Source organism: Pseudocitrobacter vendiensis (assembly GCF_943590815.1).
GTDB classification, from domain to species: domain Bacteria; phylum Pseudomonadota; class Gammaproteobacteria; order Enterobacterales; family Enterobacteriaceae; genus Pseudocitrobacter; species Pseudocitrobacter vendiensis.
Genome location: NZ_CALSBS010000011.1, coordinates 1 through 57,671 on the forward strand (window position 1 = coordinate 1; position 57,671 = coordinate 57,671).

Sequence of the window (57,671 nt, forward strand, 5' to 3'; positions counted from 1 at the left end):
CACTAATTTTACTGACTGATGAAATCCACAGCGAAAGGCACGGTTATACGCACTTATCAACAGAATTATCCACAAAAAGGCATCACCAACGCAATGCAGAGGGGTTTGCAGGCCAGATCAGCGGCCCTTCTACCTTTTATTAGTCAGTGGAAATCAGATGCGAGTACTCTTCTCATATCTCTATCTACTAATGTAGTAGGTCAGCCTTTAGGGTATCTAAACAAGCGGTGCGGCAAATCATCAGGCCATGGCTATACTAAAGCACTTGCTTCTCTACAGTAGGATTGACGTGCCGCTTCTCAACCAACTGACATCGTCTGGTCGCAAAAGCCGCATGCTTTATATACGCTTAGTGAGCTGTGCAGCATTTAAAGTCAATATATGTAAGAAAAATAGCTTTCTCTAATGAACCATGAGAGATTAAAGTCTTCCGGGAAGGAAATAAATGCTGGAATGAGGGAGAATATCATGTTGCCAGGAGGAATATCCGACTTTACTGAAGAAATATTAAAAAGAGAAACCGTTCAGCAACCAGTCATTTCCATTATTATTCCTGTTTACAATCGAGAAAAGGCGATCGCGCGTTGCCTAACAAAACTAAAGCAATCTGACTACGACAAACGTAACATAGAACTCATCCTTATTGATGATTGCTCAACGGACAATAGCGTCAATGTTATTCTGCATTTTGTTTCCGCTTTCCCCAATATTATTATCCTTAAAAGGAAAATAAACTCTGGAGGAGCCTCCACGCCAAGAAACCATGGGCTGGAAGTTGCAACTGGCAGATGGGTATTGTTTATCGACTCTGATGATTATATTACACCTCATGCTCTCTCTGATGCAGTTGGTTTTGCTCAAACTGATACCACCATTGATATGGTATGCATGCCCTGTTTCAAAGCAGAGGGAAGTCAACGAGCTATCAGCAGCTCCGCTTTTAACTATGAACAGAGCGTAAAGGGACTGACCTTCACACAAACGAAGCTTTATCGTTCATTAACCGTTTTTGGAAAGCTTCTAAAAACGGATTTGATAAAGAAAAATCATATTACTTTTCCTGAACATATTCATATCAGAGAAGATAATTGGTTCATGATGAAGATGTATTGCGCAGCCCGAAACATTGCCATTTTGGGAAACCATAAAAAGTATTATTTCATTAATGAAACTGATGATATTTCTTTAGCCGCTAAAGGAACTAGCCCAGCTGTGGCGGTAAAGATATATCTGTCCGCCTATGATTTTGTCATGGCCCAACCGCATCTGGACATAGATGAAAAACATAACATCATTGCCCTTTATTTAAATCGATACACTAATATGATTAAACGAGGTGTATCAGCTCCGCGACTCCTGTTTATCCATTCAAAAGAAACACTTCAGGCGTTGCCTGGCAATTCTTTATTATCAAAGGAAGCCAGAAACTTTATTTATGATCTCTTTTTAAACCGTGGCGAGAATAACCATATGCCTCTCAACCAGTTGATTAGTCAGGCTCGAAACGAACTCGATCGGTTAGATGTGCCGGCTCACCCAGCACCATTCCCGGAGTACGTGCTTTTTCTCAGTGTATGTAACGGTAAAGAACGTGCCCATACAGTATGTGTGCAGGCAGATTCACTGGACAAAGCCTGGCTTAAAGGGATTTTGGCATTGCAGGATTGGCAAGATACCCAGGCAATTGCACCGGTCTGGCTTCGTGTAGACATCGTCGATAAAATCGAAACGTTATCCTGGGAGGCTCTGCAAGCAAAACTGAGCAAAACGAAACGCAATTACTTCCGTTTTGGCTTGAGCTTCGATTATCGCTTTCAGCACGCCATTCTTGAACATGAGATTCTCGCAAACGTTTTGTTGTACCAACAAACGGAGGGGGTTGCGACGCCAAATCCTATCAATCTGGCGAGTTTTTCCCGTCAGAAATTTGGTTGTGAGTTGCAATGGCCTACACGTTCCGAACATCTACTCTGGCGTTTTACTACGCGAAGCTTATTTACAGATGGCCAGCAGACCTACTCCATCGAACATCAGGGTAAACGTTCCGGTTATCGAAAACTGCCGCATTGGCAGGATGAACTCGATCCGATGATTTATTCATCTGCTGATTACCTCAAACGCCAGGCACTTGAGACAGGCCGCTATCAGTATGGATGGTACCCCTGTTTCGATAAGCCCATCAAAGGGTACAACACCGTTCGGCATGCTGGATCAACCTACGCATTGCTGGAAGGTTGGGAAGTGACGCAAGACCCAGAACAATTTCGTACGATAGAGCAGGCATTAGACTATTTATCGACTGAACTGATTCAGACCCGAACCCTGCCCGATGGCAGTGATGCAGATTTTCTGATCGATGAAGGAAATGAAATCAAACTGGGTGGTAACGCCGTCAGCATTCTCGCTTTTGCTAAATACACTGACGTCTCAGGTGATGAACGTTATTTATCACAAATGCAGCGACTGGCAAACGGTATCCGTTACATGCAAATTGCAGAAACGGGGGGGTTTAACCATGTCTATGAAGCGGAAGATCTCTCCCTTAAAGCCGAACACAGAACCATTTACTATGATGGAGAGGCCACTTTTGCATTGATGCGTCTGTATGGGCTAACCCGTGATCCCCGCTGGCTGGCTATTGTTGAACGCGCGATGGACCATTTTATTGCTCAGAAACACTGGCAAGCTCACGATCACTGGATGGGCTACGGCGTTAATGAACTTACCCTTTATCGCCCATTGGCGCGTTACTATAAATTTGGCCTGGATAACGTTCGCGATCACCTTGATTTCGTCATCAACAGAGTGACGACCTATCCCACCCTACTGGAACTGATGATGGCCGCAGAACGGATGATCGACCGACTCGCGAACTCAGAACATAAAAATTTACTTGATGATTTCGACATACAGAAATTTAGGATGGCCCTTGAAGCGCGCGCACGCTACCTGGCAAATGGTTTTTTCTGGCCAGAAATTGCGATGTTCTTCAAAAAACCCGACCGAATAAATGGCAGTTTCTTCATTCGCCATCATCGAATGCATGTCAGAATTGATGACGTCGGACATTATCTTTCAGGTTATGTTGCGTATCGCAAATATTGGCGCAAAAAGCATGGACTCAGAGCATAACCTTTACGGTAAAGCGGAGAAATGAACGGGCCTATCGCGAATGTAGCGCAATATTCTTTCCGGAAACGGTGGTTATGCTGTGTTCTGGTGCTGTTGCTTTTCGTCGCGCCAGGATTGGTAGCCGGATGGGATTTCGACACTATCAATGCCCGAACCCAACGGCTTTATGGACCGACGACACCTGCGACGCAACGTAATATCAATGATTGGGCCTTGCTGGTGAAAAGCCCATCATCGGGCGATGTTAAAGATAAACTGAACCGCGTTAATCTTTTTTTTAACAGTCGAATACGCTTTCGCGATGACATTGCTGTCTGGAAGCAACAGGATTACTGGGCGACACCAATTGAACTCTTGCGCAAGGGAGCGGGAGATTGCGAAGACTACGCGCTGGCAAAATATTTTACTCTACGTGAGATGGGCGTTCCGGCAAGTCAATTACGTATCACGTATGTTAAAGCCTTGCAGTTAAATCAGGCTCATATGGTTCTGGCCTGGTACGCTACGCCCGATGCTATTCCGCTGATTCTCGATAATCTGAAAACGACAATTCTTCCTGCAACTCAGCGTAATGACCTTCTCCCGGTCTATTCCTTTAATGGACAGGGATTATGGGTGCCTCAGGCAGGTGGAAACAAACGCGTTGGCGATAGTAAAAAACTTTCTCGCTGGCAGGATCTTCTCACCAAGATGCGTGCAGAAGGATTTGTAATTAATGAATAGGAAGTAGCCATGTCTCTCTATAAACAGCTACTCATTGGAATTTGTCTGTTCACGCTGGTCATCTTTTGCGGCAGCTTTTATGTCACGCTGGAAAGCTCGCGCGAGCAGTATCATAACCAACTGAGTGCCCACGCCCAGGACAGCGCCACTGCACTGGGGCTTTCGCTGACAGCGAACATCGACGATCCGGTAATGACGGAGTTGATGGTGAACTCAATCTTCGATAGCGGGTACTTCTATCGTATACGGGTTGTGGATATCAAGAGCGGAAAACCGCTTATCGAAAGAGAAAACATGCCGCAAAGTGCCAGTGTCCCTGATTGGTTTGTGCATCTGGTCAGGCTAAATCCTGGGCAAGGAGAGGCTACGGTGATGCGTGGCTGGTCTCAGGTGGCGCGGGTGGAAGTTATTAGCCATCCGATGTTTGCCCTGACACGCCTGTGGGATAGTCTCATCGCCAGTTTTATTTTGCTCAGCGTTTGTAGTGTGCTGTGCGTTCTGGGGGCAATGTTTATGTTGCGCCATAGTTTGCGTCCACTTAACTACATCGTTGAACAAGCAATGGCAATCAGTCGTCGGGAATTTCTTAACCTTCCAGCCCGCCCCAAAACGCCAGAATTACGTCGCGTGGTGGAAGCAACGAACATGATGGTGAACCAGCTTAAGACCCTGTTTAGCGAACAGGCGTCACGAACCGAAAAGCTTCGAGAAGAAGCTTATAATGATAGCCTGACCGGGCTAAACAACCGCCGAGCCTTTGACATTCAGTTGCAATCTCGCCTCAGTGACGAAGAGCACGCAGAGGGTCATCTGATTTTATTACGTGTTCAAGATTTGACAGGGCTTAACCATCGTCTGGGTGGCGCTAAAACTGATCAGTTATTGCAAGCTATCGCCGATACCCTTCATCAACTTCAGAAGCGGTTCCTTCACGGGGAAGGATTTCTTGCGCGCGTGCGTGGCGGCGAGTTCGCCATTATCACGCCTGCCATTTTGCCGCAGGAGATGGAAAACCTGATGGCAACCCTCAACACGCAATTAAGATCACTTCACGAAACCGGCATGAGTGATGTAACGCCTGTAGCGCACTTCTCTCAAGTGGCATTCACCGTCGGTGATACCCCGCAGGCGGTGCTCTTACAGGCAGACCAGGCGCTGGCGATGGCAGAAACAGAAATGCGCTTTTTTGCCGATAGTCAGATGGCCGACAGTACAGAAAACGACGATGATCATCATCGCTGGCATAACCGCCTGGAAGAAGTACTGCAGAATGGCGCATTTGAGCTTTTTTCCCAACCTGTTTATCAATGCAACAGGAATAATAGTATTCTGCACCAAAAAATACTTGCCCGAATCAAAACTGAAGATGGCGAGATCATTCCTGCTGGTCGATTTATGCCATGGATCCATCGTCTTGCATTGAGTCGTCGTATGGATATTGTAATGTTAAAACAAACATTAAAAGCAATGGAGATGAGCACGCAGCCCCTGGCACTCAGTATCAGTGGTGAAAGTGTTGCTGATGAAACCAGTATGAATGCCCTGCTACAACCGTTAAAAAATGCGCGACACCTTGCGGGTAAACTGACGCTGGAACTGGATGAAAATGAACTCCCTGATCCTGAGCAGGTTAGCCTTCTGGTACAAAAACTGAACGCATTGGGTTGCCGCCTGGGCATTCAACACTTTGGTGGCCGCTTCCATCTGATTGGCAACTTGCCACAGTGGGGGCTTGCGTGGATCAAAGTCGACGGCGGTTACATCCGTAATATCGATCAGGAAGAAGATAAAAAGCTTTTCATCGAGGCCATCTACTGGGCCACACGCCAGATTAATCTCCCGCTCATTGCGGAACGCGTTGAAACTGAGGGAGAACTCACCGTACTTGAAAACATTGGCCTGTATGGTGCAATGGGTCGTTACTTTAGCGACGCCAGTACCCTTACTAAATAACAATCAGGAGCGTATCCATGCATTTCATCGAACGAGATAGTGACGGAAAAATTTTGCGTGTTGAGTCTTCTCCATTCCACGAATCAACGGAGCAGTATGAGGAAATAACCGCAGAAATTGCTGAATGGCTGAAAGTGAATACGCTACGTGTAGCCACATTGCAACAACTGCAGCAAAGTGATCTCGATATGGTTCGCGTACTTGAAGACCTGATAGAGGTTCTTATGAGCAAAGGAATCATAAGTATTACTGATTTACCTCCAGCAGCACAAAGTAAACTCCTCAATCGTGCGCAGGCTCGCCAAAGGCTAAGTGGGCTGGAAGGTTTAATTCAGGACGATGACGAAGGGTTAATTTGAAAAGGAGTTACGTACTCACTGCTCGTTAAAGTAGGTGCTAATGATTTGATTATATAAGATTTTTTAACGAGCTCATCAGATTAAATTCATACTTAAATCAAAAAATATTTTCCGGCTTACCACCAGATACAACTCTCAATTACGACGGGAAAAACTATCTCGTTAATGATGATGGCGTCATCAAGATTGATGTTGATGGATCCACACTTGATGCCAACATCCTTCATCACGCAGAATCTGCCGATGATGAAGGCGGCTCTGCCTCAAAAGGTGGCATAGAGATATTGAATCAAACAACTGGAAGTAAGACGAACCCGATAAATACTGTCAATCTCAACGACATTGTGCATGACGGTGAACACGACGACCTGAGTTCTTTCATCAAAACCGATAACCTGGCAAATTCCCCCTCCCAGCCTGACGACGTGCAGCATGTTCCGGCGGAGAGTGAAGGACAAAGTGACGTCTGGACGGGCAATGAGGCTGAACAACTCGATCATCTTATTGCTCAACCCGAACAAGATTTATAATCAAAGAGTCGGCATTATTATTTATTTCGATAATGCCGACCATTAGCACTTTCTTAATCGTAAAATATTATCAAGCAAATACTCATTAATTAGTTAAGTTTTAATTAATCTTAATGAATGATAAGACCAGGTAGAATGCATTAGGAATACGAAATATTATTTCTAGCACAGCACTCACGAACATATAAGGTTTACTTATAATTATACACCATCAATAATTCACATCAATAAAACACACCTCACCGGCATCTTTCTCGAAATTAAAAAGCACAGCAATAGAATAAAAGACCATGTTTTTCATAGAGATAATGAAGTATAACCAAAAAATAATTTCTGGTTGAAATTTAATTTCAGATTACTACAATCAAACAACACAAAGCCCCACAAAACAACATTAGCTCAAGAGATTTCTTTACAGAACTATCTTAAGAAAACAACATTAAAATCAAAGAAACGACATATTCAGAGTATTATTTTATTACTACGAAACGAGTTTAATTAATCCGCCGCCCCCATGGCGAACACTAGCGATGTAGCTCATAGAAATCTATATGAGATCATAACCATCGGAAACAGACAAACAGTGAAAAAAATCATGGAGATATATTAAGTTAAAAACACACCGCCATGAACAAATGGAAACGTTCACGTAAGATTAAGAGGAATGTATTATGAGCGATGTAGTTGGAACAATAAAAGCATTAGTAGGACAAGCCTTTGCTATTTCCCCTGATGGGAGCAGGCGTTTATTGGTGGAGGGAGATAAAATCCTGTCCGGAGAGCAAGTTGAAACCAGCGCTACCGGAGCAGTTTCAATAACTCTACCGAATGGAAAAATGCTCGATCTTGGCCGAGATAGTCATTGGAATACTACAAACGCAACCGCTTTCACTCCCACAGAAGATACTGCAAGTGACGTCGCTGCGCTCCAACAGGCGATTGCCGATGGCATGGATCCAACACAAACTCTTGAAGCAACCGCGGCAGGGCCACAGGCTGTTGCAGAGAGCGGCACGCCAGGTGCTGGGGGCGCACATACACATGTCGTTCTTGATCTTACTGGAGAAATGCTCGATCCCACAGCAGGGTATCCTACTGATGGATTGAATTTTCCTGGCACCGAAATTGAAGAAGAGCTGACTATTCTCGATACAGATATGGACACCGACACGGATACGGATACGGATACGGATACGGATACGGATACGGATACGGATACCGATACAGACACGGATACCGATACCGATACCGATACCGATACCGATACCGATACCGATACTGACACAGACACAGACACTGACACAGACACAGACACAGACACGGATACTGACACAGACACGGATACCGATACGGATACTGACACCGACACCGATACGGATACTGACACCGATACGGACACCGACACCGATACGGATACTGACACCGATACGGATACTGACACCGATACCGACACGGATACCGACACAGATACAGACACGGACCCCGACTATCGCTTAACCGTACACATCACCCCAGGCACGCCACAAGAGAATCCTGGCGAACCTTCGGACGACAAGTTTCTTGAAGTGAATGGCGGCAGCAAAGATCCCAGCGGACTCGGGTTCGATGTAGTCGATGGTAAGATAGTTGCGATTGGCGATAATGTGCGCGTCTGGATCGCACCAGGGGATACACCTCCCGCCTGTAACGATCCGAAAAATCAAGTTATCTATTACGACAAAAGCAATGCCAGTTCAGACAAAGCAGGCGATAATTACAGCGACATCTTTGTCCTGGACGTCAACAACAATGCTAATGTAACGAAGGTTCAGGGTAATAAAATTACCGATGGTGATGGTTACAAGGACTACATCTTCCTGGTAGGAGCAGGAGAAGATTATCGGATAGATGCCAGCGATCCAAATAATGGTCACCTGAACGAACTCACCGCTATTGCCGTTTATGGCAAAGAAAGCGGGAAAATGATCCTGGGCAGTCCTGCGTCTAACCATATTGAAGGCATCATCTATGGCGACGGTCTTTCCGAATATCCAGGCGACACTGAAGCAACCTGGACGCTGAAATTTACGCTGGATATTCAGCTCGATAGCCCTGGGAACGCAGAAACGTTAACGTACGTCACACTTGATGGCCTTCCTGAGGGCGCAACATTTACCAGTGACGACCCTTCAAGTTCGGTAACCGTCACCTATGAAAATGGCGTGTATACCCTCGCCTTCCCTGACGGTACTTCTGGCTACAAAGGCACAATGACCGTAACGGTGCCGGATGGCCAGCAAGAGCTGGGTGAGATCACCATGAATGTGGAAACCACTATTGATGGCGATCATCAAAGCGAATTTATCTTTGATGCTGACGAAGGCATGGCTTACGACAGCGAAGCAGACAGTGCCGACATGCAATCTGCGGATATGTTGGCTTCTTCAGACGACGAAAGCGAAGTATTAATGCAGTCATCCTCCCATGACGAAGGCACCGATAATAACGATACAGGTTCGCAGGCAAATGTTGAGGACGAAACGCAGGAAGTCAGTGAAGAGAACTTACTCGTTGATACATCTCAACTTAGTCTCGACTCAGTCGCGTATGACATCGCGCAGCCCACACCAGACAGTGAAATCGACTCGCTGAAGACGCTGCTGGGAGAAAACAGTGAAACGGGGGTGGAAGAAACATCTACAGATACTGAAACTACTGCGACACACCCGCTGGAAACTGAACAGACAGTGTTGAGCCAGGAAGAGCCATTAAACTTTAACGATCTGCTTCACAATGAGGCAACTCAAAATATTAGCGAGCTTATTCAGACACCAGAAGAACTGGCGATTGCTGATAATCAGCAGGTAAAACATGTGCCGGCAGAAGGTGGTGATGCTGAGAACAGCGATGTCTGGGCCATCTCGGACGAGTCCCAGGTAGATAATTTAATTGCGAAACCAGAAGCGGAGTCCTGACGGGTGACAGAAATGCGCGCCCTTAAAGGGGGCGCATTTCATCTCTTTTAATAATCAGGTCGGTAAATATATAAGACCTGAATATTTTGAACCACACGGCTCTGACGATATTCAATTTTTCACGCGACATTACCCCTGGTGGGCCAGCTCACCAGCAAGGGAACAGAACATAATGAAAGGACATCATCATGCATAAAACGATTCGCGTTTTAACCAGTCTCTCTCTACCATTACTTTTCGCTCAGAACGTTAGCGCAGCGACGCTTGAACAGGCGGTGAAAGACAGTTTACTGTGGCATCCGCAGGTCAGTGCTTCAGTTAACAGTCGTTACTCCGCGGATCAAGACTTACGCGCAGCGAAAGGGGGCTATCTACCCACTCTTGACCTCACTGCAGGAACAGGATGGGAACAAACAGACAATGCCTCTACGCGTGCAGCAAACGATCATCGACGCGATCTGCACCGTAGTGAATCCAGCATAAATCTGAGCCAGAACCTCTTTAATGGTTTTGCCACCACCAGTGAAGTTGCCAGGCAACAGGCAACCGTAAATTCCCGGGCGCACGCGGTGATGAACACCAGCGAAGTCACCGCTCTTACCGCAATCCAGACATATCTGGATGTATTAATGCGTCAAAAAATGGTGCAACTGGCCGAAGAAAACCTTAAAAACCATGAACGTGTTTTCGACCAGATTCGCCTTCGTACTGAACAAGGAGTTGGACGAACGGCGGACTTCGAGCAGGCCCAGGCTCGTCTCGCACAGGCGCAAAACAATTTGCTGACTGAACAAACCAACCTGCAGGATGCGCAAGCCAATTACTATAGCGTCGTGGGTAAAGAAGCAACGGATTTATCACTGCCGGTTATGACCCAGATCCCCGCCTCACAGGTCGAGGCGCGCAAACTTATGCTGGACAATAGCCCACTCCTGAAGCAGGCGGATTCCGATGTTGAAGCCACTCGCCAGCAGTATGAAGCGGCGAAATCCCGTTTCTATCCAAGTGTGGACGTTGATGTTGGTCGTCGTATGGATAATAACGTCGACGGTACGCGCGGGCATGATCAGGAATGGCAGGCGATGGTCAGGATGCGTTATAACTTATTCAATGGCGGCAGCGATAAAGCACAGCTCTCTTCCTATGCTTACAAAATGCAGGAAGCGCAGGATGTAAAACGCAATGCGCTTCGTCAGTTAGATGAGGAGTTACGCCTCTCCTGGAACGCATGGGAAAACGCTAAAAAACAAGTCCCTATCGCAAAAGATTACGCCGAACGCAGTGCCACCGTCCGCACGGCATACCAGGAACAGTTTAGTATTGGCGAACGCAGCCTGCTGGATATGCTGGACAGCGAAAACGAAGTTTTCACGGCTCAGCGCCGCTACGTCGAAATGCAGTTCGTTGAGATGTTCACGACGTACCGTATTAACGCTCGCATTGGCGATCTGTTGAAACAACTTAAGATTCAGGCGCCTTCTGCGGCTCAGCCAGGAGAAGAGCAGCAAACTGCTCATGTCAATCTGCCTGAACTGAAGTAATTGATATTAGGCTCACGGGCTAATTCATCAGTTCCTGATGGACTAGCCCCTATTTTCTTTGCGCCTAAGCGAATTTTCGCTGGAATTTGAGGGGCTGACTATGGCCACATCAACTGATTCACTTGATCCTGTGATCACCACTGCTGAGCATTCACTCAGAGACGACCCGCGTCAAAGTCATGACGATCCTTTGCTCGATTCGCTGATGATTGTTTGCAAACTGCACAACATCATTACCAGCCGTAACGTGTTAACTGCGGGCCTTCCCTTACAGGCGAACCTACTCACGCAAAGCGTATTTCCGCGTGCAGCGCAACGAGCAGGGCTGAAAGCCCGTGTACTACATCGCTCACTGGATAAGATTTCCGCCATATCTCTTCCCGCCATACTGCTGCTGAAAAATGAGCAGGCTACTGTATTGATTGGCTGGGACGAACAACATCGAGCCCGATTGCTTCCAACGGAAACGGAAGGCGGTGAAATAGTGCTCGAAATGGAAAAACTGGCTGAAAGCTACAGTGGGAAAGTTATTTTTCTTCAGCCGGAACATGAGTTTGACAGCCAGCCGACAGCGGATATCCCGAAAACCAAAAACTGGTTTAAAGACACACTAAAACTGTCAAAATTCCTCTATATTGATTCCATCGTCGCCAGTTTTATTATCAATCTAATCGCGATCGCTACCCCATTATTTGTAATGAACGTCTACGATCGCGTCGTACCAAACCAGGCGACGGCGACGCTTTGGGTACTGGCCATTGGCATCTCCGTCGCGTTCGTTTTCGACCTGATTCTCAAAATATTGCGGGGAATCTGTCTCGATCTCGCAGGCAAAAAAACAGATCTCATTGTATCCGCAGCGCTCTTTGAACGTTTGTTAGGAATGAAAATGAAGCAACGTCCGGCAAGAGTGGGCGGTTTTACGCAGAACTTTCAGGAATATCAATCCGTAAGAGATTTCCTGTCTTCGCTAACGCTCACAGCTCTTATTGACGTGCCTTTTACCTTACTGATATTGCTGGTCATCGCTATTATCGGCGGTCCGCTGGCCTTCATTCCTCTTCTCTGTTACCCCATCGCACTACTGGTTAACTGGATGATTCAGAAGCCATTGTTGGCTGAGGTGCAAAAAACTTACCGCCTCTCAAACGAACGACAAGCCATGTTAGTTGAAACCGTGACCGGTCTCGATGCAATTAAAGTCAACAACGCCCAAAGCGAACGCCAGTACCAGTGGGAACAAATCATCAGCCAGCTCAGTAAGCTGGAGCTTCGCGTAAAATCGCTTTCCTATATAGCGGTCAATTTCACTACCTGGATCCAGCAATTTGGAGGCGTCGTTCTGATTGTTGCCGGTGTTTACAGCATCATCGCGGGCAACCTGAGTATGGGGGGCTTAATCGCCTGCTACCTTTTAAATCGCCGGGCAATGATGCCGATTGGCCAGCTTTGTGGCTTGATCACCCGATATCAACGCGCTCGAATGACGAAAGCAACCATCGATCGAATGATGGATCTTGAGCAAGAAGTTGAAAGTGATGAAGTGCCGCTCAAGCGCGAAACCCTCTCTGGCGCGATAGAATTCCGTGATGTTGTCTTCCGTTATCCGCAAAACCAATATGTTTCGCTTAACGGAATCTCACTGCAAATTACGCCAGGGGAAAAAGTGGGGATCATCGGGCGTAGCGGCTCAGGGAAAAGTTCCCTGGCCAAACTGCTGGTTGGTTTTTACCAGCCCGAAGGTGGGACAATCCTTATTGATGGTATTGATTCACGTCAGCTCGACATTAACGATGTTCGCCACAATATTGGTTATGCGCCGCAGGATATTCACCTGTTCAGCGGTACACTGCGCGATAACTTGCTAAGTGGCGCGGGGTATGTTGATGAAGAGACGATGCTTCGCGCCGCCACTCTGGCTGGCGTGCATGAGTTTGCTCGTCGCCATCCTTCGGGCTACAACATGCAGGTTGGCGAACGTGGAATGAATTTATCTGGCGGGCAACGCCAGGCCGTCGCCCTGGCCCGGGCATTGCTTCTTGACCCGCCTATCCTGTTGATGGATGAACCCACCAGTTCAATGGACAACACCAGCGAAGATTTGATTAAAAAAGCACTTGCCCCCATCGTCAGCAACAAAACGTTGCTGTTGGTTACTCACCGGGCATCGCTACTGTCGTTGGTAGATCGTTTGATTATTCTCGATAACGGCAAAATCATTGCCGACGGTCCTAAAGAAAGCGTCATGAATGCGCTAAGGAAGGGGCAAATCCATGCGAATCGCTAACCAATTGAACCGTCTGACAAAATGGCTTTTTGGTGATAAAAGTGCAACAACGCTCACTGCAAATGAAGTTAACAAAGCCCTTCTGGATGACTCACCGCGCGTGGTGCGCATCACCCTATGGGCGATTCTGGCATTCTTTGCGGTCATGCTGACCTGGGCTGCGCTGGCGGATATTGATGAAGTAACGCGCGGCGATGGTCGGGCTATCCCATCATCGCGTCTGCAAAAAGTGCAAAACCTTGAGGGCGGTATTATCTCGGAAGTATTTGTGCATGAAGGCGAAATTGTTAAGGCTGGCGCACCGCTGCTGCGTCTGGACGATACCCGTTTCCGCTCGAACGCCGGGGAGTCGGAGGCCGACCGCCTGGCGCTGGAAGCCCGCGTTCAGCGTCTGACCGCACAACTTGCCGATAAAGAAATCCTGGAACTGTCGCCGGAAATTACGCAAAAATCGCCAGATATCGCCAACGGAGAAATGGAGCTTTTCACCAGCGTCAAACAGCGGATCCAAAGCGAAATTGGTGGGCTCAATGAACAGCTGGTGCAGAAGAAGCAGGAACTGCTGGACTACCAGGCGAAAGCCAGCCAGACCCGCCGCAGCCTTGGCCTGCTGCAACAGGAGATCAGCATGTCAGAGCCGCTGGTCGCCAAAGGGGCGATTTCGAAAGTGGAGATCCTGCGCCTGCGCCGCTCGGAGGTGGACACACGTGGCCAGCTGGAATCACTGACGCTGGCTATCCCGCGTGCGGAAGCCGCAATTAAGGAAATCGAAAATAAGATTGGCGAAACGCGCGATCGTTATCGCGGCGAAGCGCTGTCGCAGCTTAACGAAGCGCGTACCGATCTCAGCAAAACACAGGCGTCGGGCAAGGCTATCGAAGACCGGGTTAACCGTACGCTGGTGACCTCACCGGTGCGCGGCGTCGTGCAGCAGTTGATGGTCAACACCATCGGCGGCGTTATCCAGCCGGGTAGTGACCTGGTGGAAATTGTCCCGCTCGACGATACCCTGCTGATTGAAACCAAAATTCGCCCGCAGGATATTGCGTTCCTGCACCCTGGTCAGGAAGCGATGGTGAAATTCACCGCCTACGACTACACCATCTACGGCGGTCTGAAAGCCACGCTTGAGCAGATAAGCCCGGATACGGTGACCGATAAAGACGGCAAAAGCTTCTATATCGTGCGCCTGCGCACCGAGAAAAATCACCTTGGTAGCGATGAAAAACCCCTGCTAATTATTCCCGGAATGGTCGCATCGGTGGATATCATTACCGGCAGAAAAACCATTCTGGCCTATCTGCTAAAACCGATTCTGCGCGCCAGAGCTGAAGCTTTCCGCGAACGATAATTGTGTAAACCGTAATGTCGCCTTATCCGGCCTACGAGATCCCGTAGGCCTGATAAGCGAAACGCCATCAGGCTCGGTTCAGCGCAACGGCCCACCTAAGTCCTTCTCATACAACCGATAACGTTTGTAAGGCAGTGCACCTATTTTCTCAAGGATCGTCCGCATTCCCGTATTGGTTTCCAGAATCCAGGACATCTCCAGCGCGTCAATGCGGCGCTTCGCAAACGGCACGCGCAGCGCTTCAATCAGTAATAACGCAATCACCGGGCCAATACGGCTAAACTGGTGCTCTTTACAAATACCCATCAGCGGCACGCGCGCGGTGCGCACGCCGCTGACTTTTAAGCGCCATAGCAGCTTCACCCAGCCAAAGGGAAACAGATGCCCGTTTAAATCGGCAATCGCTTCATTGAGATTGGGCATGCCCACGATAAAACCGCACGGCGCGGAATCGATCTCTGCAATGTAGATCATGTCATCGGGCACCAGAAACTTCAGTTGATCGCCCATCGTGGCGAATTCACGTTCGGTGAAGGGGACAAACCCCCAGTTATGCTGCCAGCCGGAGTTAAAGACCTCGCGTAATATCTGCATCTCTTCGGCGAAGCGTTTTCGGTCAATGCAGCGGATTGTCACCTTTTTACGCACCTGATCCATCAGGCGGGTGAGCGAGGGCGAGAATGTTAAATCAGTGCGTTTCATCCAATAAGCCAGTAAATCGATGCCTTTACTATATCCCTGTTGCTCTACGCGCGGGCCATACCAGGGTTTTCCGTGCGGCATCATTACTGAAGGCGGCGTGTCGAAACCGTCAACCAGTAAGCCACTCTCCTGGTTAATGTTCAGACTAAAAGGACCGGTAATTTTTCGCGCGCCTTCCGCGATTAACCACGCCTCTGCGGCCAAACACAGCGCCCTGAACACCTCCGCATCGTCAATTGCATCAATCATCCCGATATGTCCGCTGTCCTCACCGTAGCGTTCACGGTGCAGCATATCAATCTGCGCGGTAATTCGCCCCACCAGCTCGCCGTTTTTGCGTGCGATCCACGCCTGCCAGCGGATATGTTCAGTCCCGGGGTTCTTTGCAGAAAGATGCTCTTCGCGCTCAATTATCAACGGCGGGATCCAGTTGGGATCGTCGCCATAAAGTGAAGAAGGAAAAGAGATAAAAGCCTGGCGTTCGCGCTTACTCACCACTTTTTCAACGCTAATCATAAACAACCTGCATAAGATATTTAATAAAATAACAATAATGAATAATTCAAATAAAACGCTTCAGGCTACTGAATCCTTTTTATTACAGACTAGCCATAAATGTCAGTAGACACGCTTATCAATTGACAAGAACAATAATAAAACGCAATCAATAGCTTTCAGTGAATATATTATTCAGCACGCCAAAATAAACACCGCGTGAAACTTTACCTTTTATGACAATATAACTTATATTACCGTCGCCGTATTGCCCTGTAACTTTTTAATTAAATATTATTCATGGTGTATATGTTCAACGAAACCCCAACACAGACTCTGCCGATGCGCTATGCGGACTTTCCCACTCTTGTGGAAGCGTTGGACTATGCAGCCCTGAGTCGCGCCGGTATGTATTTTTACGATCGACGCATCCAGCTTGAGAGCGCACTGGAATATCGCCAACTGCGGCAACGCGCAAGAGCGGGCGCGCGACGGTTACTCTCTCTTAATATCCGCAAAGGCGAGCGCGTTGCGCTTATCGCAGAAACCAGCACCGGGTTTGTCGAAGCCTTTTTTGCGTGTCAGTATGCCGGTTTGATTGCTGTTCCACTCGCCATTCCGATGGGCGTGGGGCAACGTGATTCTTACACAACCAAACTTCAGGGTTTAATAGCCAGTTGTCAACCCGCCGCTATTATTAGCAGTGATGAATGGCTTTCACTCATTAATATAGAAAATATAGATAACGCTTCTCTAAAAATTCTCAGTCATGCCGATTTCAACGCGTTAGAAGAAAAAGAGTGCGAGCTCCCGCTGCCATCTCCCGATGATATTGCTTATCTTCAATATACCTCCGGCAGTACGCGCTTCCCGCGCGGCGTCATTATTACACATCGTGAAGTCATGGCTAATTTACAGGTCATTAGCCACGACGGTATAAAATTACGCGCAAACGATCGCTGCGTCTCCTGGCTGCCTTTCTATCATGATATGGGGTTAGTCGGTTTTTTGTTAACACCCGTCGCAACACAGCTCTCGGTCGATTACCTGCGCACGCAAGATTTCGCGATGCGGCCACTGCAATGGCTGAAGCTTATCAATCAAAACCGCTGCACCGTTTCCGTTGCACCGCCTTTCGGTTACGACCTGTGCCTGCGCCGCGTCAACGAGCGCGATCTGGCCGAGCTCGATCTCTCCTGCTGGCGTGTGGCAGGCATTGGCGCAGAACCGATTCCTGCGCAGCAAATAAATCAGTTTGGCGAACGTTTTCGTCAGGCGCAGTTTGACCCTCATGCCTTTATGCCCTGCTACGGCATGGCCGAAAATGCGCTGGCGGTAAGCTTCTCCGCCGAAGGTGCTGGATTACAGGTCAATGAGATTGACCGAGATATTCTTGAGTGCAAAGGCAAGGCCGTTGCGCCCACCGCACAAACGCGCGCTGTCTCCACCTTTGCCAACTGCGGTAAGGCGCTCCCGGGGCATGCTATTGAAATCCGCGATGAAATGGGTAAACGCCTGGCAGAGCGGGAAATCGGTCACATTTATATTTCCGGGCCGAGCCTGATGAGCGGGTATTTCCAGGACCCGGCTTCACAAAAGGAGATTCAATCTACCGGCTGGATGGACACGGGCGATCTGGGTTATCTGCTGGACGACAATCTTTACGTTACCGGACGCATTAAAGACCTGATTATTATTCATGGTCGCAATATCTGGCCGCAGGATATTGAATACGCCGCGGAAAAAGAGTTGGGGATTCATTCAGGCAACGCCATTGCGTTTGTCACCGCGCAGGAACGCATTGTTTTGCAGATTCAGTGCCGCATCAGCACTGAAGAACATCGTCAGCAAACGCTGCATGCGCTTACGTCGCGCATTCAGAGTGAATTCGGTGTGACGGCGGACATCGAATTTGTACCGCCGCACAGCATTCCGCGCACCTCTTCCGGCAAGCCCGCGCGCGCCGAGGCTAAACGACGCTATCTCACCCCATTTGGCGAGACCGTCAGCCCGCAACAAACGCCGGTAACAGGTTGCGTGCAATGAGTCATACGGTCGCGGTGACCGGCGGAACCGGTTTTATCGGCAAGCATATTCTTGCCAGTCTGCTTTCCCGCGGCTATTCGGTTCGCGCCTTAACCCGCGCGCCGCGTAATGATTCAAGCCAACAGCTCACCTGGGTTCAGGGCTCACTGGAAGACCGGAACGCTCTCGCGGAGCTGGTTAAAGGCGCACGTTATGTCGTTCACGGTGCAGGCCAGGTGCGTGGACATAATGAAGACGTTTTTACCCAGTGCAATGTAATGGGAAGCTTGCGCCTGCTGCAGGCCGCAAAAGAAGGCGGATACTGCGAGCGCTTTTTGTTTATCTCTTCGCTGGCAGCGCGGCATCCTGAACTCTCCTGGTACGCCAATTCTAAATACATTGCCGAGCAAAAATTAGCGGCGATGTCCGCCGGGATCGCGTTGGGGATTTTCCGTCCCACCGCCGTCTACGGCTCGGGCGACAAAGAACTCAAACCGCTCTTCAACTGGATGCTGCGGGGCATTCTTCCCCAGCTTAGCGCGGCGGAGACAAAACTCACCTTTATTCACGCTATTGACCTCGCGCAGGCCGTTACCCAGTGGTTATCCAGTGACGTTCCGCAAGCGCAGACCTACGAATTATGTGACGGTATCGGCGGCTATCGCTGGAAGGATCTCCAGGACATCGGTTCAACCGCGCGTCATGGCCCGGTCCGATTGCTCCCTGTTCCGCTGTATCTGCTGCAAATTTTGGCGGATATCAGCACGCGGCTCAGTCTGCTGGCCGGAAAAGAACCGATGCTCACCCGGTCAAAAATCTGCGAACTCACACATCCGGACTGGTCAGTAAGCATTCAAAACGCAGTCGACGATTTTAACTGGTCCCCAGGGATTAGCCTGACGCACGCAATACACCACAGGCTATTTTGATTATCTACATAACAGGTGTGGCAACATTTCTATGGTAAATCGTGAAAGAGTGATGGATTACATTCTCTCCTGCTTGCGGGAGATGATCGAAAAGGGACTGGAAATCAAGCCTGAAAGTGACCTCGTCAACGACCTGGGTCTGGAGTCGATTAGGGTGATGGATTTGCTGATGGAGCTTGAGGATGAGTTCGATATTTCCATTCCTATCAACATCTTGCTGGATGTCAGAACGCCTGCGCAATTGCGTGACGCCTTAATTCCTTTCCTGGAGAACCGTAATGAGTCTGTATGATAAGTTTTCGCGCCTCGCCAGCGAGCGCGAGCAGTTTTCCACCTCGGGCATTACGCCCTTCGGCACCTGCATTGACGAAGTCTACTCCGCCACACAGGGACGCATTGGTACGCAGCGCGTCATTCTGGCGGGAACCAATAACTATCTCGGTCTGACCTTTAATGCCGACGCTATCACCCAGGGCCAGGCGGCGTTAGCCGCACAGGGGACTGGCACCACCGGGTCGCGCATGGCAAACGGCAGCTATGGCCCGCACCTCGCATTAGAGCAGGAACTGGCGCAATTCTTTGATCGTCCGAGCGCAATCGTCTTTTCAACCGGTTATACCGCTAACCTGGGCGTCATCAGCGCGCTGGCAGACCACAACGCGGTGGTGCTGCTGGATGCTGACAGCCACGCCAGCATCTACGATGCATGCACGCTGGGCGGCGCGGAAATTATTCGCTTCCGCCACAATGATGCGAAAGATCTCGAACGCCGAATGCTGCGTTTGGGCGAGCGTGCGCGTGAAGCCATCATTATCGTCGAAGGCATTTACAGTATGCTCGGCGACGTTGCGCCGCTGGCGGAAATTGTCGATATCAAACGTCGTCTGGGCGGCTTTTTGATCGTGGATGAAGCGCATTCCTTCGGTGTGATGGGTCTGCATGGTCGTGGCCTGGCAGAAGCCGTCGGCGTTGAACAGGATGTCGATATCATTGTCGGTACGTTCAGTAAAAGCCTGGCGTCTATCGGCGGTTTCGCCATTGGTGGTAAAGAGATGGAAGTGCTGCGCTACGGCAGTCGCCCCTATATTTTCACCGCTTCGCCATCCCCTTCCAGCATTGCCTCTGTGCGCTCCTCACTGCACACCATCGCCACCCAGCCCGCGCTGCGGCAAAAGCTGTGGGATAACGCGCATCGTCTGTATAACGGGTTAGACAAGCTGGGTTATCAACTGGGCTCGCATATCAGCCCGGTCGTGCCGGTCATTATCGGTTCAAAAGAGGAAGGTCTGAGGATCTGGCGCGAACTCATTACATTAGGCGTTTATGTGAACCTGATCCTGCCACCCGCAGCCCCTGCCGGCATCACCCTGCTGCGTTGTAGCATGAACGCCGCGCACAGCGATGAAGAAATCGGTGCCATTCTTCAGGCATTCGCCACGCTGAAATCCTGAATCTGGTACAGCCATGCGCGTGTTACGCCGCATGGCTGTACCATTCACCGCGCCCGATCATACCGCCACACCAATAACAACGCCGCAATCACACAACCTGCCGGCAACGCCAGCGCAGTGAACGCCGCGTTGAGGGCGAACAATAATCCCAGATTAACCATAATTTGATAACTGATGTAGAGCAGCAACCCCAAAATACCGCCTACGGCTAAGCGACTGCCAAGCCCTGATGAACGCGGAGCAACAAAGGCAAAGGGGATTGCCAGTAAAATCATCGCCAGGGTCAAAATGGGCCGCCCCAGCTTTTGCCAGAGCGCCAGCCGGTATTCCATGCTGGGCTGATGCGTCTGTTGCAAGTAGGCAATGTAATGATTGAGCTGGCGAATGGAGAAGGTGTTCCCCGGCAACGAGAGCACGTCCAGGCTCATAGGGGTAAAAAAGGCGTTCCACGATAAAGTTGCTTTGCTTTCAATCGTTTCCCTGCCCTCTTCCCACTGTTTTTTACGCACATCCTGAAGTACCCATTTATCACCTTTCACGATGGTCGCCCTCCTGGCATGGATGTAGAACTCAAGGGTGAGATCGTCACGATAGTGAAAAATCTCGACGCCAACAGGTTGCCCCTGCTCATTCAGGGATTTCACGGTCATAAAGGTATTATCGTGGCGAGCCCACAACACATTCCCGGTGATATCGATACCGTTCCCGGCGGCCATCGCCACGTTTCTGATTTGCAGTGCACGCTGCTGTAACGGCGATGCCACCCACTCATCAATCGCGCCCAACGATACCGCCCATAATAATCCCGCGCACAGGGCGACCAATGCAATTCTGAACACAGAGACGCCGGTGCTGCGAATAGCCGTCAGTTCACTGCTTTTTGACAGTAACCCCAACCCAACTATTCCGCCAAGCAGAGCAATGAAAGGCCCGAGATCGATAAGGCTGCGCGGGAGTGTCATCAACACTACCAGCACCGCCTGCGTCCAGTGATAGCCGCCGGGGCTGACATCATCCAGCTCATTAATCAAATTAAAGGTGCTGAACAACGGCAGCAGCAGGCCCGCCGCCGCTGCAAAACCGGTGAAGAGGTAACGAATCAGGTAACGGCTGAATAGGGTCATCGGAAGAGTTTCTGTCGCCAGGAGAAGTCACGCGCCATCAGCGCCACCACGGCGAGAAGCATAAGTGCAGGCACCAGCCAGACGCCGGGCGTCAGCGGTATAGCGCCATTCGCCACCAGCGTTCTGCACACATTGCCGCCGTAAAAAATCGCGACGAACATCAGCGTAAGGGGAATTAATGTCGCGAAACGCCCCTGACGAGGTTTCACGCGGCTTAATGGAATAGCCAGCAGCGCCATCAGCAGTGCGGTGATGCCGCGACTTTTTCGCCACTGTAGCTCCGCGTGATCCGCTGGATCGCTGGAAACGGACAACGTCTCCGCCGGTTTGGCCTTACGTTTGATTTCCACACGCTGCGTGAGCGGGTTGAGATGCAATTCCAGATTACGATAAATTTGTTCGTTATCGTCGCGGCCCTCCTGATCGAGCGTATAGGCCGTTCCCGCGTGTAACATCACCGTTGGCGTCAGAGGTGAAGGGTCGATCACATCAATGGATTGCGCACGGAACAGACTGGTTTTGCCGCCTGCGGAGGTATATATCAGCGCTTCATTCAGGTGATTCGAAGTGGGGTTAATCATCTCGGCCATAATCATGCGACCGTTGTCATTGACGTTGAATTTTTTCGCCTGCAAATGGCGAACATCCAGTTCCGATTGCGACTGCTGCTCTAACAGATAAATTTGCCCATACGCCCATGGCCTGCCATACACCGACAGCAACATCACCATAATACTCAACGGGATAGCCAAAAATATCACCGCTTTATACAAACGAAACGGACTGGCGCCAGCGGCAGACATGGCGGTAATTTCCGAATCCGTGTAAAGCTGGCCGAGCGTTACGCCGACCGATACATACAACGCGACGGGCAGCAGCATCTCCAGTGCGATCAGCACCTTATAGAAAACCACACTCAATACGACTTCCAGCGCCAGCGTGCCGTTAGCAGCTTCGGTGAGATAGCGTTGTGCGCAGTAGCAGGTGAAAATGAAGATCAAAAAGCCAACCATAATCAGCATCAGGCGGCAGGTTCCGCCCATGATATAGCGCTCAATCAGTTTCATGTTTAGCCGCAGACCTTTCCTGTTCAGAAATGAGCACCCAGAGCAGCTTAATCACCTCGCTGACCTCTTTTTCCGTCAGGCCGCCGTCTTCGGCCCACACGATTTGCCCCTGATGATTGAGGACAAAAATGGTGGAACTCTCCTCTGGTAGCTGCCAGCTATTTCGCCCCACACCGCCGCCGTCGATGATGAACTGCGCCCACGCGTATCGACGCTTGTTTTTCTCAATCTTGCCGCGCACGAAGTAACTGGTGCCAAAGATGACATCATCGGTATTCACAATAGTGGTAGGCTGAAAAACATCGTCGGGAAAGTGCGCTTTCTCAACGGCTTTAATCAATAGTGAGTTTTTCTTTTTAGCGGACTTCCGCCCGGCGATGTACTGCACAATGCGTACTTTTCCCGCCAGCTGTGCACTGTTCCAGGGCTGATAGCGAATGCTGTCGTCGTTCAGCACCAACTCGCCACCATCGCTGATGGCGATCGGTGAAACGGCTTTTCCGACGACAAAATTATGCGCCGCCGCCAGGCAGGGAAGATACAGGAGCGTAACCATCAACATAATGGCGAACACGCCTCTCCAGCGATTATCCTTCATCGTGTTGTGCATCCTTTTACAACGGAAAGCGCGACAGAAGCAGTTCTAAGCGCTGGCGAATGTCTTCGTCCAGCGCGACCGGCGTCTCGTAGGCCAGGCGATTTTCCATATCGTCGGCCACCATCTCATCATGCTTGTCGCCCATCAGACCGTTAATGGCGGCTAAAAAGCGGGAAATCTGCCGCGCGTCGTGGTTATCCGGGTTAATCGACCGCAGGGTGTCGTAATATGACACCTGCTGGCTGATAATTTTCCGCACATTATGGAACTCCCGTCCCGTTAGCCTGGGTTTCGCTAATATTGCCTTAATTTCCAGCATTTGCGCCTGACGACAAGCGACAAAATCTTCCACGTTTGCCAGCCGATTATGGCGTAGTCGATACCGTACAAGACGCCACACAGGCGAACTCAAACATACCCGTAGCAGCCTGGCGTAAAAGGTAATGACGTCCTTCTTTTCGTTACGAAATCCATCCTGAAAGCGCCCAAGATAAACCGTCGTTTTACCGAACAAGAAACCGGCCCGGTGCTTTTGCAGATACAATCTTTGGGCGAAGCGTAAATGTTTATAGCGCGCACGCATGTATTTGTACTGCAAGCGTTCTGCCGCAGAGAGCTCAACCCCTCTGGCCTGTTTCAACATTAGATTCAGCAAATCCTGGCGCTTTACGCCGTCTTCCCAGAATTGCAGACATAACGCATAGTTGCCTTGAATGATTTCCGGCGTGCAGTGCAAATCAATCACCGGCGGCAGGCTAACCTGCGCATCCACGTAATCGTCCTCTTCTACCGCCGTAAACAGGCGCTGAGTCACTTCAGGTGCAAAACGTTTCTCGATCACTTTCCGCTCTCCATCGATCCTTTAAAGACCAGTAAATGGCGCTGAAAATAAGCACGTAGCGTCGGCACCAGTGAAAACAGCACATCAAGGCACTGGCCGAAGAAGTAGGCGAAGGCCGCGCCCATCACGCCAAAAACATGTGACAGCGCAATCAATAAAATGAGATAGCCCGCCGAAGCGAACGTCTGGGCCACAAGGAAAGCTCGCTGTCTGCCCGCCATAAGCAACAGCGATTCTTGCGGGAAACCCACCATCGAGATAACAATGGCTGCCAGCATGACCTGAATCAGGTCGTACGCCTCAAGGTATTTCATCCCAAACACCAGCGAGATCAGCGGCTTGCCGACTAAAATCACCAGTAATGCCACCAACATGCCAATTCCCCCGGCCAGCAACGCAGAGCGAATACCCAGCATCCACGGACGTTTAGTGCGCGGGTCGAGGCGCATCACTTCTGGATAAAAACTTTTGCCCAGTAAACCGGCGGGAGTGCCAGCCGCATCAAAGAAGGTCATCGCGATTTTAAACAGCCCCGCCGCCGCCGGGCCCAACACGACGCCGACTAACACGGTGCTACAGGAGTTGCGCGCCGACCAGATAGAGTGTGCGATGTTGGTTGACCAGACAAAGCTCCAGGCTCCCGGTATCCGTCGGGCGGATTCGAACAACCTGGGGCGCAGCGCGCCCTGAATATTGCGACGACGCAGTTCGCGCGCGGCAAACCACCAGTACATCGTGCCGCCCACCAGGTTAGAGACGTACCAGGTAATCACAAACCCGGCGAAACCAAAATCGCCAAAGTAAGCAATCACGCTGCCCAGCGCGCGCAGAAAGGGTTTCGTCGCCTGCTGAATGGCGATCAGATCAAAACGGTCAACCGCACGCAAAATACCGGTTGGCGTAGATGACGCCATCGAAGGGATCAGCGTGCAATAGAGCATGGCTAACCAGAAACTCTGCGCTTCCAGCCCCATGGAGTGCGAGAGAAACGGTAGCAGCGCCATACCGCCGACAATAGCAACGGCCCCGCTAACGATATCCAGGCCGAAGGAAAACGACACCACATCACGAAACTGCTGTGGGTTATTATTTTCCAGCGCGGGCGTGCCGTACTGCACCACGAGCTGCCAGGTCTGGAACTTAATAAAATCACTGATCGATTTGGCGTAGGATTGCACCACCACAAGCACACCAAACATCGCAGGCGTCATGCCTTTACCGGCGCAGGAGAGCGCCAGTAATCCCAGCAGGGCGCTGACCACATTACTGGAGCCTAAATAGGCGCTATTGCGAATAATGGTGCGAAATGCGCCATCAGAAAACCAATTTTTCATCGTGATAACAACAGTCCGTTCAGGCTCGTTATATTCAGTAAGGAATTAATTCCAGTGCATTCATAATTAAATTAAATAATTAATCAACCAACATTCAGATCACAGCATGACGCGCTGACGTTTTGAATCAGCAGCGACCCTCGATGCTGCGGATAAGGCCTTTTCAAGTACCTCGGAATAAGGTGCTCTTGCATCCAGCTCAATAATGCGTGAGCCGTTATAGTGAATTTTCGACATCACACCGATTTTGTCCCGTAGCTCTTCATAATCATGATCGGGCTTGCGCGAAAATGCGGTCTCCACATCAATCATCAGACGAATAATTAATTCCGGTTGATAACGTGCCATCTGCTGATAAAGCTGTTGCTCGCGTTTTGCCAACCGCTGCTTTATTTTTCCCGTTGCGCGCTCAATACCAATTCCTGGCCCATCGTAATAAAAACCCGAAATTTCAGCCTGGGGAAAGCGGTCGCTCACCACCAGCACACCACTTTGCGTCAGGTGCTGAACTCGGCGTAGTTTTACCCGTCGACGAAGCGAGAAAGCGAACATAATCAACGCGGCCCACAGGGCTGGCGAGCGGTTTTTCATGCTCTGCGTCTTTGATGACTTCGCGGCTAAACGCCGCTCAAGCCAGACGCCAATAAACGGTAACTTTTTGATTTTGTCACCGTCTTCTCCTGAAAGCAGCCCCAGATATCGGCGCTCGGTGACCCACTGCGTTTGCAGTTGTTTAACCAGATCCGTGGTCAGGGTTGATTTACCGGTGCCATCACAGCCCACCACCGCAATCAGGCCGGGAATACATTCAGTCTGGGAGATCGCGGCCTGGGTGAAGTTGGTCATTTCCATGGTGTTTACTCTTGAGTTCCTTACAATCAGGCGCGGTAATCAGGAAAGTGTGGACTGAATCGAACGTAATGATTCAGCGAGGATTTCATCCGCGGGCTGGCGTCCATCCAGCTCAAGAATGGGCGCATGGTTAAAATTGAGCGTAGGGATGACGGTGGTTTTCTCATGCAGTGCCACGAGTGAGTGGTCGGGCTTGCGGCTGAAGGCCGTTTGTTCATCAATTGCGAGGCGAATCAATAGCACGGGAATATAAGAAGCCATCCAGTGATACAGTTTCAGCTCGTTTTTTCTGAGCAGACACACCCAGCGATTGCCGCCTTCCGTCTTTGCAAGTTGCGGGCCATCAAACCGAAAACCGGGCACTTCTACCTGCGGGTAGCGATCGGTTATCAATACATACCCTTGCTCGCTTTTGCGCAGCATTTTGCGAAACTTCCAGCCTCGCCAGCAGGAGAGTAAAAAGATAACCAGTGCGCTGACGTTCCCAGGAGGCTGCGAGGGAAAATCGTGTACGTTAGCCGCTTTGGCGCGTAAATAACGGCCAAACGGTGCACCGATAATTGGCAGTTGCGTAATCCATTCACCAATACGCCCGGAAGATTGCCCAAGATACAATAATTGCGTGGGCATTTGCGGGGTCAGCTTTTCAAGTAGCGCCGTCGCCAGCGTGGATTTTCCAGAACCATCACAACCGACTATGGCAATCACTCTGACAAAAGGCGAATTAACCTTTCGGCTATTATATTGGCTCATGGAAAACTCATTATTGAAGAAATGATTGTATATTACTGGCATTGTGCTCAGAATATCTTTTCGGCATTGCCGTGACAATAATTAAATGTCAGCGCAACAAAACTATCGCCGCACCCAAATACATTTATTTAAATAATATTTAATGTTGGCATATTAAATAAAGGATATATTTATGCAGTCAATAACTCCTCCGGTTATTGCCGTTATTGGCAGTGACGGTTCAGGTAAATCCACTGTTTGTGAACGTCTGATTAAAACCGTACAAAAATATGGCCCCGCCGAACAGGTTCACTTAGGAAAACAGGCAGGAAACGTTGGGCGCGCCGTTACAAAACTGCCCTTAATGGGGAAATCACTGCATAAAACTATCGAACGCAACCAGGTAAAAACGGCAAAAAAATTGCCCGGCCCCATTCCTGCACTGCTAATTACCGCTTTTGTCGCACGCCGCCTGCTGCGCTTTCGTCATATGCTGGCGTGCCATAAGAAGGGGCTGATCATATTAACTGACCGCTACCCGCAGGAGCAGATCCCCGGCGCTTACGACGGAACCGTTTTTCCTCCGAATGCCACCGGTAGCCGGTTTGTATCCTGGCTGGCAGAACTTGAACGCAAGGCGTTCCACTGGATGGCGAGCTATAAGCCGGATCTCGTGATCAAGCTGAACGTTGACCTTGAAGTGGCTTGCGCGCGCAAACCCGATCACCAGCGAGAATCACTGGCGCGCAAGATTGCCATCACGCCGCAGTTGACCTTTAACGGTGCCGAACTGATTGATATCGATGCCAACAAACCGCTGGATGACGTGTTAAACGATGCAGAAAACGCGGTAATGCGCTTTATGGAAAGCCGGGGCTATGTCCCGCTTGCGAGTGCCTGATTATCCGGTTATGCCCGGTATATAACCGGGCATAACCGCTGTAACTTAGATAAGTTTGAGTGCAATCCAGTAAAGCGCCCCGGATAAAAAGATAGCCGCCGGCAGCGTGAAGATCCACGCCATCAGAATGCTGGTCACCGTTTTACGCTGTAACCCACCGCCATCCACCAGCATGGTGCCTGCAACTGCGGAAGAGAGCACATGCGTGGTGGAAACCGGCATCCCGACGTAGCTTGCCAGGCCTATCGAAATCGCCGCCGTAATTTGCGCGGACATTCCCTGAGCGTAAGTCATGCCTTTCTTACCAATCTTCTCGCCGATGGTCATCGCCACGCGCTGCCAGCCAATCATCGTACCGATACCCAGCGCCAGCGCCACGGCCATAATGATCCAGATGGGCGCGTACTCGATGGTGCTCAGAATATCGCTGCGCAGTTTTTTCAGCATTTGCTGATCATTACGATTTATGCCCTCTGACTTCGCCACTTTGCCTGCCGTGTCGGAAATGCAGAGCATGATGCGCCTCAGTTGGCTACGTTGTCCCACCTCTAAGGCGCTGTAGCTAGCCACATTGCCTGCCAGCAGGGTTTTAACGCGCTCGAAAGCCTCCATGGTATTCGCCGGATGGCAGTGGAATGCACTCGATTGCACACCCCCGGACTGCGCGGTCGCCACAGGTTGCTCCGTTGTGGTGATGGTTTTCAGCAGTTCAGGGCGCTGCTCAAGAAACATTTCAAAGTTGTTGATAGCATCGCGGGTACGGGCAATTTCGTAACCCGATGCGTTCATATTGACGACAAATCCGGCGGGTGCGATCCCCACCAGCACCAGCATCACCAGGCCTATCCCTTTCTGGCCATCGTTCGCGCCGTGAGAAAACGCCACGCCCGCCGCCGAAACAATCAGCGAGGTCCGCGTCCAGAAAGGAGGTTTGCGTACGCCGCCTTTCTTTTTACGATCTTCCGGCGAACGGTGGATGCGAGCGCGTTTTTTGGTGCCGCTCCAGAAGCGACGCAACAGAAAAATCAGCCCTCCAGCCAGAACAAGGCCGACAATCGGCGACACGATCAAAGAGGTAAAGATTTTGGTTACTTCACGCAGGTTCAATGCTTCCACCACAGAATTGCCATTCATCACGGCATTGGTGAGCCCAATTCCGATTATCGCGCCAATCAGCGTATGTGAACTGGAGGCAGGCAAACCGAAAAACCAGGTGCCGAGGTTCCAGATAATTGCCGCCAGCAACATCGAAAAGACCATCTCCAGCCCGTGCGAAGAGCCCATATTCAGCAGCAAATCGGTCGGTAGCATATGCACAATGGCGTAAGCCACACTGAGCCCCCCCAACAGCACGCCAAAAAAGTTGAACGCAGCGGCCATCATCACCGCTAGCTGCGGGCGCATAGCGCGGGTGTAGATAACCGTCGCCACCGCGTTGGCCGTATCGTGAAAGCCATTAATCGCTTCATAAAACAGGACGAATGCCAGAGCAAGCAATAATAAAAGCCCGGTGTATATATCCAGGCCCATAAATAAATTAAACATATATATAATTGCGCCATATTTAAATAATGAACGGGCGCATTATCGGGGAGTTTAGCCATTCGGGCAAAGTGAATTATTCTTTTTTACCGCCAGTGCGATAAATATCCAGAAAGCAAATCAATAACAATTTCCCAAACAAATAAATAATGAAAACAAATCCATAATGCGAATATTATTAGGTAGATAAAAACATCATTAAACAAAACGATTTTGCTGAATGTTTCCAAAAAAAAGCCGGGTTAGACTCACGTCTACCCGGCTTGATGATGAACTCGCGATTACTCGTTAATTTTTGGATGCTGCTGCACCAGACGTGTCCGTTGCTCCTGCAGCGTCGCGATTTCGGCATCGATATCTTCGATTTTATGCTCGATGTTATCGTGATGCTCCTGCAAAATTTCTCGCGCTTCTTCGATATCCGATGCGGCAGGCGTCGCCCCTTTCAGCGGACGGTTCGCCGTTTCTTTCATCGTGAGGCCGGTAATCAGACCGATTACCGCAATCACCATCAGATAGTAAGCCGGCATCATCAGGTTCTGTGAGGTTTCCACCAGCCATGCCGCCAGCGTCGGCGTCAGGCCGGCAATCAGCACAGAGATGTTAAAGGCAGCGGCCAGCGCACTATAACGGATGTGCGTCGGGAACATTGCCGGCAGCGTCGAGGCCATTACGCCAGTAAAACAGTTCAGGATCACCGCCAGCAACAGCAGACCGGCGAAAATCAGGCCAATCACATTACTGTTAATCAGGATGAAGGCCGGGATTGCGAACACTAACAGCGCCACGCTACCGATAATGACGAACGGACGACGACCAAAACGGTCACTTAACAGGCCCATAACCGGCTGCACAAACAACATACCAATCATGATGGCGATAATAATCAGCACGCCATGATCTTCAGAATAATGCAGGTTATGCGACAGGTAGCTCGGCATATAGGTCAATAGCATGTAATAGGTGACGTTGGTCGCAATAACCAGGCCAATACACGCCAACAGGCTACGCCAGTGTTTGGTCGCAATTTCTTTAAAGGAGACTTTCGGTCCTTCCTGGAGGCCCTGACGGTCACCCTGCTCAAGTTTTTCAACGTGCTGCTGGAACGCTGGCGTCTCTTCCAGCGCATGACGCAGATAGAGGCCAATAATGCCTAACGGCAGCGCGATAAAGAACGGAATACGCCAGCCCCACTCAAGGAAGTTTTCCTCACCCACCACGGTGGAAATCAGGACAACGACCCCCGCACCCAGCACAAAGCCCGCGATGGAGCCGAAATCAAGCCAACTGCCCATAAAGCCACGTTTACGGTCAGGTGAATATTCCGCAACAAAGATGGATGCCCCGGTATACTCACCGCCCACCGAAAAGCCCTGCGCCATTTTACACAGCAGCAGCAGTATGGGTGCCCAGATACCGATGGACGCATATGACGGTATCAGACCAATACAGAACGTACTGATCGACATTATCACGATGGTGATCGCCAGGATTTTCTGACGACCGTACTTATCGCCGAGCATCCCGAAGAACAGACCACCCAACGGGCGAATTAAGAACGGTACGGAGAACGTCGCCAGCGCAGCAATCATCTGCACGCTTGGGTCGGCATCCGGGAAGAAGACTTTACCTAAGGCGTAGGCGACAAAGCCATACACACCAAAGTCGAACCATTCCATTGCATTACCAAGCGAGGCCGCGGTGATGGCTTTACGGAGCTTGGCATCATCGATAATCGTGACATCACGGAGCGTGATCGGCTTTACTTTTTTCCTTCGAAGCATGGGTATTCCTCATTTACATTCGCCGTTAACGCACACCCTGTGGAGTCGAACAGCTCGCTGTTCGCATGGTGTACGGAGGAGCCGGGAAAATGCAGACTCCTGTTTATCAAGCGTAGCAGGTTTGCTTGTACTGCTAGCGCGCCCCTTGCGCGGGAGCGCATTCGGGGGTGACAGCTTCGCGTTACACTTCTCTGGGTTCATGAAGTGCCGAAAGCCGCCGGTGCAATCAAACCTGTTGACGCCTGTACTGGCTAATTACAGGTGGTTAAAAAATCCCCGGAATGTCGGTTCCGGTTTGGACTCAGGCCTTTTACCCTACCAGCGTTTAAATTTGTGATCAACTTCGCAAATAAATGCACGCTGTTGTTAAGTTGAGTCGATATTCGTAAATAAGTTCAATCTTAATGGATTTTTACGTCAAAGCGCGACCAGGCATTGTTACCAAAAACACACCTAAAAATGTCAAATAACCCAGGAAATAATTACCCGCATTATTATTAAACTAAGATAAATCTCATCATTTAAATTCACAAACCATTCACAGCCAATTTATCTCTTCACACCAGACCTAAGCTTTCATCAAAATATGTGATCGATATAACTAAAACACTGTTTTATTTTGATTGAATCATAATTCCAGCAAATGCATCATAGTTTCAGGAACAGCACCTCTGGGCTTTTCAGGGAGAATTTCTCCCTCGTTGTCCCCACCGCGTTCCGGCCGCATGGACAGAGATACCCGAAAGGAAAGACTCGGGTAACTGGTTGAAATTATTATTCTTAACCTCTTCCATCGTCATTCAGATGAGAAGCGAGGATGCAATATGAAAATTAAAGCCACAATGGAAAGAATCCCTGGCGGGATGATGCTGATCCCTTTACTGCTGGGTGCCGTATTAAATACCTTTGCGCCAAACACCGGCGAATACTTTGGTTCCTTCACGAAAGGCATGATTGGCGGAACGGTGCCGATTCTTGCAGTCTGGTTCTTCTGCATTGGTGCATCAATTGATTTGCGGGCAACCGGAACCGTATTACGTAAATCCGGTACGCTGGTGCTGACCAAAATTGGCGTCGCCTGGATTGTGGCGATGATTGCAGCCATGTTTATTCCAGAAAGCGGTATTCAGACCGGTTTCTTTGCGGGTCTGTCCGTTCTGGCCATTGTTTCCGCCATGGATATGACCAACGGCGGCTTATACGCCAGCCTGATGAACCAATATGGCACGAAAGAAGAGTCCGGCGCGTTCGTATTGATGTCGCTGGAGTCCGGCCCGCTGATGACCATGGTTATCCTCGGTTCCGCCGGTCTGGCCTCTTTCGAACCTCACCACTTTATCGGCGCGGTGCTGCCATTCCTGATTGGCTTTACGCTCGGTAACCTGGACCACGACCTGCGTGCTTTCTTTAGCAAAGCAACGCCAGTTTTGATCCCGTTCTTCGGCTTCGCACTGGGAAATACCATCAACCTGAACGTCATTATGGACACCGGTCTGCTGGGCATCGCCCTGGGTGTTGCGGTAATCGTTATCACCGGTATTCCGCTAATTATTGCCGACCGCGTAATTGGCGGCGGTAACGGTACAGCAGGTGTGGCAGCCTCTTCCGCAGCAGGAGCGGCAGTCGCCAACCCGGTGATTATTGCCCAGATTAACCCATCGTTTGCTCCAGTCGCCGCCTCCGCAACAGCGCTGGTCGCGGCAAGCGTCATCGTCACGGCGATTCTGGTGCCTATCATCACAGCCCTGTACGCCAAACGTTTCGGAAAAGTGCCCACACCCGAGAATAGCGCCACCGCAAGCGTCTCTCAGGCCGCTCATCACTAACTTCATCCGCCCCCTCTTCCGAGGGGGCTCTGTTTCCTCCCTGGAATAACGCCGACAAAAGTGTGGTTTTGCGCTATCATTAACGACTGTTTGCGGCATTATGCCGGTTTTTAGGGGCTTATTGCCCTTTCGCACTTTTGAGGAAATCCCCATGTCATTACCCCACTGCCCGAAATGCAATTCCGAATACACTTACGAAGATAACGGCATGTATATCTGCCCGGAATGCGCCCACGAATGGAACGATGCTGAACCCGCACAGGACAGCGATGAGCTGATTGTGAAAGATGCCAACGGTAACCTGCTGGCTGACGGCGACAGCGTTACCGTGGTGAAAGATCTGAAAGTAAAAGGCAGCTCTTCGATGCTGAAGATCGGCACCAAAGTGAAAAACATTCGCCTGGTTGAAGGCGACCACAACATCGATTGCAAAATCGACGGTTTCGGCCCGATGAAGCTGAAATCTGAGTTCGTTAAAAAGAACTGATTATCTGTTGGCACACGATCGATAGGCCGGATAAGGCGCTCGCGCCGCATCCGGCAACAGTGCCGACTGCCTGATGCGACGCTTTCGCGTCTTATCAGGCCTACACGCTACAAATCCCCGCCTCTCATCTGTACAAAATTCGAACTACACTTAATGGGCTCTTCTTACCTGAGGTAACGATTATGCCGTTAAGTCCCTACATTGCTTTCGCCGGAAACTGCGCCGATGCCATCGCCTGGTATCAACAGACGCTGGGCGCGGAATTGCTCTACAAAATCACCTTCGGCGAAATGCCAAAAGATGCGCAGGAAAGCAGCGACGGCTGCCCCTCCGGCCAGACCTACCCTGAAAACGCTATCGCCCACGCCAATCTGAAAGTTGCGGGAAGCGACATCATGATGAGCGACGGCGCGCAAAGCGGAAATACTGGCTACAGCGGCTTTACGCTGGTGCTGGATACCCAGGACGTCAACGAAGGAAAACGCTGGTTCGATAGCCTGGCGGCAGAAGGCCAGATTGAGATGGCCTGGCAGGAAACCTTCTGGGCGCACGGTTTCGGCAAAGTCACCGATCGCTACGGCCTGCCCTGGATGATCAACGTCGTCAAACAGCCTGGCGGATAAACTCTGCGGGAGGTACATCCTCCCGCTGTCATCATTTTCACCTTAACTCTTCATCTTTACGTCACTCACGCTTAACCCAACTGTCACAAAAATTCGCCACGATGGAGCCACTTTTTTAGGGAGGCTCCAGCATGCAAACGATTATCCGCGTCGAACAACTGAGCAAAACCTTCAATCAGCATCAGGCGCTGCACGCGGTTGATCTGAACATTCATCACGGTGAAATGGTGGCTCTGCTTGGGCCGTCGGGTTCCGGCAAATCCACCCTTTTACGTCACTTAAGCGGCCTGATTGTCGGCGATAAAAAGCCAGAATGCCGCGTCGAACTGCTGGGCCGCACCGTTCAGCAAAATGGCCGCCTGGCCCGCGATATCCGCAAAAGCCGCGCCAACACCGGCTACATCTTCCAACAATTCAACCTGGTGAATCGCCTGAGCGTACTGGAGAACGTGCTGATTGGCGCGCTCGGCAGCACGCCATTCTGGCGCACCTGTTTTAGCTACTTCACCCGCGAGCAGAAACAGCGCGCGTTACAGGCGCTGACCCGCGTTGGCATGGTGCACTTTGCCCATCAGCGCGTTTCCACGCTCTCCGGCGGCCAGCAGCAGCGTGTGGCGATTGCCCGCGCGCTGATGCAGCAGGCGAAGGTGATTCTGGCCGATGAACCCATCGCCTCGCTGGACCCGGAATCGGCGCGCATCGTGATGGACACCCTGCGCGACATTAACCAGAACGACGGCATTACCGTGGTCGTCACGCTGCATCAGGTGGATTACGCCCTGCGCTACTGCGAACGCATCGTCGCCCTGCGCCAGGGGCACGTCTTTTACGACGGCAGCAGCCAACAGTTTGATAACGAACGTTTTGACCATCTCTACCGCAGCATTAACCGCGTCGAAGAGAACGCGAAAGCTGCCTGACATCCCCATCATTGAGGAAAACGAATGAACGCTAAGATAATTGCCTCGCTGGCCTTCACCAGCATGTTCAGCCTCAGCACCCTGTTCAGCCCGGCGCACGCCGAAGAGCAGGAAAAGGCGCTGAATTTCGGCATTATTTCAACGGAATCACAGCAAAACCTGAAACCGCAATGGACGCCTTTCCTGCAAGATATGGAGAAGAAACTGGGCGTAAAGGTCAACGCCTTCTTTGCCCCGGACTACGCAGGCATTATCCAGGGGATGCGCTTCAATAAAGTGGATATCGCCTGGTACGGCAATCTGTCGGCGATGGAAGCGGTGGATCGCGCCAACGGTCAGGTCTTCGCCCAGACGGTCGCGGCGGATGGATCGCCGGGTTACTGGAGCGTGTTGATCGTCAACAAAGATAGCCCGATCAACAACCTGAACGATCTGCTGGCCAAGCGTAAAGATCTCACCTTCGGCAATGGCGATCCTAACTCCACCTCTGGCTTCCTCGTCCCCGGCTACTACGTCTTCGCCAAAAACAATATCTCCGCCAGCGACTTCAAGCGCACCGTCAACGCCGGGCATGAAACCAACGCCCTCGCCGTTGCCAACAAGCAGGTGGATGTTGCCACCAACAACACTGAAAACCTCGACAAGCTGAAAACCTCCGCGCCGGAGAAGCTGAAAGAACTGAAGGTGATCTGGAAATCGCCGCTGATCCCAGGCGATCCGATCGTCTGGCGCAAAAATCTGTCCGAAACCACCAAAGACAAGATCTACGACTTCTTTATGAACTACGGCAAAACGCCGGAAGAGAAAGCGGTGCTGGAACGCCTGGGCTGGGCGCCGTTCCGCGCCTCCAGCGACCTGCAACTGGTGCCAATTCGCCAGCTCGCACTGTTTAAAGAGATGCAAAGCGTGAAGGACAACAAAGGGCTGAACGAACAGGACAAGCTCGCGAAAACCACCGAGATACAGGCGCAACTGGATGACCTGGATCGCCTGAACAACGCGTTAAGCGCGATGAGTTCGGTGAGTAAAGCGGTGCAGTAATGTGCTCGATCGGTCCCCTCTCCCTTGAGGGAGAGGGAGAAAACATTAAACGGAGCCAAACATGCAAACCATCACCATCGCCCCACCCAAGCGCAGCTGGTTCTCGATCTTCAGCTGGGCCGTTGTTCTCGCTGTACTGGTCGTCTCGTGGCAGGGCGCGGAAATGGCCCCGCTCACGCTGATCAAAGACGGCGGCAACATGGCGACGTTCGCCGCCGACTTCTTCCCGCCCGATTTCAGCCAGTGGCAGGATTACCTCACCGAAATGGCCGTCACGCTGCAAATCGCCGTCTGGGGCACTGCGCTGGCAGTCGTTCTCTCCATCCCCTTCGGCCTGATGAGCGCCGAAAACCTGGTGCCGTGGTGGGTTTACCAGCCCGTTCGCCGCCTGATGGACGCCTGCCGCGCCATTAACGAGATGGTCTTCGCCATGCTGTTCGTGGTCGCCGTCGGTCTCGGTCCGTTCGCTGGCGTACTGGCGCTGTTTATCCACACCACCGGCGTGCTCTCCAAACTGCTTTCCGAAGCGGTGGAAGCGATTGAACCCGGCCCGGTGGAAGGCATTCGCGCCACCGGTGCCAATAAGCTCGAAGAGATCCTCTACGGCGTGCTGCCGCAGGTCATGCCGCTACTGATTTCCTACTCACTCTATCGTTTCGAATCCAACGTGCGTTCCGCCACCGTTGTTGGCATGGTCGGCGCTGGCGGGATCGGCGTCACGCTGTGGGAAGCGATTCGCGGTTTCCAGTTCCAGCAAACCTGTGCCCTGATGGTGCTGATTATCGTCACGGTCAGCCTGCTGGATTTCCTCTCTCAACGGTTGCGTAAGCACTTTATCTGATAAGCGAGGCATTGATATCTATGCACTTGTCTACACATCCGACCAGCTACCCAACACGCTATCAGGAGATAGCCGCAAAACTTGAGCAGGAGCTTCGTCAACACTACCGCTGCGGCGACTATCTTCCCGCCGAGCAGCAACTGGCAGCGCGCTTTGAGGTGAATCGCCACACCCTGCGCCGTGCCATCGACCAACTGGTGGAAAAAGGCTGGGTACAGCGCCGTCAGGGCGTCGGCGTGCTGGTGCTGATGCGCCCGTTCGATTACCCGCTCAACGCCCAGGCGCGTTTTAGCCAGAACCTGCTGGATCAGGGTAGCCATCCCACCAGCGAAAAACTGCTGTCGGTGCTGCGCCCCGCGTCCGGCCACGTCGCTGACGCGCTGGGGATCGCCGAGGGCGAGAACGTTATCCACCTGCGCACCCTGCGCCGGGTCAACGGCGTCGCGCTCTGTTTAATCGACCACTACTTTGCGGACCTCACCCTCTGGCCGACGCTGCAACGCTTCGACAGCGGCTCGCTGCACGATTTTTTGCGCGAGCAAACGGGAATTGCGCTGCGCCGCAGCCAGACGCGGATCAGCGCCCGCCGCGCCCAGGCCAAAGAGTGCCAGCGTCTTGAAATTCCGAATATGTCGCCGCTGCTGTGCGTGCGCACCCTTAACCACCGTGACGGTGAAAGCAGCCCGGCGGAGTACTCCGTCAGCCTGACGCGCGCCGACATGATTGAATTCACCATGGAGCACTGAATGCACGCAGATACCGCGACCCGCCAGCACTGGATGTCCGTGCTGGCGCACAGCCAACCGGCTGAACTGGCTAACCGCCTTAAAGCGCTAAACATCACCACCGACTATGACATTATCCGCGCCGCCGAAACCGGCCTGGTACAGATTCAGGCGCGAATGGGTGGCACCGGCGAACGCTTTTTTGCTGGCGACGCCACGCTCACCCGCGCCGCTGTACGCCTTACTGACGGCACGCTCGGCTACAGCTGGGTGCTGGGGCGCGACAAACAGCACGCCGAACGCTGCGCGCTGATTGACGCGCTGATGCAGCAATCTCGCCACTTTCAAAACTTATCAGAAACCCTTATTGCCCCGCTGGACGCTGACCGTATGGCACGCATTGCCGCACGCCAGGCCGAAGTGAACGCCAGTCGGGTCGACTTCTTTACGATGGTTCGCGGAGACAACGCATGACCCTGGAAACCGCTTTTATGCTTCCCGTGCAGGATGCCCAGCACAGTTTTCGTCGCCTGTTAAAGGCCATGAGCGAGCCGGGCGTGATTGTCGCCCTGCATCAGCTCAAACGCGGCTGGCAGCCGCTGAATATCGCCACCACCAGCGTGCTGCTGACGCTGGCCGATAACGACACGCCGGTGTGGCTTTCCGCGCCATTAAGTAACGATATCGTCAGCCAGAGCCTGCGTTTTCATACCAACGCCCCGCTGGTCAATCAGCCGGAACAGGCGACCTTCGCAGTGACGGATGAGGCGATTGCCAGCGAGCAGCTCAACGCCCTTTCCACCGGCACCGCCGTTGCGCCGGAAGCCGGTGCGACGTTGATTTTACAGGTCACCAGCCTGAGCGGCGGACGCATGCTGCGCCTTACTGGCGCGGGTATTGCCGAAGAACGGATGATCGCCCCGCAACTGCCGGAGTGCATTCTGCACGAACTTACCGAGCGCCCGCACCCGTTCCCGCTCGGCATCGACCTGATCCTGACCTGCGGCGAGCGCATGCTGGCTATCCCGCGAACCACTCATGTGGAGGTGTGCTGATGTACGTTGCCGTGAAAGGGGGCGAGAAGGCGATCGACGCCGCCCACGCCCTGCAAGAGAGCCGACGCCGGGGCGATACCGATTTGCCTGAACTGAGCGTCGCCCAGATTGAACAACAACTTAATCTCGCGGTGGATCGCGTGATGACCGAAGGCGGCATTGCCGACCGCGAACTGGCCGCGCTGGCGCTGAAACAGGCCAGTGGCGATAACGTTGAAGCAATTTTCCTGCTGCGCGCCTACCGCACGACGCTGGCAAAACTGGCGGTAAGCGAGCCGCTCGACACCACCGAGATGCGTCTCGAACGCCGTATCTCCGCCGTTTATAAAGACATTCCTGGCGGCCAGCTGCTTGGCCCGACCTACGACTACACCCATCGCCTGCTCGATTTCACCCTGCTGGCGAATGGCGAAGCGCCGACGCTGACCACCACCGACAGCGAGCAAGCCCCATCGCCGCACGTTTTCAGCCTGCTGGCGCGTCAGGGGCTGGCGAAGTTTGAAGAGGATAGCGGCGCACAGCCGGATGACATCACCCGTACACCGCCGGTTTACCCTTGCTCTCGCGCCTCCCGCCTGCAACAGCTCATGCGCGGCGACGAAGGCTACTTGCTGGCGCTGGCCTACTCCACCCAGCGTGGTTACGGACGCAATCACCCGTTCGCAGGCGAAATCCGCAGTGGCTATATCGACGTGTCTATTGTGCCGGAAGAGCTGGGATTTGCGGTGAACATCGGCGAACTAGTGATGACCGAGTGTGAAATGGTCAACGGTTTTATCGACCCGCCGGATGAGCCGCCGCACTTCACGCGCGGCTACGGGCTGGTGTTCGGCATGAGCGAGCGCAAAGCGATGGCAATGGCGCTGGTTGACCGCGCTCTACAAGCCCCGGAGTACGGCGAGCACGCGACAGGCCCGGCGCAGGATGAAGAGTTCGTGCTGGCGCATGCCGACAACGTCGAAGCCGCAGGCTTTGTCTCGCACCTCAAACTCCCGCACTACGTCGATTTCCAGGCCGAGCTGGAGCTACTCAAACGTCTGCAACAGGAGCAGAACCATGGCTAATCTGAGCGGCTACAACTTTGCCTACCTCGACGAGCAGACCAAACGCATGATCCGCCGCGCCATCTTAAAAGCGGTGGCGATCCCCGGCTATCAGGTGCCGTTTGGCGGGCGCGAGATGCCGATGCCGTACGGCTGGGGAACCGGCGGCATACAGCTTACTGCCAGCGTGATTGGTGAAAGCGACGTGTTGAAGGTGATTGACCAGGGCGCGGATGACACCACCAACGCCGTGTCGATTCGCAACTTCTTTAAGCGCGTGACCGGGGTAAATACCACCGAACGCACGGACGATGCGACGCTTATCCAGACGCGCCACCGGATCCCCGAAACGCCGCTGACCGAAGATCAGATCATTATCTTCCAGGTGCCGATCCCGGAACCGCTGCGCTTTATCGAGCCGCGCGAAACGGAGACCCGCACCATGCACGCGCTGGAGGAGTACGGCGTGATGCAGGTGAAACTATATGAAGATATCGCCCGCTTCGGTCATATCGCCACCACCTACGCCTATCCGGTGAAGGTGAACGGACGCTACGTCATGGACCCATCGCCGATCCCGAAATTTGATAACCCGAAAATGGACATGATGCCCGCCCTGCAACTGTTTGGCGCGGGGCGTGAGAAGCGTATTTATGCGGTGCCGCCGTTTACCCGCGTGGAAAGCCTCGATTTCGACGATCATCCGTTCACCGTTCAGCAGTGGGATGAACCCTGCGCCATCTGCGGATCGACCCACAGCTATCTCGATGAAGTGGTGCTGGATGACGCCGGAAACCGCATGTTTGTCTGTTCCGATACCGATTATTGCCGCCAACAGAGCGAGGCGAGAAGCCAATGAATCAACCGTTACTTTCGGTCAATAACCTGACCCACCTTTACGCGCCGGGCAAAGGCTTCAGCGATGTCTCTTTTGATTTATGGCCGGGGGAAGTGCTGGGCATTGTCGGGGAATCCGGTTCCGGGAAGACCACGCTGCTGAAATCAATCTCCGCCCGTCTGACACCGCAACAGGGGGAGATTCACTATGAAAACCGTTCCCTCTATGGCATGAGCGAGGCCGACCGCCGTCGCCTGCTGCGCACCGAATGGGGCGTGGTGCATCAGCATCCGCTCGACGGCCTGCGCCGTCAGGTGTCAGCAGGCGGCAATATCGGCGAACGGCTGATGGCGACCGGGGCGCGTCATTACGGCGATATTCGCGCCACCGCGCAGAAGTGGCTGGAAGAGGTGGAGATTCCCGCCAACCGTATCGACGATCTGCCGACCACTTTTTCCGGCGGCATGCAGCAGCGTTTGCAGATTGCCCGCAACCTGGTGACGCATCCGAAGCTGGTGTTTATGGACGAGCCAACCGGCGGGCTGGATGTGTCAGTGCAGGCACGCCTGCTCGACCTGCTGCGCGGCCTGGTGGTGGAACTGAACCTGGCGGTGGTGATTGTCACCCATGATTTGGGCGTCGCCCGCCTGCTGGCGGACCGTTTGCTGGTGATGAAGCAGGGGCAGGTGGTGGAGAGTGGGTTAACCGACCGCGTGCTCGACGACCCGCATCATCCGTATACCCAATTGCTGGTGTCATCGGTTTTGCAGAATTGAGTTGCAACACTTTGCGCACTGATCCCCTCACCCCGGCCCTCTCCCGGAGGGAGAGGGAGAAAACCGGCGCAATATTCAACACCGTGCACAAGCGGTCCCCTCGCCCCTTTGGGGAGAGGGTTAGGGTGAGGGGCAATGTGCGCACCGCTCCCAAACATGCGAACCACGAGGCGAAAAATGATTAACGTACAAAACGTCAGTAAAACCTTCATCCTGCACCAGCAAAACGGCGTGCGCCTGCCCGTCTTACAACGCGCCTCGCTCACCGTCAACGCGGGCGAATGCGTGGTGCTCCACGGTCACTCCGGCAGCGGCAAATCAACTCTGCTACGCTCGCTGTACGCCAACTATCTGCCCGACGAAGGGCAAATCCAGATTAAACATGGTGACGAGTGGGTAGACCTGGTCACCGCGCCAGCACGCAAAGTGGTGGAAATCCGCAAAACCACCGTCGGCTGGGTAAGCCAGTTTCTGCGCGTCATCCCGCGTATTTCGGCACTGGAAGTGGTGATGCAGCCGCTGCTCGATACCGGCGTTCCGCGTGAAGCCTGCGCCGCTAAAGCCGCCCGATTACTGACGCGCCTGAACGTGCCTGAACGCCTGTGGCACCTGGCACCATCGACCTTCTCCGGCGGCGAACAGCAGCGCGTCAACATCGCCCGTGGCTTTATCGTCGACTACCCCATCCTGCTGCTCGATGAACCTACCGCCTCGCTGGACGCCAAAAACAGCGCCGCCGTAGTGGAACTGATCTGCGAAGCCAAAGCCCGCGGCGCGGCCATCGTCGGTATCTTCCATGACGAAGCCGTACGCAATGACGTCGCCGACCGCCTGCACCCAATGGGAGCCTCTGCATGATTATCAATAACGTCAAACTGGTGCTGGAAAACGAAGTGGTACACGGCTCGCTGGAGATGCAGGACGGTGAAATCCGCGCCTTTGCCGAAAGCCAGAGCAGCCTGCCAGAGGCGATGGACGGCGAAGGCGGCTGGCTGCTGCCTAGGCTGATTGAGCTGCATACCGACAACCTCGATAAATTCTTCACTCCGCGCCCAAAAGTGGACTGGCCTGCCCACTCGGCGATGAGCAGCCACGACGCGCTGATGGTGGCGAGCGGCATCACCACCGTGCTGGATGCCGTGGCGATTGGCGACGTGCGCGACGGCGGCGATCGGCTGGAGAATCTGGAGAAGATGATCAACGCCATCGAAGAGACGCAGAAACGCGGCGTCAACCGCGCCGAGCACCGTCTGCACCTGCGCTGTGAACTGCCACATCACACCACGCTGCCGCTGTTTGAAAAACTGGTGCAGCGCGAGCCGGTCACGCTGGTGTCGCTGATGGACCACTCACCGGGCCAGCGCCAGTTCGCCAATCGCGAGAAGTATCGCGAATATTACCAGGGCAAATACTCGCTCACCGATGCGCAGATGCAGCAGTACGAAGAGGAACAACTGGCGCTTGCCGCACGCTGGTCGCAGCCGAATCGCGAAACCATCGCCGCAATGTGCCGCGCGCGACAAATTGCCCTCGCCAGCCACGATGACGCCACGCACGCGCACGTTGCCGAATCCCACCAGCTTGGCAGCGTAATCGCCGAATTTCCCACCACGTTCGAAGCGGCGGAAGCTTCGCGCAAGCATGGCATGAATGTATTGATGGGCGCGCCGAATATTGTGCGCGGCGGTTCGCACTCCGGCAACGTGGCGGCCAGTGAACTGGCACAGCTTGGTCTGCTGGATATCCTCTCTTCCGACTACTACCCCGCCAGCCTGCTCGATGCGGCATTTCGCGTCGCCGATGACGAGAGCAACCGCTTTACGCTGCCGCAGGCGGTGAAGCTGGTGACTAAAAATCCGGCGCAGGCGCTTAATCTTCAGGATCGCGGGGTGATTGGCGAGGGCAAACGCGCCGACCTGGTGCTGGCGCATCGCAAGGGCAACCACATTCATATCGATCACGTCTGGCGTCAGGGTAAAAGGGTGTTCTGATGACGGGAAAACTGATTTGGTTAATGGGGGCCTCTGGCTCCGGAAAAGACAGTCTGTTGACGGAACTCCGCCAGCGGGAACAAACTCAGCTACTGGTAGCGCATCGCTACATCACGCGCGCCGCCAGCGCCGGAAGTGAAAACCATATCGCCCTGAGCGAGCAGGAGTTTTTTACCCGCGCGGGGCAGAACCTTCTGGCCTTAAGCTGGCACGCCAACGGCCTGTATTATGGCATCGGCGTCGAGATTGACCTCTGGCTGCACGCTGGATTTGACGTGGTGGTCAACGGCTCACGCGCCCATCTACCGCAGGCGCGGGCGCGCTATCAATCGGCGCTGCTGCCCGTTTGTTTACAGGTTTCGCCAGAGATCCTGCGCCAGCGCCTGGAAAACCGTGGTCGTGAAAATGCCAGTGAAATTAACGCCCGGCTGGCGCGCGCTGCCCGCTATACTCCTCAGGATTGTCTTACGCTCAATAATGACGGCAGCCTGCGCCAGTCGGTCGACAAGCTGCTGACGCTGATTCATCAGAAGGAGAAACACCATGCCTGCTTGTGAGCTTCGCCCGGCTACGCAGTACGACACCGACGCAGTTTACGCGCTGATTTGTGAGCTAAAACAGGCGGAGTTTGACCACCACGCGTTTCGCGTGGGGTTTAACGCCAATCTGCGCGACCCGAACATGCGCTACCATCTGGCGCTGCTGGATGGCGAAGTTGTCGGCATGATCGGCCTGCATTTGCAGTTTCATCTGCATCATGTCAACTGGATCGGCGAAATTCAGGAACTGGTGGTGATGCCGCAGGCGCGCGGTCTGAACGTCGGCAGTAAATTACTGGCATGGGCCGAAGAAGAAGCCCGCCAGGCCGGGGCCGAAATGACCGAGCTTTCCACCAACGTCAAGCGCCACGACGCGCACCGTTTCTATCTGCGCGAAGGCTACGAGCAGAGCCACTTCCGCTTCACCAAGGCGCTGTAACATGAGCCTGACCCTCACACTTACTGGCACTGGCGGCGCACAGGGTGTTCCCGCATGGGGCTGTGAGTGCGCGGCCTGCGCCAGAGCGCGGCGCTCACCGCAGTATCGCCGCCAGCCATGCAGCGGCGTCGTGAAGTTTAACGACGCGATCACCCTGATCGACGCCGGGCTACACGATCTCGCCGATCGCTGGTCGCCCGGATCGTTCCAGCAGTTTTTGCTGACGCACTACCATATGGATCACGTGCAGGGGCTGTTTCCGCTGCGCTGGGGCGTGGGCGATTCGATCCCGGTCTACGGCCCGCCGGATGAACAGGGCTGCGACGATCTGTTTAAACATCCGGGCCTGCTTGATTTCAGCCACACGGTGGAGCCATTTGTGATGTTTGATTTGCAGGGATTACAGGTCACGCCGCTGCCGCTCAACCATTCGAAACTCACATTCGGCTATTTACTGGAAACGGCGCACAATCGGGTGGCGTGGCTGTCTGACACCGCGGGCCTGCCGGAAAACACGCTGAAATTTTTACTCGATAATCATCCGCAGGTGATGGTGATTGATTGCAGCCATCCGCCGCGCGAGGATGCGCCGCGTAATCACTGCGATTTAAACACCGTGCTGGCGCTGAATGAGATTATCCGTTCACCGCGCGTGATTCTGACGCACATCAGCCACCAGTTTGATGCGTGGCTGATGGAAAATACGCTGCCATCGGGGGTTGAGGCGGGGTTTGATGGGATGGTGATTGGGGTGGCGTAATAGGGTGGGAATGTGCGCGCTGATGCCCTCACCCCGGCCCTCTCCCACAGGGAGAGGGAGAAAACTGCATATACTTAATCTCTGGCACGGTCGGTTCCCTCTCCCTGTGGGAGAGGGTTAGGGTGAGGGGCCCTGCCAGCACCTAACTCCCCTCATCGCTCATACTCATCCTCCAGCCTCTGCCGCTCATCCTCTAGCTGCCGACGTTCCTGGTCAAGCTGGCGCTGGCGGTCATCAAGTTGCCTGCGTCGATCTTCCAGTTGGCGACGGCGATCGTCATATTGCTGGCGGCTGTTATCACCGCGATAGCGCCCGTCGTCGTAGTCGCGATCGTCGTCATCGCTGGCGCGGTCACTGGATGGATTGTAAGCATCGTTAATCGCTTGCTGGATGTTGCCTATTGCATCATCAATCACATCAGCATGTGCAAGCGGACTCATCAGCACAAACAATAATACGGTAAGGTAACGTTTCATCAGGAAAATCTCACACAACCGGAGTGTGAAAACGTTAATGAGAAGTTAGAAAATAAAACAGCGGAGTATTCTCAAATGTGGATAGCACAATAACCTAACGATAATAGTTAATTCGGTCACAATGAAATCACCCTCGTTTAAGTTTTATTATTATAATAATCCCCATTTTGCCCTTCTTATTATTTATTTCACAAATAATTAAATGGAGATTAGATATTTTATGAATGGAAATTTCAGATTAACAAAAACCTGTCTGGCGCTTTCCGCAATTATGGGTTTTATGATTCAATCCGTCAGCGCGGCAGAAATAGCAAAAGACGCGACAACCTTTACTAAATCCGTCAACCAGCAGTATCAACAATCATTGCCCTTTAACGATCGCCAGGATTTCGACGACGCGCAGCGCGGATTTATAGCTCCGCTATTAAATGAAGGAAAATTAACGACGCCAGATGGCAAAGTCTATTACCGCGCACTGGATTACCAATTTGATATCAATGCGCCAGCGCCAGATACCATCAACCCCAGCCTGTGGCGTCAGTCGCAGGTCAACGGTATCTCCGGGCTGTTCAAAGTCACCGATCGTATGTATCAGGTACGCAGTCAGGATATCTCCAACATCACCTTCATTGAAGGTGATACGGGCATCATCGTCATCGACCCACTGGTAACGCCGAACGCTGCGAAAGCCAGCCTTGACCTCTACTTCAAGCATCGCCCACAAAAACCGATTGTGGCCGTGATTTATACCCACAGCCACGCCGATCACTATGGCGGCGTGAAAGGTCTTGTCAGCGAAGCGGATGTGAAAGCGGGGAAAGTGCAAATCATTGCCCCGGAAGGCTTTATGGAAGAGGCGATCAGCGAAAACGTGCTGGCAGGCAATATCATGAGCCGCCGCGCGCTTTACTCCTATGGCCTGCTGCTGCCACATAACGCGCAGGGCAATATCGGCAACGGTCTTGGCGTTACGCTCACCACCGGCGACCCGACAATCATTGCCCCAACCCGTATCATTACCAAAACCGGTCAAAAACTGAATATCGACGGGCTGGATTTCGAATTCCTGATGGCCCCGGGCAGCGAAGCGCCGTCAGAAATGCACCTTTATATTCCGGCGCTGAAAGCCCTGTGTACAGCGGAAAACAGCACCCACACGCTGCATAACTTCTACACCCTGCGCGGCGCGAAAACCCGTGATACCGCGAAGTGGACCAGTTACCTTAACCAGACACTGGATAAGTGGGGCTCACAGGCAGAAGTCCTGTTTATGCCGCACACCTGGCCGGTGTGGGGAAATCAGCGCATCAATGACTATATCGGTAAATATCGCGACACCATCAAGTACATTCATGACCAGACGCTGCATTTAGCGAATCAGGGTTACACCATGAATGAAATCGGCAATATGATTCATCTGCCGGAAACGCTGGATAAAAACTGGGCCAGCCGTGGCTACTATGGCTCCGTCAGCCATAACGCCCGCGCGGTGTATAACTTCTACCTCGGCTACTACGACGGTAACCCGGCCAACCTGAATCCGTATGGTCAGGTCGATATGGGTAAACGCTATGTCAAAGCGCTGGGCGGCTCTGCACATGCTATCAACCTCGCACGTGAAGCCTACAACCAGGGCGACTACCGTTGGGCATCCGAACTGCTGAAACAGGTGATTGCAGCCGATCCAGGCGATCAGGTCGCGAAAAACCTGCAAGCAGATACCTTTGAACAGCTCGGCTATCAGGCAGAGTCCGCCACCTGGCGCGGTTTCTACCTGACCGGCGCGAAAGAGTTGCGTGAAGGCGTGAAGAAATTCGAACACGCCAGCACTGCATCTTCCGACACGATCAAGGGTATGACCGTCGAGATGCTGCTGGATTATCTGGCGGTACGTCTGGACAGCGACAAGGCCGCAGGCAAAAACATTAGCCTGAACTTTAATTTCTCCAATAACGATAATATGAACGTATCGCTGGAAAACAGCGTGTTGAACTATCGTAAAACGCTGCAACCGAAAGTGGATGCTTCTTTCTACATGAGCCGCAGCGATCTGCACGACGTGCTGGTCGGTCAGGCGAAAATGGCCGATCTGGTGAAAGCGAAGAAGGTGAAAATTATTGGCAATGCGAATAAATTAAATGAAGTCATTTCTTGCATGGATAAATTTGAGCTGTGGACAAATATTGTCACGCCTAATTAATCATTAAGCAAAAGTGATAAACGTGCCCTGCACAGGTCGGGGCACGTTTATAATTCACAAATCGGATAGTCAATTCCGCAAGTTAAATCAATTTTCCCGCCACCACTCTGATTATACTTTTCAGTTCGAACCGGGCGACGGTTTTATTCAACATTTACAGGAATATTATTAGCCACATTTATTCTTCAGGAAAATAAAACATGGACAGGTTTTTTTCTTTTTCAGGCAAGCTCTTCCTGCTTCCCCTGTTTCTGCTGTCGGGCTGCACCTTTTCACCGGCGATACCGGTGGTTGGCGCTTATTACCCTGGCTGGCTTTTTTGCATCATTGGCGGTGTCATTTTGACACTTATCGTCCGCCGCATCCTTATTCGCACGAACAGCACGCCGCATCTGGGCTACCCAGGGCTGGTCTATACCGCGCTATTCGCCCTTTTCTCCATGCTGTTATGGCTGGCCTTCTTTTAATTTCTATTGAGACGCACACATGGAAAGTACGCCTAAAAAACCGACCAATAAAAAGTCTCCTGCCCTTATCCTGGTTCTGGTGGCTATCGTCGTTATGGGTTATGTCATCTGGCGCCTGGATAGCGCGCCCTCCACTAACGACGCCTATGTTTATGCCGACACCATTGATGTCGTGCCGGAGGTCAGCGGTCGTATTGTCGATATGGCGGTACACGATAATCAGCTGGTCAAGCAGGGTGATGTGCTGATGCGCATCGATCCACGGACATATGAAGCAAACCTCGCGAAAGCCAAAGCGTCGCTGGAAGCGCTCGACAAACAAATCATGCTGATGCGGCGCAGCGTTGACGCCCAACAGCACGGTGCCGACTCTGTAGAAGCTACCGTCGCCAAGGCGCGCGCTGCCGCCGCACAGGCCACCAAAACGCTGAATCGTACCGAACCTCTGCTGGCGCAGGGTTTTGTCTCCGCCGAAGACGTTGACCGTGCACGCACCGCACAGCGCGCCGCAGAAGCCGATCTCAACGCCATTCTGGAACAGGCGAAACAAGCGGCCAGCGCGGTAAGCGGCGTTGATGCGCTGCAAGCTCAGCGTGATGTGGTACAGGCTGACATCGCCTTAACCAAGTTGCATCTGGAAATGGCGACCGTTCGCGCACCGTTTGACGGTCGCGTCGTGGCGCTAAAAACCACGGTTGGTCAGTTCGCATCTGCCATGAAGCCGGTCTTTACCCTGATCGACACCAACCACTGGTACGTTATCGCCAACTTCCGCGAAACCGAGTTGAAGAATATTCACAACGGCACCCCCGCCACGCTGCGTCTGATGAGCGATTCGGGCAAAACCTTTACCGGAAAGGTCGACTCCATTGGCTACGGCGTAATGCCGGACGATGGCGGCATGGTGCTCGGTGGACTGCCACGCGTTTCCCGCTCCATTAACTGGGTCCGCGTCGCCCAACGTTTCCCGGTGAAAATTCTGGTCGAGAATCCGGATGCAGAGATGTTCCGCATCGGCGCGTCGGCGGTTGCTAACCTTGAGCCGCAATGATGAAGGCGCTTGATTATCTGCCGCTGCCGATGGCCAAACTGCTGGGCTTCTTCCACGAAGAGCTCCGCGAGCAGCGTCCAGGCCGCTTCCCGCAGACAATGCAACTCTGGGCGGGTTGTCTGCTGGTTGTGCTCATCTCCATGACCTTCGAAATCCCCTTTGTCGCCATCTCGCTGGCAGTACTGTTCTACGGCATTCAGTCCAATGCCTTTTACACCAAATTTGTGGCGATCCTTTTCGTGGTCGCCACGGTGCTGGAAATCGGCAGCCTGTTCCTGATCTATAAATGGTCCTACGGCTATCCGCTGGTACGCATGGTGATTGCCAGCCTGATTCTCATTGGCTGCATGTTCCTGATGCGTACCCACAAGCTGGGGCTGGTGTTCTTCGCCGTGGCGATTGTGGCGATTTACGGCCAGACCTTTCCGGGGATGCTCGATTACCCGGAAATCGTACTGCGCCTGACCCTCTGGTGCATCGTGGTCGGGCTATACCCGACGCTGCTGATGGTGCTGATGGGCGTGCTGTGGTTTCCGGCGCGGGCGATTGGCCAGATGCGCAGCGGGCTATGCCGTCAGCTTGATGAGGCCATTCTTCACTTAACGCAGCCGGTTATGCCCGCGAGCGAAAAGCAGCTTGAGCGCGACGCGCTGGCGCTGCAAAAACTCAACGTATTCTGCCTGGCAGATGACACCGAGTGGAAAAACCACTGCGCATGGTGGCAAAGCTGCGTGGCAACCGTCACTTATCTGCGCACCACACTAAACCGCTTTGATGCCCTCGCCTGGGCGAGCGACGCGGCAGTGCAAAACCTCATGCCTGAGCTGACCGCAGCAATGCGCTCACTGAGCACCGCGATTAGCGCTGGCGAACCCTGGCGCACAAGCTGGCACCTCACGGAAGAACAGCGCACCGCCGCGCAGCGTTGCGGTCTTAGCGGCGTTTGCCAGGCGCTGATTCAACTTGGCGAAATGGACCCGAGTACCCCGCCAGCGCCTGCTGCAAAAGCGCCTTCAATGGCTGCCGATGCCTGGACTAACCCGACCTACATCCGCTACGCACTGAAAACACTGCTGGCGTGTATGATTTGCTACGTCTTTTATTCCGGTGTCGATTGGGAAGGCATTCATACCTGTATGCTCACCTGCGTGATCGTCGCCAACCCCAGCATCGGGTCCTCTTATCAGAAAATGGGCCTGCGCTTTGGTGGCGCGTTCCTGGGCGCAGTGCTGGCACTGCTGTTTACTCTGCTGGTTATGCCGTGGCTCGACAACATTGTGGAGCTCCTTTGCGTGCTGGCTCCAATTTTTCTTATCGGTTCATGGATAGCCACCAGTTCAGAGCGCTCGTCTTATATCGGCACGCAAATGGTGGTCACCTTTGCACTGGCAACGCTTGAGAACGTGTTTGGCCCCAGCTACGACCTGGTTGAAATCCGCGACCGCGCCATAGGTATTCTGATTGGTACCGCCGTTTCCGCTGTCATCTACACCTTTATCTGGCCTGAAAGCGAAGCCCGCGCATTGCCACAGAAGCTGGCCGGTGCACTGTCGATGCTCGCCAAAGCCATCCGCCTGCCATATATCCAGGGTGGTGCGGCCCTGAGTGGATATCTGCAACTGCGCATCGGCTGCCACGCGGCGTTTAATGCCAGCGAAGAGATGTGCGAGCGCGTTGCGCTGGAACGTCATCTTCCTGCCGATATACGTGAACAGTTGGTGAGCCACAGCAATGCGGTTATCCGCCAGGGGCGTGAAATGCTCCACGCATGGGATAAGCAACCCGATGCAGAACACGCTGCTGCGTTTGCTGACGCGCTGGACGCCTACGCCAGCGGTCTTACGCAGAACAGCAGCATCACGCCCACATTGAGCCCGGCTGCACGCAACAACCCCATCGCGCAGCACATCTCTCTTTTACCCGACTGGAGCAACCCGCCATCCGTAGAGGCCGCGCGGGCGCAAGGAGCTATGCCACAATGACCCAACATTTTTCCCGCTTGCTGATTTGCAGCCTGCTCTGCACCACCACGCTGCTCTCTGGCTGCGCGTTGATCCGCAAAGACGGTACACCGACCCCGCAGATAGCTCCCGAGCAAATCAAACTCGCTGACGACATTCACCTGGCAAGCCAGGGCTGGCCGCAGGCGCAATGGTGGAAACAGTTTCACGATCCGCAACTGGATGCGCTGATCGCCAAAACCCTTGCCGGATCGCACACGCTGGCCGAGGCGAAGCAGCATGAAGAAAAAGCGCAGTCGCAGGCTGAACTGCTGGAGGCGGGCTCACGCCTGCAAATGGCGGCGCTGGGAATGCTGAACCGCCAACGTGTTTCGGCCAGCGGCTTCCTCAGCCCCTACGCCATGGACGCACCGCGTTTAGGCATGGACGGTCCGTACTATACGGAAGCGACCGTCGGCGTGGTCGCCGGGTTTGATCTCGATTTGTGGGGCGCGCATCGTTCCGCCGTCGAAGCCGCCATTGGCGCGAAGAATGCGGCGTTAGCGGAAACCGCTGCTGTCGAACTGTCATTGACCACCGGTGTTGCTCAGCTTTACTACAGCCAGCAGGCTAACTACCAGATGCTTGATTTACTTGAGCAGACTCACGATGTGATTGATTACGCAGTGAAAGCGCACCAGAGCAAAGTCAATCAGGGTCTGGAGGCGAAAGTACCGTGGCACGGCGCACGCTCGCAATTGCTGGCGGTGGAAAAACAGATCGCCGCCGTGAAGGGGCAAATCAAAGAGACGCGGGAATCGCTGCGCGCCATCATCGGCGCAACGGATATGCCGGACATCAAACCGGTGGCGCTACCGCAGGTTGACACCGGGCTGCCATCGTCGCTCTCTTATGAACTGCTCGCTCGCCGCCCTGACCTTCAGGCCATGCGCTGGTATGTTCAGGCATCGTTAAGCCAGGTTGATGCCGCACGTGCACTCTTCTATCCGAGTTTTGATATCAAAGCCTTCTTCGGCTTCGACGCGATTCATCTTGAAGATATGTTCAAAAGCCCGAGCAAGCAGATCAACTTCATCCCTGGCCTGCGCTTACCGCTGTTTGACGGTGGAAGGCTAAACGCCAATCTGGCGAGTACACGCGCCAGCAGCAACATGCTGATTGAGCGTTACAACCAGTCGGTGCTCAACGCGGTACGCGATGTGGCGATTAACGGCTCGCGCCTGCAAACCCTCAACGACCAGCGCGTCATGCAAACTGAACGTGTTGACGCCGCGCGTTATACCCAGGCCGCCGCACAGGCTGCATACAAGCAGGGCCTCGGCAGTCGCTTGCAGGCAACCGAAGCCCAGCTTCCGGTACTGGCGGAGCAAATGTCGCTAATGATGCTCGACACCCATCGGGTCATTGAGAACATTCAGCTCATTAAATCGCTGGGCGGCGGCTATCAGGCCATCAATCAAAAGTAACCCTCTCGCCGCGTGCCCCGTCACGCGGCTTCCTTTCGACACGTCAAAACTGACGACAGACTGTTTTTCGTCAGGGTTTTGTCTAAAAAATCCCCGTAATATCCGTGGATACCCACAATAAAAACATGGCATAGAACCTGCATAATAAGGTCGTTATGCGCGTCCGCGCTGATTGAAACTGGAGCAAGACCGATGAAAAAAGTCGTCACGGTTTGCCCGTATTGCGCCTCAGGTTGCAAAATTAACCTGGTGGTCGATAACGGGAAAGTCGTTAAGGCTGAAGCGGCGATGGGGAAAACCAACCAGGGCACACTGTGCCTGAAGGGTTATTACGGCTGGGATTTTATTAATGATACCCAGATCCTGACTCCGCGCCTGAAAAGCCCAATGATCCGTCGCCAGCGCGGCGGCAAGCTGGAAGCCGTCTCCTGGGACGAAGCCCTGAATTACGTTGCTGACCGCCTGAGTGCGATCAAAGCAAAATATGGCCCAGACGCCATTCAAACGACCGGCTCCTCGCGTGGTACCGGGAATGAAACCAACTATGTGATGCAAAAATTTGCGCGCGCCGTTATTGGTACCAATAACGTCGATTGCTGCGCACGTGTCTGACACGGCCCATCGGTTGCAGGTCTGCACCAGTCGGTCGGTAATGGCGCAATGAGTAATGCCATCACAGAAATTGATAACACGGATCTCGTGTTCATCTTCGGGTATAACCCGGCAGATTCACACCCGATTGTGGCGAATCACGTGATTAACGCCAAACGCAATGGGGCAAAAATTATTGTCTGCGATCCGCGCAAAATTGAAACCGCGCGCATTGCTGATATGCACATCGCATTGAAAAACGGCTCGAATATCGCGCTGCTCAATGCTATCGGGCATGTCATTATCGAAGAAAATCTGTATGACCAGGCGTTCGTCGCAGGCCGTACCGAGGGCTTCGAAGAGTACCGTAAAATTGTTGAAGGCTATACGCCGGAGTCTGTCGAGGACATTACCGGCGTGAGCGCGCAGGATATTCGCCAGTGCGCCCGTATGTATGCTTCAGCGAAAAGCGCGGCGATCCTGTGGGGCATGGGCGTGACTCAGTTCTATCAGGGTGTGGAAACCGTGCGTTCTCTGACCAGCCTGGCGATGCTGACCGGTAACCTTGGCAAGCCAAGCGTCGGCGTAAACCCGGTTCGTGGTCAGAACAACGTACAGGGCGCGTGCGACATGGGCGCACTGCCGGATACCTATCCGGGCTATCAGTACGTCAAATTCCCGGAAAATCGCGAGAAATTCGCGAAGGCCTGGGGCGTTGACAGCCTGCCGGAACACACCGGTTATCGTATCAGTGAGCTACCGCACCGCGTCGCGCATGGTGAAGTGCGTGCCGCCTACATTATGGGTGAAGATCCCCTCCAGACTGACGCCGAGCTCTCTGCTGTACGTAAAGCGTTCGACGAACTGGAACTGGTGATTGTGCAGGACATCTTTATGACTAAAACCGCCTCGGCGGCTGACGTCATTCTGCCGTCCACCTCCTGGGGTGAGCACGAAGGGGTTTACACCGCGGCTGACCGTGGCTTCCAGCGTTTCTTCAAGGCCGTTGAGCCGAAATGGGACCTGAAAACCGACTGGCAGATTATCAGTGAAATCGCTACCCGCATGGGCTATCCGATGCACTACAACAACACCCAGGAAATCTGGGATGAGTTGCGTCATCTTTGCCCGGACTTCCTCGGTGCGACCTATGAAAAAATGGGCGAACTGGGATATGTCATGTGGCCGTGCCGCGATGAATCTGACGCCGACCAGGGGACGTCGTATCTCTTCAAAGAGAAGTTCGACACGCCGAACGGTCTGGCGCAGTTCTTCACCTGCGACTGGGTTGCGCCTATCGACAAACTGACCGACGAGTACCCGATGGTGCTCTCCACGGTCCGTGAAGTGGGCCACTACTCCTGCCGTTCAATGACCGGTAACTGTGCGGCGCTGGCAGCACTGGCGGATGAACCAGGCTACGCGCAAATCAACACGGCTGATGCGGCACGTCTCGGCATTGAAGATGAAGCGCTGGTGTGGGTCAATTCACGTAAAGGGAAAATCATTACCCGTGCTCAGGTGAGCGATCGCCCGAACAAAGGCGCGGTGTATATGACCTACCAGTGGTGGATTGGCGCGTGTAACGAGCTGGTGAGTGAAAACTTAAGCCCGATTACCAAGACGCCGGAGTACAAGTACTGCGCGGTCAATGTTGAGCCAATTGCGGACCAACAGGCGGCAGAGCAGTATGTGATTCAGGAATACGACAAGCTGAAAGCCCGTCTGCGCGAAAGCGCGTTGGGTTAATAACGAAACGCCCCCTCACCCCGGCCCTCTCCCAACGGGAGAGGGTGAAAAACCGGCGCTGTATTTAAGTACGTGCACCATCGGTTCCCTCTCCCTCTGGGAGAGGGTTAGGGTGAGGGGCAAACCAACAAAAACGGGGATGAAAATCATCCCCGTTTTTTTATTGCCGAACGTTACATATTCGCTTTCTTATCAAATTTACCCAGCACATCGCGTTCATACGCCAGCGCTTTTTTGCGGTCAAATTTGTGTTCCCATTTGGCAATAACCAGCACTGCCAGGGCATTACCCACCACGTTCAGCGCGGTACGCGCCATGTCGAGGATACGGTCAACACCGGCGATAAACGCCAGGCCTTCCAGCGGAATACCTACGCTGCCCAATGTCGCCAGCAGAACCACGAACGACACGCCCGGTACGCCAGCAATCCCTTTCGAGGTCACCATCAGGGTCAGCACCAGAATGATTTCCTGCCAGATGGAGAGGTCAATGCCATACAGCTGCGCGATGAAGATAGCCGCGATGCTCTGATACAGCGTTGAACCATCAAGGTTGAAGGAATAGCCGGTCGGAACCACAAAACTGGTGATCGCCGGCGGCGCACCGTAGGCTTCCATCTTCTCAATAATACGCGGCAGCACGCTCTCAGAACTGGCGGTGGAGTACGCCAGAATCAGCTCATCTTTCAGAATAAGAATCAGGGTCCAGATGCTCAGTTTACAGATGCGCGCAACCGCGCCCAGCACCACCAGCGCGAAGAACAGGATCGCGGCATAAACCAGAATCACCAGTTTCGCCAAAGGCCAGAGAGAAGCAAAACCAAAGTTGGCGACCGTCACCGAGATCAGCGCAAAGACACCGACCGGCGCATAACGCATCACCATGTGGGTGACTTTAAACATGGTTTCAGAGATGGAGCGGAAAACGGTAACCAGCGGTTCGCGGTGCGTCGCAGGCAGCGAGGAAAGGCCAAGACCAAACAGCACCGAGAAGAAGATGATCGGCAGCATGTCGCCTTTCGCCATCGACGCGATGATATTGGTCGGCACCAACGAAAGAATCGTGCCCATCAGGCCGTGCGCATGACTTTGTACATCCGCCGTGGTGCTTTGGTATTTCGAAATATCCACCGTCGCCAGTTGCGACATATCAATGCCCGCCCCCGGCTGGAACACATTGGCAAGCGTAATCCCGAGGATAATCGCCACCGTAGTGATCACTTCGAAATAGATAATGGTCTTTGCGCCAATTCGGCCCAACTGTTTAGCGTCGCCCACGCCCGCAATCCCCACGATTAATGTGGAAATAACAATCGGTACGACGATCATTTTAATCAGATGGATAAAGATATCACCCGCCGGTGATAAGAGATTCGCGATAAGCCATTCGCGGCTATCACTTTGATAATGCAGGTAACTACCCAGCAGAATGCCCAGAATAAGGGCAATCAAAATCTGCCAGGCGAGGCTGATTCTCGTTTTTTTCATAACAACAGACTTCCTCAATGAAAGCTACCATTCCAAAAAGGAATGGCATCTACTTGAAAGGGATGATTTGTGTTGCGTTTGTTTATGGGGTTTTTTAACGCGCAGTATCAGTATCATCTGGACGGTATGTCGCGCAACCCTTTAAGAACAGGGCTTTTCACTCAAATTCTGCATATTCTCATTAATTTCTACCAATGAGCTATTATAAGTTTTTGTTATAAATAATAATTTTTTCTCATAATTTTCATAAATAACTCATGGCAATTATTCTCCTTCAAAGAATCAAATGCACATTATTTGAACAATTCTAATAATGCGTGATCTGCCGCCCAAATAGTAAACAAAGCTCGCAATACCCCTACAATTAACTTTTTGGCGACATATTATTAACATCTTACAAGGAGAAAAAAAGCATGAGCCAAATACATAAACACACCATTCCTGCGAACATTGCAGATCGTTGCCTGATCAACCCGGAGCAATACCAGCAGAGATATCAGCTCTCTATCTCCGACCCTGATGCATTCTGGGGAGAAGAAGGCAAAATTCTCGACTGGATTAAGCCTTACACAAAGGTCAAAAACACCTCGTTTGCGCCGGGCAACATCTCCATTAAATGGTATGAAGATGGCACCCTGAACCTGGCGGCGAACTGCCTGGACAGACACCTGCAAGAGCGCGGCGATCAGACCGCCATCATCTGGGAAGGCGACGATGCCAGCCAGAGCAAAAATATTTCCTATAAAGAACTGCATCGCGACGTCTGCCGCTTCGCTAACGTTCTGCTTTCACTGGGCATTAAGAAAGGCGACGTGGTCGCTATTTATATGCCGATGGTGCCAGAAGCCGCAGTCGCGATGCTGGCCTGCGCCCGTATTGGCGCGGTGCATTCGGTTATCTTCGGCGGCTTCTCACCGGAAGCGGTAGCCGGACGTATTATCGATTCCAGCTCACGTCTGGTTATCACCGCTGACGAAGGCGTGCGTGCCGGGCGCGGGATTCCACTGAAGAAAAACGTCGATGACGCGTTGAAAAACCCGAACGTCAAGACCATCGAAAACGTGGTCGTGCTTAAGCGCACCGGCGGCAATATCGACTGGCATGAAGGCCGC

Annotated in this window: 50 protein-coding genes (1 of these 50 running past the window's edge); 38 read left to right on the forward strand and 12 right to left on the reverse strand. The window is 52.7% G+C overall.

The genetic code is table 11. The features are described from left to right. Nucleotides 1–468 precede the first annotated feature (468 nt). The 9 genes from NMC31_RS12995 (at nt 469) to NMC31_RS13035 (ending at nt 14,830) form a co-directional block, all read left to right on the forward strand. Nucleotides 469–3,132, forward strand: a complete 2,664-nt coding sequence (locus NMC31_RS12995; protein WP_253898179.1) for a glycosyltransferase family 2 protein — start codon at nt 469–471, stop codon at nt 3,130–3,132. A 21-nt stretch (nt 3,133–3,153) separates the two neighbouring features. Then, the gene (gene lapG, locus NMC31_RS13000; protein ID WP_253898180.1) at nt 3,154–3,855 is read left to right on the forward strand and encodes a cysteine protease LapG; all 702 of its coding nucleotides are present in this window, start codon (nt 3,154–3,156) and stop codon (nt 3,853–3,855) included. Nucleotides 3,856–3,864: 9 nt separating this feature from the next. Continuing rightward, nucleotides 3,865–5,808, forward strand: coding sequence for a cyclic di-GMP receptor LapD (gene lapD, locus NMC31_RS13005; protein WP_253898181.1), 1,944 nt, complete (start codon nt 3,865–3,867; stop codon nt 5,806–5,808). A gap of 17 nt (nt 5,809–5,825) precedes the next feature. After that, a complete protein-coding gene (locus NMC31_RS13010; RefSeq protein ID WP_253898182.1) occupies nt 5,826–6,167 on the forward strand; it encodes a tryptophan synthase subunit beta in 342 nt (113 codons plus the stop codon). Between the two features lie 284 nt (nt 6,168–6,451). Continuing rightward, entirely contained in the window at nt 6,452–6,697 is a 246-nt protein-coding gene (locus NMC31_RS13015; RefSeq protein WP_253898183.1) for a hypothetical protein, read from the forward strand. Between the two features lie 671 nt (nt 6,698–7,368). Further along, entirely contained in the window at nt 7,369–9,651 is a 2,283-nt protein-coding gene (locus NMC31_RS13020) for a retention module-containing protein (RefSeq protein ID WP_253898184.1), read from the forward strand. Nucleotides 9,652–9,839: 188 nt separating this feature from the next. Continuing rightward, the gene (locus NMC31_RS13025) at nt 9,840–11,192 is read left to right on the forward strand and encodes a TolC family outer membrane protein (RefSeq protein WP_253898185.1); all 1,353 of its coding nucleotides are present in this window, start codon (nt 9,840–9,842) and stop codon (nt 11,190–11,192) included. Nucleotides 11,193–11,292: 100 nt separating this feature from the next. Then, nucleotides 11,293–13,479, forward strand: coding sequence for a type I secretion system permease/ATPase (locus tag NMC31_RS13030; protein WP_301544562.1), 2,187 nt, complete (start codon nt 11,293–11,295; stop codon nt 13,477–13,479). Beyond that, nucleotides 13,466–14,830 carry an HlyD family type I secretion periplasmic adaptor subunit gene (locus NMC31_RS13035; protein ID WP_253898186.1) on the forward strand — a complete coding sequence of 455 codons (1,365 nt, stop codon included), beginning with the start codon at nt 13,466–13,468 and terminating at the stop codon, nt 14,828–14,830. Before NMC31_RS13030 ends, NMC31_RS13035 begins: the two co-directional genes overlap by 14 nt. A gap of 78 nt (nt 14,831–14,908) precedes the next feature. Here the strand turns inward: NMC31_RS13035 and NMC31_RS13040 are convergent, their stop codons facing one another. Then, nucleotides 14,909–16,066, reverse strand: coding sequence for an N-acetyltransferase (locus NMC31_RS13040; RefSeq protein ID WP_253898263.1), 1,158 nt, complete (start codon nt 16,064–16,066; stop codon nt 14,909–14,911). Nucleotides 16,067–16,327: 261 nt separating this feature from the next. Between NMC31_RS13040 and NMC31_RS13045 the strand changes: the two genes are divergently transcribed. The 4 genes from NMC31_RS13045 to spt are packed head-to-tail and all read left to right on the forward strand — an operon-like array spanning nt 16,328 to nt 20,432. Then, a complete protein-coding gene (locus NMC31_RS13045; RefSeq protein WP_436650271.1) occupies nt 16,328–18,073 on the forward strand; it encodes a fatty acyl-AMP ligase in 1,746 nt (581 codons plus the stop codon). Then, nucleotides 18,070–18,981 carry an NAD-dependent epimerase/dehydratase family protein gene (locus NMC31_RS13050; protein WP_253898188.1) on the forward strand — a complete coding sequence of 304 codons (912 nt, stop codon included), beginning with the start codon at nt 18,070–18,072 and terminating at the stop codon, nt 18,979–18,981. Before NMC31_RS13045 ends, NMC31_RS13050 begins: the two co-directional genes overlap by 4 nt. 31 nt (nt 18,982–19,012) lie before the next feature. Further along, nucleotides 19,013–19,273, forward strand: a complete 261-nt coding sequence (locus NMC31_RS13055; protein WP_253898189.1) for an acyl carrier protein — start codon at nt 19,013–19,015, stop codon at nt 19,271–19,273. After that, nucleotides 19,260–20,432 carry a serine palmitoyltransferase gene (gene spt, locus NMC31_RS13060; RefSeq protein WP_253898190.1) on the forward strand — a complete coding sequence of 391 codons (1,173 nt, stop codon included), beginning with the start codon at nt 19,260–19,262 and terminating at the stop codon, nt 20,430–20,432. Before NMC31_RS13055 ends, spt begins: the two co-directional genes overlap by 14 nt. Before the next feature lie 44 nt (nt 20,433–20,476). Here the strand turns inward: spt and lptG are convergent, their stop codons facing one another. The 7 genes from lptG to NMC31_RS13095 all read right to left on the reverse strand — a co-directional run bounded on the left by lptG (nt 20,477) and on the right by NMC31_RS13095 (nt 27,001). Then, nucleotides 20,477–21,556, reverse strand: coding sequence for an LPS export ABC transporter permease LptG (gene lptG / locus NMC31_RS13065; RefSeq protein ID WP_253898191.1), 1,080 nt, complete (start codon nt 21,554–21,556; stop codon nt 20,477–20,479). Further along, the gene (gene lptF / locus NMC31_RS13070) at nt 21,553–22,623 is read right to left on the reverse strand and encodes an LPS export ABC transporter permease LptF (RefSeq protein WP_253898192.1); all 1,071 of its coding nucleotides are present in this window, start codon (nt 22,621–22,623) and stop codon (nt 21,553–21,555) included. Before lptF ends, lptG begins: the two co-directional genes overlap by 4 nt. After that, nucleotides 22,610–23,185 carry a YtfJ family protein gene (locus tag NMC31_RS13075; protein ID WP_253898264.1) on the reverse strand — a complete coding sequence of 192 codons (576 nt, stop codon included), beginning with the start codon at nt 23,183–23,185 and terminating at the stop codon, nt 22,610–22,612. Before NMC31_RS13075 ends, lptF begins: the two co-directional genes overlap by 14 nt. Nucleotides 23,186–23,237: 52 nt before the next feature. Then, the gene (locus NMC31_RS13080; protein ID WP_253898193.1) at nt 23,238–24,062 is read right to left on the reverse strand and encodes a hypothetical protein; all 825 of its coding nucleotides are present in this window, start codon (nt 24,060–24,062) and stop codon (nt 23,238–23,240) included. Next, nucleotides 24,059–25,396, reverse strand: coding sequence for a lipopolysaccharide biosynthesis protein (locus NMC31_RS13085; protein ID WP_253898194.1), 1,338 nt, complete (start codon nt 25,394–25,396; stop codon nt 24,059–24,061). The genes NMC31_RS13080 and NMC31_RS13085 overlap by 4 nt, the downstream gene beginning before the upstream one ends. A gap of 99 nt (nt 25,397–25,495) precedes the next feature. Then, nucleotides 25,496–26,248 carry a nucleoside/nucleotide kinase family protein gene (locus NMC31_RS13090; RefSeq protein WP_253898195.1) on the reverse strand — a complete coding sequence of 251 codons (753 nt, stop codon included), beginning with the start codon at nt 26,246–26,248 and terminating at the stop codon, nt 25,496–25,498. 39 nt (nt 26,249–26,287) lie between these two features. After that, nucleotides 26,288–27,001: a nucleoside/nucleotide kinase family protein gene (locus NMC31_RS13095; protein ID WP_253898196.1), complete on the reverse strand. Its 714-nt coding sequence runs from the start codon at nt 26,999–27,001 to the stop codon at nt 26,288–26,290. Nucleotides 27,002–27,173: 172 nt separating this feature from the next. Here NMC31_RS13095 and NMC31_RS13100 point away from each other — a divergent pair, with 172 nt between their 5' ends. Then, nucleotides 27,174–27,881, forward strand: coding sequence for a dTMP kinase (locus NMC31_RS13100; protein ID WP_253898197.1), 708 nt, complete (start codon nt 27,174–27,176; stop codon nt 27,879–27,881). A gap of 45 nt (nt 27,882–27,926) precedes the next feature. Here NMC31_RS13100 and pitA read toward each other — a convergent pair whose 3' ends face one another. Together pitA and proP are read right to left on the reverse strand one after the other, a co-directional pair. Further along, nucleotides 27,927–29,426: an inorganic phosphate transporter PitA gene (pitA, locus tag NMC31_RS13105; protein WP_253898198.1), complete on the reverse strand. Its 1,500-nt coding sequence runs from the start codon at nt 29,424–29,426 to the stop codon at nt 27,927–27,929. A gap of 278 nt (nt 29,427–29,704) precedes the next feature. Next, nucleotides 29,705–31,207 (reverse strand): glycine betaine/L-proline transporter ProP, encoded by a 1,503-nt coding sequence (gene proP / locus NMC31_RS13110; RefSeq protein ID WP_253898199.1) that lies wholly within the window; start codon nt 31,205–31,207, stop codon nt 29,705–29,707. Between the two features lie 824 nt (nt 31,208–32,031). Here proP and kdgT point away from each other — a divergent pair. The 17 genes from kdgT (at nt 32,032) to phnP (ending at nt 45,111) form a co-directional block, all read left to right on the forward strand. Continuing rightward, complete coding sequence (kdgT, locus tag NMC31_RS13115; protein WP_149461829.1) at nt 32,032–33,033, forward strand: 2-keto-3-deoxygluconate transporter; 1,002 nt, start codon at nt 32,032–32,034, stop codon at nt 33,031–33,033. 151 nt (nt 33,034–33,184) lie between these two features. Continuing rightward, complete coding sequence (locus NMC31_RS13120; RefSeq protein WP_015966275.1) at nt 33,185–33,520, forward strand: zinc ribbon domain-containing protein YjdM; 336 nt, start codon at nt 33,185–33,187, stop codon at nt 33,518–33,520. A 182-nt stretch (nt 33,521–33,702) separates the two neighbouring features. Beyond that, nucleotides 33,703–34,143, forward strand: coding sequence for a VOC family metalloprotein YjdN (gene yjdN / locus NMC31_RS13125; RefSeq protein ID WP_253898200.1), 441 nt, complete (start codon nt 33,703–33,705; stop codon nt 34,141–34,143). Between the two features lie 131 nt (nt 34,144–34,274). Continuing rightward, complete coding sequence (gene phnC / locus NMC31_RS13130; protein WP_253898201.1) at nt 34,275–35,063, forward strand: phosphonate ABC transporter ATP-binding protein; 789 nt, start codon at nt 34,275–34,277, stop codon at nt 35,061–35,063. Nucleotides 35,064–35,087: 24 nt separating this feature from the next. Then, on the forward strand, nt 35,088–36,104 hold the full coding sequence (gene phnD, locus NMC31_RS13135; protein ID WP_000991974.1) for a phosphonate ABC transporter substrate-binding protein: 1,017 nt from the start codon (nt 35,088–35,090) through the stop codon (nt 36,102–36,104). Nucleotides 36,105–36,165: 61 nt separating this feature from the next. Further along, the gene (gene phnE / locus NMC31_RS13140; protein WP_001193492.1) at nt 36,166–36,945 is read left to right on the forward strand and encodes a phosphonate ABC transporter, permease protein PhnE; all 780 of its coding nucleotides are present in this window, start codon (nt 36,166–36,168) and stop codon (nt 36,943–36,945) included. 20 nt (nt 36,946–36,965) lie between these two features. After that, entirely contained in the window at nt 36,966–37,691 is a 726-nt protein-coding gene (phnF, locus tag NMC31_RS13145) for a phosphonate metabolism transcriptional regulator PhnF (RefSeq protein ID WP_001400506.1), read from the forward strand. After that, nucleotides 37,692–38,144 (forward strand): phosphonate C-P lyase system protein PhnG, encoded by a 453-nt coding sequence (phnG, locus tag NMC31_RS13150; protein ID WP_000542801.1) that lies wholly within the window; start codon nt 37,692–37,694, stop codon nt 38,142–38,144. Further along, nucleotides 38,141–38,725 carry a phosphonate C-P lyase system protein PhnH gene (gene phnH, locus NMC31_RS13155; protein WP_253898202.1) on the forward strand — a complete coding sequence of 195 codons (585 nt, stop codon included), beginning with the start codon at nt 38,141–38,143 and terminating at the stop codon, nt 38,723–38,725. Before phnG ends, phnH begins: the two co-directional genes overlap by 4 nt. Further along, a complete protein-coding gene (gene phnI, locus NMC31_RS13160) occupies nt 38,725–39,789 on the forward strand; it encodes an alpha-D-ribose 1-methylphosphonate 5-triphosphate synthase subunit PhnI (RefSeq protein ID WP_024212277.1) in 1,065 nt (354 codons plus the stop codon). Before phnH ends, phnI begins: the two co-directional genes overlap by 1 nt. Beyond that, nucleotides 39,782–40,627, forward strand: a complete 846-nt coding sequence (gene phnJ, locus NMC31_RS13165; protein ID WP_000002286.1) for an alpha-D-ribose 1-methylphosphonate 5-phosphate C-P-lyase PhnJ — start codon at nt 39,782–39,784, stop codon at nt 40,625–40,627. Before phnI ends, phnJ begins: the two co-directional genes overlap by 8 nt. Continuing rightward, nucleotides 40,624–41,382, forward strand: a complete 759-nt coding sequence (gene phnK / locus NMC31_RS13170; protein ID WP_001075518.1) for a phosphonate C-P lyase system protein PhnK — start codon at nt 40,624–40,626, stop codon at nt 41,380–41,382. The genes phnJ and phnK overlap by 4 nt, the downstream gene beginning before the upstream one ends. Nucleotides 41,383–41,559: 177 nt before the next feature. Beyond that, nucleotides 41,560–42,240, forward strand: a complete 681-nt coding sequence (gene phnL, locus NMC31_RS13175) for a phosphonate C-P lyase system protein PhnL (protein ID WP_253898203.1) — start codon at nt 41,560–41,562, stop codon at nt 42,238–42,240. Beyond that, nucleotides 42,237–43,373, forward strand: a complete 1,137-nt coding sequence (gene phnM / locus NMC31_RS13180) for an alpha-D-ribose 1-methylphosphonate 5-triphosphate diphosphatase (protein ID WP_253898204.1) — start codon at nt 42,237–42,239, stop codon at nt 43,371–43,373. The genes phnL and phnM overlap by 4 nt, the downstream gene beginning before the upstream one ends. After that, a complete protein-coding gene (gene phnN, locus NMC31_RS13185) occupies nt 43,373–43,930 on the forward strand; it encodes a ribose 1,5-bisphosphokinase (RefSeq protein ID WP_001550446.1) in 558 nt (185 codons plus the stop codon). The genes phnM and phnN overlap by 1 nt, the downstream gene beginning before the upstream one ends. Then, nucleotides 43,917–44,351 carry an aminoalkylphosphonate N-acetyltransferase gene (gene phnO, locus NMC31_RS13190; RefSeq protein ID WP_001110490.1) on the forward strand — a complete coding sequence of 145 codons (435 nt, stop codon included), beginning with the start codon at nt 43,917–43,919 and terminating at the stop codon, nt 44,349–44,351. The genes phnN and phnO overlap by 14 nt, the downstream gene beginning before the upstream one ends. Nucleotide 44,352: 1 nt before the next feature. Continuing rightward, a complete protein-coding gene (phnP, locus tag NMC31_RS13195; RefSeq protein WP_253898205.1) occupies nt 44,353–45,111 on the forward strand; it encodes a phosphonate metabolism protein PhnP in 759 nt (252 codons plus the stop codon). A gap of 152 nt (nt 45,112–45,263) precedes the next feature. On the opposite strand, the gene yjdP is transcribed toward phnP, so the two are convergent. After that, nucleotides 45,264–45,587: a DDRRRQL repeat protein YjdP gene (yjdP, locus tag NMC31_RS13200; RefSeq protein ID WP_253898206.1), complete on the reverse strand. Its 324-nt coding sequence runs from the start codon at nt 45,585–45,587 to the stop codon at nt 45,264–45,266. Between the two features lie 220 nt (nt 45,588–45,807). Between yjdP and NMC31_RS13205 the strand changes: the two genes are divergently transcribed. The 6 genes from NMC31_RS13205 (at nt 45,808) to fdhF (ending at nt 55,072) form a co-directional block, all read left to right on the forward strand. After that, nucleotides 45,808–47,787 carry an alkyl/aryl-sulfatase gene (locus NMC31_RS13205; protein ID WP_253898207.1) on the forward strand — a complete coding sequence of 660 codons (1,980 nt, stop codon included), beginning with the start codon at nt 45,808–45,810 and terminating at the stop codon, nt 47,785–47,787. Between the two features lie 200 nt (nt 47,788–47,987). Beyond that, a complete protein-coding gene (locus NMC31_RS13210; RefSeq protein ID WP_253898208.1) occupies nt 47,988–48,254 on the forward strand; it encodes a YtcA family lipoprotein in 267 nt (88 codons plus the stop codon). Between the two features lie 19 nt (nt 48,255–48,273). Further along, nucleotides 48,274–49,305 (forward strand): multidrug transporter subunit MdtN, encoded by a 1,032-nt coding sequence (gene mdtN, locus NMC31_RS13215; protein ID WP_253898209.1) that lies wholly within the window; start codon nt 48,274–48,276, stop codon nt 49,303–49,305. After that, entirely contained in the window at nt 49,305–51,287 is a 1,983-nt protein-coding gene (gene mdtO / locus NMC31_RS13220; protein ID WP_253898265.1) for a multidrug efflux transporter permease subunit MdtO, read from the forward strand. The genes mdtN and mdtO overlap by 1 nt, the downstream gene beginning before the upstream one ends. Beyond that, nucleotides 51,284–52,732 carry an MdtP family multidrug efflux transporter outer membrane subunit gene (locus tag NMC31_RS13225; RefSeq protein ID WP_253898210.1) on the forward strand — a complete coding sequence of 483 codons (1,449 nt, stop codon included), beginning with the start codon at nt 51,284–51,286 and terminating at the stop codon, nt 52,730–52,732. Before mdtO ends, NMC31_RS13225 begins: the two co-directional genes overlap by 4 nt. 192 nt (nt 52,733–52,924) lie before the next feature. After that, nucleotides 52,925–55,072 (forward strand): formate dehydrogenase subunit alpha, encoded by a 2,148-nt coding sequence (gene fdhF / locus NMC31_RS13230; RefSeq protein WP_253898211.1) that lies wholly within the window; start codon nt 52,925–52,927, stop codon nt 55,070–55,072. Nucleotides 55,073–55,245: 173 nt separating this feature from the next. Here the strand turns inward: fdhF and gltP are convergent, their stop codons facing one another. Next, on the reverse strand, nt 55,246–56,559 hold the full coding sequence (gene gltP, locus NMC31_RS13235) for a glutamate/aspartate:proton symporter GltP (protein WP_149461806.1): 1,314 nt from the start codon (nt 56,557–56,559) through the stop codon (nt 55,246–55,248). A 413-nt stretch (nt 56,560–56,972) separates the two neighbouring features. Here gltP and acs point away from each other — a divergent pair, with 413 nt between their 5' ends. After that, nucleotides 56,973–57,671, forward strand: the beginning of a protein-coding gene (acs, locus tag NMC31_RS13240) for an acetate--CoA ligase (RefSeq protein ID WP_253898212.1). 1,260 nt of this gene lie beyond the right edge of the window; 699 of the gene's 1,959 nt are visible here — the first part of the coding sequence; its start codon is at nt 56,973–56,975; the stop codon falls past the right edge of the window.

Bases quoted from the DNA above. Each gene is read 5' to 3' on its own strand.
- kdgT (WP_149461829.1), top strand. From the start codon at position 32,032: ATGAAAATTAAAGCCACAATGGAAAGAATCCCTGGCGGGATGATGCTG.
- phnL (WP_253898203.1), top strand. From the start codon at position 41,560: ATGATTAACGTACAAAACGTCAGTAAAACCTTCATCCTGCACCAGCAA.
- NMC31_RS13085 (WP_253898194.1), bottom strand. From the start codon at position 25,396: ATGAAAAATTGGTTTTCTGATGGCGCATTTCGCACCATTATTCGCAAT.
- NMC31_RS13025 (WP_253898185.1), top strand. From the start codon at position 9,840: ATGCATAAAACGATTCGCGTTTTAACCAGTCTCTCTCTACCATTACTT.
- phnN (WP_001550446.1), top strand. From the start codon at position 43,373: ATGACGGGAAAACTGATTTGGTTAATGGGGGCCTCTGGCTCCGGAAAA.
- phnP (WP_253898205.1), top strand. From the start codon at position 44,353: ATGAGCCTGACCCTCACACTTACTGGCACTGGCGGCGCACAGGGTGTT.
- yjdP (WP_253898206.1), bottom strand. From the start codon at position 45,587: ATGAAACGTTACCTTACCGTATTATTGTTTGTGCTGATGAGTCCGCTT.
- mdtO (WP_253898265.1), top strand. From the start codon at position 49,305: ATGAAGGCGCTTGATTATCTGCCGCTGCCGATGGCCAAACTGCTGGGC.
- phnF (WP_001400506.1), top strand. From the start codon at position 36,966: ATGCACTTGTCTACACATCCGACCAGCTACCCAACACGCTATCAGGAG.
- NMC31_RS13045 (WP_436650271.1), top strand. From the start codon at position 16,328: ATGGTGTATATGTTCAACGAAACCCCAACACAGACTCTGCCGATGCGC.
- gltP (WP_149461806.1), bottom strand. From the start codon at position 56,559: ATGAAAAAAACGAGAATCAGCCTCGCCTGGCAGATTTTGATTGCCCTT.
- NMC31_RS13225 (WP_253898210.1), top strand. From the start codon at position 51,284: ATGACCCAACATTTTTCCCGCTTGCTGATTTGCAGCCTGCTCTGCACC.
- lptG (WP_253898191.1), bottom strand. From the start codon at position 21,556: ATGACCCTATTCAGCCGTTACCTGATTCGTTACCTCTTCACCGGTTTT.
- lapG (WP_253898180.1), top strand. From the start codon at position 3,154: ATGAACGGGCCTATCGCGAATGTAGCGCAATATTCTTTCCGGAAACGG.
- NMC31_RS13010 (WP_253898182.1), top strand. From the start codon at position 5,826: ATGCATTTCATCGAACGAGATAGTGACGGAAAAATTTTGCGTGTTGAG.
- NMC31_RS13020 (WP_253898184.1), top strand. From the start codon at position 7,369: ATGAGCGATGTAGTTGGAACAATAAAAGCATTAGTAGGACAAGCCTTT.
- NMC31_RS13100 (WP_253898197.1), top strand. From the start codon at position 27,174: ATGCAGTCAATAACTCCTCCGGTTATTGCCGTTATTGGCAGTGACGGT.
- phnH (WP_253898202.1), top strand. From the start codon at position 38,141: ATGACCCTGGAAACCGCTTTTATGCTTCCCGTGCAGGATGCCCAGCAC.
- NMC31_RS13055 (WP_253898189.1), top strand. From the start codon at position 19,013: ATGGTAAATCGTGAAAGAGTGATGGATTACATTCTCTCCTGCTTGCGG.
- phnG (WP_000542801.1), top strand. From the start codon at position 37,692: ATGCACGCAGATACCGCGACCCGCCAGCACTGGATGTCCGTGCTGGCG.
- NMC31_RS13210 (WP_253898208.1), top strand. From the start codon at position 47,988: ATGGACAGGTTTTTTTCTTTTTCAGGCAAGCTCTTCCTGCTTCCCCTG.
- mdtN (WP_253898209.1), top strand. From the start codon at position 48,274: ATGGAAAGTACGCCTAAAAAACCGACCAATAAAAAGTCTCCTGCCCTT.
- NMC31_RS13050 (WP_253898188.1), top strand. From the start codon at position 18,070: ATGAGTCATACGGTCGCGGTGACCGGCGGAACCGGTTTTATCGGCAAG.
- phnM (WP_253898204.1), top strand. From the start codon at position 42,237: ATGATTATCAATAACGTCAAACTGGTGCTGGAAAACGAAGTGGTACAC.
- NMC31_RS13090 (WP_253898195.1), bottom strand. From the start codon at position 26,248: ATGGAAATGACCAACTTCACCCAGGCCGCGATCTCCCAGACTGAATGT.
- phnI (WP_024212277.1), top strand. From the start codon at position 38,725: ATGTACGTTGCCGTGAAAGGGGGCGAGAAGGCGATCGACGCCGCCCAC.
- pitA (WP_253898198.1), bottom strand. From the start codon at position 29,426: ATGTTTAATTTATTTATGGGCCTGGATATATACACCGGGCTTTTATTA.
- NMC31_RS13075 (WP_253898264.1), bottom strand. From the start codon at position 23,185: ATGTTGATGGTTACGCTCCTGTATCTTCCCTGCCTGGCGGCGGCGCAT.
- phnD (WP_000991974.1), top strand. From the start codon at position 35,088: ATGAACGCTAAGATAATTGCCTCGCTGGCCTTCACCAGCATGTTCAGC.
- NMC31_RS13030 (WP_301544562.1), top strand. From the start codon at position 11,293: ATGGCCACATCAACTGATTCACTTGATCCTGTGATCACCACTGCTGAG.
- NMC31_RS13205 (WP_253898207.1), top strand. From the start codon at position 45,808: ATGAATGGAAATTTCAGATTAACAAAAACCTGTCTGGCGCTTTCCGCA.
- phnO (WP_001110490.1), top strand. From the start codon at position 43,917: ATGCCTGCTTGTGAGCTTCGCCCGGCTACGCAGTACGACACCGACGCA.
- phnE (WP_001193492.1), top strand. From the start codon at position 36,166: ATGCAAACCATCACCATCGCCCCACCCAAGCGCAGCTGGTTCTCGATC.
- yjdN (WP_253898200.1), top strand. From the start codon at position 33,703: ATGCCGTTAAGTCCCTACATTGCTTTCGCCGGAAACTGCGCCGATGCC.
- phnK (WP_001075518.1), top strand. From the start codon at position 40,624: ATGAATCAACCGTTACTTTCGGTCAATAACCTGACCCACCTTTACGCG.
- NMC31_RS13095 (WP_253898196.1), bottom strand. From the start codon at position 27,001: ATGAGCCAATATAATAGCCGAAAGGTTAATTCGCCTTTTGTCAGAGTG.
- lapD (WP_253898181.1), top strand. From the start codon at position 3,865: ATGTCTCTCTATAAACAGCTACTCATTGGAATTTGTCTGTTCACGCTG.
- proP (WP_253898199.1), bottom strand. From the start codon at position 31,207: ATGCTTCGAAGGAAAAAAGTAAAGCCGATCACGCTCCGTGATGTCACG.
- lptF (WP_253898192.1), bottom strand. From the start codon at position 22,623: ATGAAACTGATTGAGCGCTATATCATGGGCGGAACCTGCCGCCTGATG.
- NMC31_RS13035 (WP_253898186.1), top strand. From the start codon at position 13,466: ATGCGAATCGCTAACCAATTGAACCGTCTGACAAAATGGCTTTTTGGT.
- spt (WP_253898190.1), top strand. From the start codon at position 19,260: ATGAGTCTGTATGATAAGTTTTCGCGCCTCGCCAGCGAGCGCGAGCAG.
- NMC31_RS12995 (WP_253898179.1), top strand. From the start codon at position 469: ATGTTGCCAGGAGGAATATCCGACTTTACTGAAGAAATATTAAAAAGA.
- NMC31_RS13120 (WP_015966275.1), top strand. From the start codon at position 33,185: ATGTCATTACCCCACTGCCCGAAATGCAATTCCGAATACACTTACGAA.
- phnJ (WP_000002286.1), top strand. From the start codon at position 39,782: ATGGCTAATCTGAGCGGCTACAACTTTGCCTACCTCGACGAGCAGACC.
- phnC (WP_253898201.1), top strand. From the start codon at position 34,275: ATGCAAACGATTATCCGCGTCGAACAACTGAGCAAAACCTTCAATCAG.